A 56628-nucleotide genomic window follows, 5' to 3' on the forward strand; every position below is an offset into this window, starting at 1 on the left:
TCCGCCTCTGGAAAACGCGAGAGCCATATCGCACCTGCACGCGAAGCACAATGCACCCTGCCTGCCGCGCGCGCCCCTGTCGCCCCAGAGCGCGCGCTGCGACCGTTCGCCTTACGCCGCCTTCGAGACCTCCATCAGCAGCCGCTCGGCCTTGGCATCCTCGATGCGGTTCACGAGGCGGCTGCTCTCATGATTGTCGCGCACGGTCTTGGTCAGGGTGACGCAGGTCTGGATCATCATCACGATGCCCATGGTGAGATAACCCTTCATCCAGAGGTCGATCGGCAGGAAGAAGATGCCGATGGCGACGAGGAAGGCGGAAGCTGCGAAGGACGCGTAGGTGAAGCTCACCCAGGCGCCGCTGTGGGGCTGGCCATTCTGGTTCATGATGGTCTCCTGTCGATTGGAATGATGATTGCGTTCGGATTGGAACTTGAGATCAGCCCGCCGGCATGCGCCTGGACTTCAAGCGCGCCAGCACATCGTCGGCGGTCGTCTTGAGCCGCGGGCCGAAGCCCTGCTCGGCGAGTCGTTCGGCGGTGGCGAGCGGGCCGGTGGCCGCGTCGAGCTCGACCAGGGCATCGTCGGCCGCCTGAGCCTCCATCTGCCGCTCGCGCAGACGCCTCAGCGTCCCCTCCGCCTCCGGCAATGTCGATTCATAGGGGCGCGCGGCCTCGATGCCGCTGCGGCGAAGCGAGCGCACCGCTTCCGAGGCGCGGGCGATCCGGCGACCGCGATCGAGCTCGGTGATGCGGGCCTGCGCGTTGGCGACGTGGCGCTTCAGCCTGATGATCTCGGTCGCGAACAGCGCGCGCGCCGTCATGGCCGCATCGCGATCGGCCTCCAGCGCCGCAATGGCTTCGGCGGCCTCCTTGGCGAGGTCCTCGCGGCCGCCATCCAGCGCCGCAACGGCACGGGTCTCGAGATCGGCGATACGCGCATTCGTGGCCTCGAGCTTGCGGCCTTCCTGCTGGTCCTGCGCGATTGCCAGCGCCAGCGTGCGCTTGCTGCGCTCGACGGCTGCGGCTGCATCGCGCATCTGCTGATCCAGGATCAGAAGGGCGGTGCGATCTTCCAGTTCCTCGCCCGCAGCGGCGACGCTGCCGCGGAAGAGGGTCACGACGGTCTTGAACATTGGTTGCTCCCTGTCTATGAGCGTTGCTCACAGATGGTTTGTAGCAGGAACCTTGAACATCGTTCAATATTATTTTGAGCGACGCTCAAGAATTTGGTTAAGAATGACTAAGGCCCTGGAACGGCGAGAGAAATTGCGTGCGGCCCTGATCCAGGCGGCCGAACAGATGATCGCCGAGCGGGGGCTGGCGGGTCTCAAGACCCGCGATTTGGCCCGCGAGACCGGCTGCGCCAATGGCGCGGTCTACAATCTCGTGGCTGATGTCGACGAACTGATCCTGCGGGTCGGCTCGCGCACGCTGCTCCGGCTCGACGAGACGCTGACTCTCGCAACAAATGCCGGCGAGCCATCGCCACGGGAATCCCTGGTCCGCATCGCCCTCGCCTATTGCGATTTCGCCGCCGAAAACCTCCAGCTCTGGCGCGCGCTGTTCGAGCACCGGATGGAGACGGGCAAGCTGGTGCCGGATTGGTCCGTGCACGACCAGATGCAGCTGTTCCGTCATATCTACCAGCCGCTGGCCGCACTGTTTCCTGGGCGCAGCCCGGAGGAACTCGGCATCACCGCACGCAGCCTGTTCTCGGCCGTGCATGGCATGGCGGCGCTCGGGCTGGAGCGGAAGCTGGTGGCCGTGCCGCTGCCGGCGCTGCGCAAGGAGATCACGGGCCTCGTGCGCGCGATGATCGACGGGCTGATCGCGCACGACGTGAAAGGAGCGGCGGCGGCTGACTAAAATTTCACCTGTCGCATCGCCAGTCGCGCGCTTAGCCTTCGAGCCGTCCCTTCACCTCTCGGAGCACCTCATGCCCCTCCTCATCCGCGGCGGCACCGTCGTCAATCACGATCATTCGCGCCGCGCGGACGTGCTGATCGACGGCGAGACCATCGTCGCGATCGGCGCAGCGCTCGATGCGCCGACAGGTAGCGAGGTCATCGATGCAGGCGGCGCCTACGTCATCCCGGGCGGGATCGATCCGCACACCCATCTCGAAATGCCGTTCATGGGCACCGTCACCGCCGACGACTTCGAATCCGGAACCAAGGCGGCGCTGAGCGGCGGCACCACGATGGTGGTGGATTTCTGCCTGCCCGATCCCGGCCAATCCATGCTCGCGGCATATCAGGAGTGGCGGCACAAATCCGAGAAGGCGGCCAGCGACTACGGCTTCCACATGGCGGTGACGTCATGGTCGAAGCAGATCCATGACGAGATGGAGATTGTGGTCAAAACCTACGGCATCAACACCTTCAAGCATTTCATGGCCTACAAGGGCGCGCTGATGGTGAACGACGACGAGCTCTACAATTCGTTCGCGCGCTGCGCCCATCTCGGCGCCATGCCGGTTGTCCATGCTGAGAACGGCGACGTCGTCGCCCTGATGCAGGACGCCCTGATCGCGCGCGGCGTCACGGGCCCGGAAGGCCACGCCTATTCACGGCCGCCGGAGGTCGAGGGCGAAGCCACCAACCGCGCCATCATGATCGCCGATATGACAGGCACGCCGGTCTATATCGTGCACACCAGCTGCCGCGAGGCGCATGAGGCCATCGCGCGGGCACGCGCCGCCGGCAAGCGCGTCTATGGCGAGCCGCTGATCCAGCATCTGCTGCTGGATGAGCGTGAATATCAGAACAAGGACTGGGATCATGCCGCACAGCGCGTGATGTCGCCGCCGTTCCGCGACAAACAGCATCAGGACAGCCTCTGGGCCGGCCTGCAAGCCGGCTCGCTCCAGGTGGTTGCGACCGATCATTGCGCCTTCACCACCGAGCAGAAGCGGTTCGGGCGCGGCGATTTCAGGAAGATCCCGAACGGCACCGGCGGCCTCGAAGATCGCCTGGCGCTGCTCTGGACCGCGGGCGTCGCCACGGGGCGGCTGACCAAAGAGGAATTCGTCGCGGTGACCTCGGCGAACATCGCCCGCATCCTCAACATCTATCCGCGCAAGGGCGCGGTCGCCGTCGGCTCGGATGCCGATATCGTGGTGTGGGATCCCAAGGCGAGCAAGACCATCAGCGCCAAGCGGCAGATGAGCCGGATCGATTACAACGTGTTCGAGGGTTTTGCCTGCACCGGCGGTGCGGCCGCGACGCTGTCGCGCGGCCGTATCGTCTGGAAGGATGGCGACCTGCGCGCCGAGGCCGGCGATGGACAATACGTCGAACGTCCCGCCTTCTCGCCGGTGCATGTGGCAAATTCGACCTGGAAGGAACTGACGGCCCCGCGCGCCGTCGCGCGCAGTGCGGTGACGCCGTAAGCCATCGCGCTCCCTGGCAGAGGTCCGGGGCAACGACAGCCTCGATCCTGGAGAGACTTAGGAACGAACGGCTGGAGGCCTCGTTGTCGCGTAGTTTCTCTCCAGCACGCGAGTCTCCCCATGTATCACCACGTCAAGAAGCTGATGTTCACCGTGCGCGTCGACGAACCCGATCCGCGCTTCGGCAATATGCTCCTCGAGCAGTTCGGCGGCGCCAACGGCGAACTTGCGGCTGCGATGCAATATTCGATTCAGGGACTGAATTGCGAGGATCCCGACCGCAAGGACCTCTTGATGGATATCGGCACCGAAGAGCTCAGCCATCTCGAGGTCGTCGGTTGCCTCGCCCGGATGCATCTTGCGCCCTCGCGGAACGACCGCCAGGCGGCGGAGGCCGATCCGCTGATCGCGATTGCCGGCGGAGGCGGCGTCAATCTGTTCAACTCGCAAGGCAATCCCTGGACCGCCGATTATCTCAAGATCACGGGCGAGCTCGACGTCGATCTCCGCAGCAACATCGCGGCAGAAGCGCGTGCCAAGATCGTCTACGAGCGCCTGATCAATTTTTGCGACGATGCCGGCAGCAAGGACGCGCTGCAATTCCTGATGACGCGCGAGATCACACATATGAAGGCGTTCGCGCGCGCACTCGAGAGCCTGTCGAAGCCGGCCTTCAGCATCGGCAGGATTGCGCCGACGCCCGGCCTCGTGAACCAGTACTTCAACGATTCCACCGGTAGCGGCGACCACGGCGAAATCGATACCCGCGGTCCCTGGAACGAGGGCGAGGACTGGGTGTTCACAGAATCGCCTGCGCTGCAATCCTCCGATCCCGGCGCTGCCCCGTCGATCGTCGCGGAGAGCTCACCGCCTGTCGACGAGGCGGGCCTGACCGATCTGCTGCTGCATGAGCTGCGTGACATCCTCCATGCCGAGAAGCAGCTGACGAAGGCGCTCCCGAAGATGGCGCAGGCCGCCCGCTTCGATCAGTTGCGCGAGCTGTTCGAGCAGCATCTGGCCGAGACCGAAAATCAGGTCGAGCGCATCAACGAGTGCTTCGAGCTGCTCGGCGAGAACGCCCGCGCCAAGCCTTGCAAGGGCATGATGGGCCTGATCGAGGAAGGCCAGGAGGTCATGAAGGAAAGCCAAGAGAAGGAGGACGCTGCCGCCGACCTCGCGCTGATCTCCGCGGCGCAACGCGTCGAGCATTACGAGATGTCCGGCTATACCACCGCGCGCAACCTCGCGCAGCAGCTGCGCCACAGCGCGATCGTCGCCCTGCTCTCCAAATCCCTTGCGGAAGAAGAGAATGCCGATCTCCTGCTCAACCAGGTCGCGCGATCGCTGATGTCGGTGGCGAAGATGCCCGCCGCGCTGGAGCAGGCCGAGTAGTCCGCGCCGACGCGCAACACCTATCGATCCAAGCCGCCTCGCCTTGTCGCGGGGCGGCTTGGGGCTTCCTGGCTCTGGCATACAGCTTGCCTCTCGATGCCGGACAATTCCGGAACGGGAGGCACTCTTGAGCATTTCACCCCTCGATTTGAACCGCCGCAGCGTCGTGCTCGGCGGCCTCGGTGTCGCCGGTACGGCAGCCTTTGCGCCGCGTCTTGCCTGGGCGCAGGGACGCAGCGAGACGTTGCTGGTGGTGCAGGAGCTGGGGCCGAATTCGCTGGACATGCAGGGCGTCGGCTCCAACCAGACCGTGAACGGCCTGTCCTGGAATTGCTACGACCGCCTGCTCACCTACGCCTCCAAGACACTGCCGGACGGCACGTTGTCGTATGACCGCGAGAAGCTCGCGCCCGAGCTCGCCGAGAGCTGGGAGGTCGCCGCCGACGGCATGTCCTGCACCTTCAAGCTTCGCAAGGACGCAAAATTCCACGACGGCACGCCTGTGACCGCCAAGGACGTCAAATGGTCGTTTGACCGCGCCGTGAAGGTCGGCGGCTTCCCGACCTTCCAGATGTCGGCGGGATCGCTGGAAAAGCCGGAGCAGTTCGTGGTGGTCGACGACCACACTTTCCGTATCGACTATATCCGCAAGGACAAGATGCTGCTGTTCAACGTGGCCGTCGTCGTGCCCTTCATCATCAATTCCGAGCTCGCCAGGAAGAACGCGACGCCGGAAGACCCGTGGGCGCTGGCCTGGCTGAAGAACAACGAGGCCGGCGGCGGCGCCTACAAGATCGAGAGCTGGAAGCCGGGCAGCGAGACCGTGCTGACGCGCTTCGACGACTGGAAGAGCGGGCCGCTGCCGAAGGTCAAGCGCGTGATCGCGCGCGACGTTCCCTCCGCCGGCACGCGGCGTGCCATGCTGGAGCGGGGCGATGCGGATATTTCCAGCGGCTTTGCCCCGCGCGATTTCGAGCAGATCATCAAGGAGGGCAAGGTCAAGGTCTCGGGCGTGCCGATCCCGAACGCGCTGTGGTACGTCGCGCTGAACACCGCGAAGCCGCCGTTCGACAATGTCAAGCTGCGCCAGGCCATCGCCTGGGCCATGCCGTACGAGCAGATTCAGACCAGCGCCTTCTTCGGCCGCGCCGTTCCCATGTATGGCGGCACCGCCGAAGTCTCAAAGCCGGTGTGGCCGCAACCGTTTCCTTACGTCACCGATCTCGACAAGGCCAAGGCTCTGCTGAAGGAAGCGGGCTTCGAAGCCGGCCTGGAGACGACGCTGTCGCTGGACACAGGCACCGCCACCGTCGGCGAGCCGACCGCGATCCTGATCCAGGAGAATCTCGCCAAGATCGGCATCAAGGCGGCAATCGAAAAGATTCCCGGCGCGAACTGGCGCACGACGCTGAACAAGAAGGAGCTGCCGCTCGCGCTCAACCGCTTCAGCGGCTGGCTCGATTATCCCGAATATTACTTCTACTGGAATTTCCACGGCAACAACTCCATCTTCAACATCTCCTCATACAAGAACAAGGAGATGGACGCCCTGATCGACAAGGCGCGCTTCACCACCGATGCCGCCGAATACGACAGGACGGTGAAGGATTTCATCGCGCTCTGTATGCGCGACGTCCCCGTGGTTCCGCTCAACCAGCCGATCCACGACGTTGCCATGCAAAAGGGCATCTCCGGCTACGAATTCTGGTTTCACCGTGAACCGGACTACCGCCAGTTCGCGAAGGGCTGATTCTGCCGGGCGACGCTGATGGCGCGTGAGGCAGCTCGTGCCTGCATGGTCGAAAAGCCGCGCTCCAGGCGCGCGGTGCTCGCATGCAGCATCGCCGCGTCGAGCCTGCCCTGTCGCGATCCTTCCAGGGCGCAGGCAAAGACACGGTAGAACTGCGCGCCGTCGTAGGCGACCAGCAGCAGATCGACGCCGGCATTGATCGCCTCGACCACGGCCTTGCAGACGTCGTTCTGGTAGATCGCGCCCATGATGAGATCGTCGGTCATCACCACGCCCTGGTAACCCCACGTCCCACGAATGATCCCCTCGACGACGCGCTTCGAATGCGAGGCGGCGCGATCGGGATCGACGGCTGTGAGCGTGACGTGGCCGACCATGAGGGCGCTGCGCGAATGCGACAGCACCTCGCGGAACGGGAGCCAGTCGGTTGCTTCCAGCTCCTTCACCGGCGTGTCAAGATTGGCGCTGAAATGATGCGTGTCGGCGCGCACGCGGCCAATGCCGGGAAAATGCTTGAGCGTGGCGCCGACGCCCGTCTCTTCCAGCCCGCGCACATAGGCGCTCGCGATGGTGCTGACGACGGCGGGATCGCTCGCAATCGCGCGCTGGCCGATCAGCGTGTGAAAATCGAGGCGGTTGCGCCGCGCCGGCGGCTTGAGGTCGAGCACCGGCGCAAGATTGAGGTTGACGCCGACGTGGGCGAGCTCGCGGCCGTGGATGCGGCCGAACTCCTCGGCCTTGGCCTGCTGCTCATCGGAAGCCAGTCCCGTGAGCGTCGCCAGCGCCGGCACTTTCGTCAGCGGCGGCGCAAGATGCCCGACGATGCCGCCCTCCTGATCGGCGGCGACGATCAGCGGCGGCAGGCCGGCTGCGCGCCTGAGATCCTGCAGCGCCGCGATCTCGGCCCGCAGCGTCTCGATGGCGCGGCCGCGGATATTGTGCCGAGTGACATAGACGCCGCCGATCAGGCCCTGCCTGGCGAGACGCGCGACCTCGGGAAAGGAGGAATAGCCGACCATGAAGTGCGGCCCGAGCTGCCGCGCTTCGGCGGCGCCGGCGCCGAGAACGTCATGCTTGCGCAGCTCGAACTTCAGATGCGCGGCGGACATCAAGACAGGCGGCACGCACCAGAGCACGACGAGCGCCTTGCCGGCGAAGGTGCGCCAGTGACCTCCGCGCAGCAGAAGAGCGACGATTGCGATGCTTGCGACGACAAGGGAGATGTTTCCGGCGCCACGCAGCACGAGCAGATAGGGATCGTTCTTGTTCGCGGCGACAAATGCAGCGAGCGGCGCGGCGAGCCAGAGCAGGACGAGGCCGATGCGGTTGAGCAATTGCATGATGCACCAGGTGCGATGGGCGATGAATGTTTCGCACCTAGCAAAGCGAATCACGCTGCGCGAGAGGCAAAAGCGCGCCTGCACGAAAACTGCAAGAAACTCCTGAAGCCGTGCAGACGATGATCCCGCCGTCTGCACAAGTGCCGTTCAGAATTCGTGATGCCACCATTCACGGAGACTTTCTGGACATGACGAGCCTGGCTTCGACGACGGATATCCAACCGATCAGGCCTTCTGCACTGTCGGCCAAGCTCGCAATGGCGCTGCTGCTGGCCGGGCTCGCCGACTGGCTGTTCTACGGTCAGCGGATCGGGCTGTCGCTGGCGCTGTTTGCGATCGCGACCGCCTGCGTTTCGTTGCTGTTCAATCACGCGGCCATGGACTGGCGGCGCGCGGCGATCAGCGGCGCGATCCTCGTGCTCGGCCTTGTGCCGGCCATGGAAGAGCTCAACACGCTGTCCTTCCTGATCCTCGTCGCGTCGCTGACGATTGCGCTGTTGCTTGCGACCAATCCCGATACGACCGGGCTCACCGACCGCGCCCGCGCGCTGTGCAATTTCCTCCTGCTCGGTCCCTTCAGGTTCTTCCTCGATGCGCCCCAGGCCTTCAACATGTCGGCCTTCACCCGCGGCATCGCGCTCTGGCTGATGCCAGCAGTGCTCGGCACCGTCTTCATCGCATTGTTCGCCGCCGCAAATCCGGTGATCGAGCAATGGGTGTCGCTGCTCAATCCCAAGGTCATGCTCGACCATGTCAACATGGGGCGCGTCCTGTTCTGGACCTTGATGCTGGCTCTGGTCTGGCCGTTCATCCATGTGCGCTGGCGGCGCAGGGCGGTCGTCGCCGCCGCCGTGGCCGAGGGCCCCGTGCCACCGCCGCTGCCGCCCATGGTCTCGGCGGAATTTCTCGGCCCCTCCACCATCCTGCGCTCGCTGATCCTGTTCAACCTGCTGTTCGCGGCGCAGTCCATTCTCGACGGCATCTATCTCTGGGGTCACGTGGCGCTGCCCGACAACATGACTTATGCGACCTACTCCCATCGCGGCGCCTATCCGCTGATCGCGACCGCCCTCCTCGCCGCTGCCTTCGTGCTGGTGGCGATGCGTCCGGGCGGGCCGGCCGAGAAATCGAAGGTGATCCGGCCGCTGGTCTATCTCTGGGTCGGACAGAACGTGCTGCTGGTCGTCTCCTCCATCCGCCGGCTCGATCTCTATGTCGACATCTACATGCTGACCTATTGGCGGATTGCAGCGTTCGTCTGGATGGGACTGGTAGCGCTCGGCCTGATCCTGATCGTCGCGCGCATCGTGCTCGACAGGTCCAATCAATGGCTGATCGGCGCCAATCTCGCCGCATTGGCGATCGTGCTCTATGGCTGCTCGCTCGTGAACTTCGACGCCTTCATCGCCGACTACAATGTCGTCCACAGCCGGGAAGTTTCGGGAAAAGGCGTGCAGATCGACATCGACTATCTCCTGACGCTCGGGCCGCAGGCGGTGCCAGCCATCGACAAGGCGATCGCGCTACGGCCCGCCGTCAAAGAGGGCTGCCTTGTGTCACGCCGCGACCGCCTTGTAGAACAGCAGCGTCAGGACCTGGCCTGGCGAAGCTGGGGCTTTCGCAACTGGCGACTCCAGCGCAGGCTGGACGCCGAGGCGAAAGCTCAGGCCGGCAGCCAGCCGGCGAGTTGACGAGGACACGGAGAGTTTCTTGGCGCATCGCATTCTCATCGTCGACGACGAAGGCCACATCCGCGAGGTCATCCGCGTCGCCCTGAAGAAGGCCGGCATGGACGTGATCGAGGCCCGCGACGGCAAGGAGGCGCTTCTCCGCTTTGCCGCCGACAGGCCCGATCTCATCGTGCTGGACATCGGCATGCCCGAGTTCGACGGCCTCGACGTCTGCCGCGAGATTCGCAAAGGCTCCGACGTGCCGATCCTGTTCCTGTCGGCGCGCGACGAGGAGATCGACCGTATCCTGGGCCTCGAGATCGGCGGCGACGACTACGTCACGAAGCCGTTCAGCCCGCGCGAGCTGGTGGCGCGGGTCAATGTCATCCTGCGCCGCCTCAGCCCGCGCAACGGCGAGGCCAAGGCCGGGCCCACCGCGCTGACGCAAGGCGGGCTGCTGATCGATCCCGAACAGCATGTCGCGTCCTTTGCCGGCACGCCGCTGAAGCTGACCGCGATCGAGTTCGGCATCCTGCGCGCGTTCCTGTCCCGGCCGACATCGGTGTTCAACCGCGAGCAGTTGATGCGCGCAGCCTATCAGCTCAACATCCAGGTCTCCGACCGCACCATCGACAGCCATATCCGCAACATCCGCGCCAAGCTCGCGGCGCTTGCTTGCGACAACGTGATCGAGACCATCCACGGCGTCGGCTTCAAGCTCGGCCGCTGCGAGAAAGAGGCATGAGCGCCGCGCCCGACAAATGGCGGCCGTCACTCACCCTCGTGATCTTCACGGTGCTGGCGACGGTCGGCATATTGCCGCTGGTCGGCCTGTTCTTCTTCCGTCTCTACGACAACCAGCTGATCCGCCAGACCCAGGCCGAGCTGATCGCACAGAGCCGCGTGCTGGCGACGATCTATGCGCAGGAGGTGACGGCCCGGCTCGACAGCGGCCTCGTGCTCGGCGCCGAGGTGCCGCCGGGCGTGCTGCCCGATCCCGGCGACCAGGTCACACCGATCCGCCCCGCGCTCGACCTCACCGCGAACGACCTGTTGCGGCGGCGGCCCGACGCATTGCCCGCGCCCGGGCAGGCGCAAGCAGCCTATGTCGAGATCGGGGCCAGGCTGACGCCGATCATCCGCGAGACCCAGAAGGTGACGTTGGCCGGCTTTCGCATCCTCGATCCGCAAGGCGTCGTGATTGCCGGGCGGCAGGAGGTCGGGCAGTCGCTCGCCCATATCGAGGAAGTCGCGGACGCCCTGCACGGGCAATACCGCGCGACTTTACGCAACCGCGTGCCGGACAAGCCGCCGCCGCCGATCTATTCCTTCAGCCGCGGCCTCGGCGTGCACGTGTTTTCGGCGATGCCCGTCATCGTCAACAACCGCGTCGCCGGCGTGATCTACACGACGCGCACGCCGAGCAACATTTTCGACCATCTCTACCAGGAGCGGGCCAAGTTCGTGCTGGCCGGCCTTGCCGTCATCCTCGGCACCATCGCGATCGGCCTCGTGTTCTCGCGCACCATCACGCTGCCGATGCGCGAGCTGATCGACCGCGCCGCCCGAATCGGCCGCGGCGACCGGGAGGCGTTCCAGCCGCTGAAGCATTACGGCACGCGCGAGTTCGCCCAGCTCTCGCACAGCTTCCTCGGCATGGCCGAGCAGCTGGCGCGGCGCTCCGACTATATCGCGACCTTTTCGGCCCATCTCACCCACGAGCTGAAATCGCCGCTGACCTCGATCAAGGGCGCAGCCGAGCTGTTGCAGGATTCGGTTCAGGGCAAGGCCGAGGGCCTGACGCCGGCCGAGCAGAACACCTTCATCGCCAACATCCTGTCTGATACCCAGCGGCTGGAGGCGATGGCGCAGCGGCTGCGGGAGCTCGCCCGCGCCGAGAGCCTGCCGCAGAACGAGCGCACCGAGCTGGCACCCGTGATCGCCGATCTCAGAAGCCGGTTTCCGGCAAGCGCGATCGAGGCCAGCGGCAGCCTCGACCGGGCGATCGGAATGTCCTCGGAGAAGGCGCTGATCGTGCTGTCGCACATCGCCGACAATGCGGTGCGGCACAAGGCCGGCACGATCAGGCTGGAGGCGGTCGACGCCCGGACGACCGTACTTGTGACGGTCAGCAATGACGGCGAGCCGATCTCGGCGCCGAACCGCGACAGGATCTTCGATGCGTTCTTCACCACCCGCCGCGACCAGGGCGGCACCGGGATGGGGCTGGCGATCGCGCGCGCGGTGATGGCGAGCCATGGCGGCTCGATCAGGCTTAAGCCGACCGACGAGGGCGCAGCCTTCGAGCTCCAGTTTCCGGTTGCCTAGATCGCAAAGACCCAGACGGCGACGATGGTGCCGATGGTGGCGAGACCGGCGATAGTCCAGCCGGCGGCGTATTCCAACTCAGGATGACCAGTCGCCCGCATGATCTCAACCGGATCGGCGGTATGCTTCTCTGCCATGACAGCCTCGCACGTTTCTTCCCGCGTCATAGATAAGTCGCATCAGACGCCAACAGGTTCCATCACGGAAATGCGAGGCATGACGCAGCTAGGTTTGTTCGCCGACCCGCAGGAAGGCCCGACCGGCCTTCACTACACGGACGATTTTATCGATCATGCCGCCGAGCAGGATCTGATCGGCCGCATCGCAGCATTGCCGCTCCAGCGCTTTCAGTTCGGCGCGTTCGAGGGCAACCGCCGGGTGGCGTCGTTCGGCTATCGCTATGACTACACGCTGCAGCGTCTCGCCGAGGCCGATCCGATCCCGGACTGGGTGCGGCCGGTCGCGCGCCAGGTCGAGGCCTGGGCCGGGCTGCCGGAGGCCGGCGTCCGGCAGGTACTGTGCACCGAATACGAGGTCGGCGTCGGCATCGGCTGGCATCGCGACAAGCCGCATTTCGACAAGGTGCTCGGCCTGTCGCTGGGCTCGCCGTGCGCTTTCCGTTTCCGCCGCCGCAACGGCGCCAAGTGGGAGCGCCATACGCTCACCGCCCTGCCGCGCTCGCTCTACATGATGGACGGCGAGGCGCGGTCGCAGTGGGAGCACAGCATCCCCCCGGTCGCGGCGCGGCGCTATTCCATCACCTTCCGGACGATGAAGCGGGCCTGACGGACCAGGCCAAAACAAAAGGTGCGAAAACAACCCCATGCACAGTAGAAAGCCGTTTCAGGCGCGAGCCTCGGCGGCGCTGGACAACGGCCTGACGGATCGGGATAAACGGCGGCTGCGCATCCAAGGTGCCGCGAATTCGCCTCAAGGCCGGCTGACTAATGAGATGAATCGAAAAGACGAGCCAGATCAGCGAGCCAGTATGAGCCCCGCAAGGCCGCCACACCCATGAAGCATTTTCTGACATTTTTCCTGTTTCTGGCCATGACCGCGGCCTCCGCGCACGGACCCGTGCCGGGCCGGCTCCGGCCGCCCTCGGGTCTCGTGCAGGCGGGCCTCACCGATTCCGACACCACCGCAGGCGGCACCGCACGGCTATGCGAGCAGGTCACCTTCTCGCGCGGCCTGCGCTATGGCGAGAGCGAGGCCAATGTGCTCGATGTCGCGACCAGCGCAACCAAGGCCGACACGCCGCGGCCGGTGCTGCTGTTCGTGACGGGAGATACCTTCACCGGCGACCGCGGAGCGCCGGAGCTGTCGCGCCAGATCCAGGACCAGGCGATGTGCTTTGCCGCGCGCAACGGCATGATCGGGGTCCGCGTCGATTATCGCCTGGCGCCCGCGGCGACCTGGCCGGCCGGCGCGACCGATGTGGCCGCGGCGCTGTCCTGGGTTCATGGCAATATCGACCTCTTCAACGGCGATGCCCGCGAGATCGTCGCGGTCGGCTACGGCGCCGGCGCCTTCCACGTCGCGACCATGCTGGCGCATCCCGAGCTGCAGACCGCCGGCGCCGACGTCGCGGGCGTGGTGCTGGTGTCCGGGATCTACCGCGTCGGCAAGGACGCGAGCGACAGCGAGAAGGCCTATCTCGGCGGTGACGCCACCCAGTACGACAAGCGCTCGGTATTCCCCGGCATCCTCAATGTCGACGTGCCGATCGTGCTGGCCTGGGCCGCGGATGATTCCGCCGGCCTCGTGGCGCAAGGCGAGACGCTGAAGAAGACGCTGTGCGGCGCCGGCCATTGCCCGCGCAGCACGCTGCTGCGCAGCCGCGACGGCATCGCGAACGCCTTCGGCCTCGATGGTTCCGGCGACAGCCTCGCGGAGCCGACGCTGCTGCTGGTGCGTCAGCTGGAAGCGCGAGGGTTGCCGTAACGCGTTGCGGCAGCACGCCTGCCGCTTTCATCGAAGCGCGACAGCCACACGATTGCCAAACGCTTGACCTAGATCAAGCGGCCTTGGTGGGGATTGAGCCGACCTCGTTGGGGGCCAACCACAAGGCATCGAACATGCGCGTCATCGGCAGGATGCTGTTCGTTTCCGTGATTGCCATCGCATCGCTGGGCGCGATGTCGCGGCAGCAGCACTCGGATCAACCCGCAAGCGATGAGGAAATCCGCATCGGCAATGTCATGCCGTATTCGGGGCCGCTCTCGGAATTCGGCGCGATCGGCCAGGCGGAAGCGGCCTATTTCGACATGGTCAACGCGCGCGGCGGCATCAATGGCCGCAAGATCCGCTTCATCACCCGCGACGACAATTCCGATCCGGCGACCGCGCTCGAGCTGACGCGCAAGCTGGTCGAGAAGGACGGCGTGCACCTGATGTTCGGCTCGTTCGGCACGCCCGGCAATCTCGCCACGCGCTGGTACCTGAACGAGAAGAAGATCCCGCAACTGTTCGTCGCCTCCGGCGACGAAGAGCTGAGCCAGCCGAGCGCGTATCCCTGGACCATGGGCTGGCAGCCGTCGTTCCGGTCGGAGGGGCGCATCTATGCCAACTACATCCAGGCCTCTTACCCGAGGAAGAAGATCGTCGTGCTCTGGCAGAACGACCAGTTCGGGCGCATGCTCTACAAGGGTATCCAGGAGGGACTCGGCGATCTCAACCGTCACGTCCTGGTCGACATCGCCTTCGACCTTGCCGACGAGCATCTCGACGGGCACGTCTCGATCCTCAAGCGCGCCGGCGCCGACATCTTCGTCTTCCTCGGCGTGCCCTCGACCGCATCCAAGGTGATCAAGCTGGCAGCGTCCCTGAATTGGCGTCCCGTCTTCATCGTCAACGATGCCTCCGCCTCGATCGCCAACGCGATGGCGCCCGCGGGGCTGGAAAACTCTGCCGGCGTGATTTCGGCGGCCTTTTTGAAGGATCCGAGCGATCCCGCCTGGAAGGACGATCCCGGCATGAAGGACTGGTTCGCCTTCATGGACAAATACCATCGGGTCGAAAGCACCAACAACAGTGCGGCCGTCTATGGCTACGCCGCGGCCGAGGCGCTGACGCAGGTGCTGAAGCAATGCGGCGACGATTTTTCACGCGACAACATCATGCGCCAGGCGGCCTCGCTCAGGGACTATCAGCCTTCGGTCGCATTGCCCAACATCAGGATGAACACCTCGCCCAACCGCTACCTGCCGATCAGGCAGATGCGGCTGGTGCAGTTCGACGGGCGGTCGTGGCAGCCATTTGGGGATGTGATCGAGACGGCGTTCACGGAAGGGGCGGCAAGGTGAGGTCACTTACCCTCCCCTCACGCCGGCTTGAGCGAGGCCAGCGCGTTCTCCAGCAGCGAGCGGACGCGTGCGGCGTCGCCTGATTTCACCACGGCGGGATCGAGATAGAGCTCGAGGCCCGGTGCGCGTTCGGTGATGATGCCGCTGTTCTCCGCAGCTTTGTCGCTCAGTGCATCCACCGAATAGGGGATCACCTCGCGGCTGATGCCCTTCATCGTGATCGCCGGCAGCGCATGCGCGCGGACGATGTCGCTGACGAGGGCGAAGGTCTCGTAGCTCAAGACGATGCCGCCGGGCTCAGCGATCGATTGCAGGCGCGCGGCGAGGTTCGCCTCCGCACCGATGATGGTGTAGTCCATGCGGTCGGCGCTCCCGAAATTGCCGACATTGCAATAGCCCGAGTTGATGCCCATGCGCGAGCGGAACGGCTGCTCGATGCCGGACGCCCGCCATTTCGCATTGAGCTCGGCAAGGCGCTGCTGCATGCGCCAGGCCATCTGCAGACAGGCCTGTGCATCGGCGCGATCGCCCTTGGTCTCGGGGTCGCCGAAGAAGATCAGCATGGCATCGCCAATGAACTTGTCGATGGTGCCGCCATATTCGTGGGCGATCGCCGACATTTCCGTGAAATATTCGTTGAGGAGCTGGGTCAGCTGCTCCGGCTGCAGCCGCTCGGCGGTGGCGGTGAAGTTCTGGATGTCGGAGAAGAAGATGGTGAGCTTCTTGCGCTCGGTATGGATGGTGACGTCCTTCTGGCCCGAGAAGATGCTCTTGTAGACCTGCGGAGGGATGTAGCGCGAGATCTTCATCGACAGCGAGGCCAGGAAGTCGTTGGCGGATTCGAGCTCCTTGTTCATGTTCTTGATGCGGCGCGCCTGACGTCGCTGCAATGACAGGAACGCCAGTCCGCTCCCGGCGGCGATCACGAAATAGGCCAGCAGGAACTTGAACGAGAAAATGTTGGCGGCGATCGGCTGGGCGATGATCACCTCCTGGATGCCGCGGACGTCGCCGACCTTCCAGTCCTTCTTCGGGCTTTCGGGGTGGCTGTTGTGGCAGCTGACGCAAGCCGGCCCCATCGTGACGGGCGCAACCAGGCGGACCTTGTCGTTGAACAGCGAGGTTTCGGTCTCCACGATCTTCTGCTCGGGATCCCGGCGCAGCGCATCGAGCGCGTCCTTCTCGAACTTGTCGAGCTGGTGCGGAGCGCGGTTCTGGAACGGGAAGTCCGAGACGAAGCGATAGGTGATGTTCTCCTGCTGGGCGCCGATCACCCGGCCGAGCTCCAGCGACAGCGTCGCGGGGATCGGGATCGCGCCGGGCACCGATTCGTAATTGTGCACGACCTTGGTGCTGCCGTTGGGGTTGGCGAGCACGCGCCCGACCACGTTGGAGGCGTAGTAGCTGCGCACGCTCGTGATCACCGAGTTGAGATCGATCGCCTGCCGGCGCAGCGCCGTCTTGCTGAGCTCGGTCAGGTCCAGCCACACCGCGACCGGCAGGGCGAGCAGGAGGAAGACGATCACGGCGCCGGTGAGAATGCCACTCTTGCGCTGTTGTTCGGAGATCTCTTGTTTCACCCTGTGGCTCCGTTCTGTGCGATTTTGTCGCAAATCCTTCCGGAATCCGAGACAATGCATGCGGCGGCACAGAGCCAAGAATTGCCGGCCGGCGCAACCCCATTTTATGGTGGTCGCAGCAAGCGCCTTTTCGTTTGATCACGGATGCTTAAGATCGGCGCCGACCTGCATCCGCTCCGCCGGGAGAGAGCCATGACCGAGACCGTCCGCATCAAGCGCTTCCAGGCACGTCCCGTGATCGTGCCGATGAACCTGCCGCTCCAGACCGCGACCGGGGCGGTCGCCAAGGCACCGCTGGTGCTGATCGACTGCGAGACCGACCACGGCGCGGTGGGTCATTCCTATCTGTTCTCGCTCACGCCCTCGGCCTTGAAGCCGCTGGCGGCGATGGTCACGGAAATGTCGGACCTCGTCGCCGGCGACGAGCTGCTGCCGTTCGAGATCGAGCGCAAGCTGAGCCAGCGCTTCACGCTGCTGGGCCTCGCCGGCCTGCAGCGGCTGGCGCAATCCGGCATCGACATGGCGGCATGGGACGCGCTGGCGCGCTCGCGCGGCCTGCCGCTCGCCCGCCTGCTCGGCGGCACGCCGAAGCCAGTGCGCGCCTACAACTCGAAGGGGCTCGGCATCATGCCGGCAGGCGCCGCGGTGGAGGAAGCCCACAAGCTGCTGGCCGAGGGGTTTCACGCCGCAAAGATCCGCGTCGGCCGACGCGATGCGCGGGAGGATCTCGCCGTCGTGCGCGCGGTGCGCAAGGCCGTCGGCGACGAGGTCACGCTGATGTGCGACTACAACCAGGCGCTGACGGTCACCGAAGCGATCCGCCGCGGTGAGATGCTCGACCACGAGGGCCTCAGCTGGATCGAGGAGCCGATCCGCCACGACGATCATGCCGGTTGCGCCCGCATTGCCGACGCGCTGCAGACGCCGGTCCAGATCGGCGAGAATTTTGACAGCGCGTTTTCCATGCAAGCCGCGCTCTCGGCAGAGGCCTGCGACTACGTGATGCCTGATGTCCAGCGCATTGGCGGCGTCACCGGCTGGCTCCGCGCCGCTTCGCTTGCCCATGCTGCCGGCATCGAGATGTCGTCGCACCTGTTCTCTGAAGTCAGCGCGCATCTGCTCTGCGTGACGCCGACCGCGCATTGGCTGGAATATGTCGACTGGGCCGACGCGGTGCTGGCAACGCGGCTGCAGATCAAGGACGGCTTTGCGCTGCCGAGCGAGGAGCCGGGCAACGGGATCGCGTGGGACGAAGCGGCGGTGAAGAAGTATCTGGTGGAGTGACGGGTCTCTCATCTCGCCATCGCAAGCACACGATCTCGTCCCTCGTTGCGAAAGCATGCGACACGGATTAACGATCCGCCATGACCACTTGGCGCCCACATCCCGGTATCCGCGTCGTCGCTATCGGCCTGCATTGGCGCGGCGGGCGGCTGCTGGCGGCCGAGGTGCGCGACGATGCGGGGCGGATCAAGGGGGTGCGCCCGCTCGGCGGCGAGATCGAGTTCGGCGAGAGCTGGCGCGCGGCCTTGGTGCGGGAATTCAACGAAGAGCTCGGCATCGACGTCGGCATCGTGGGTGAGCCCTTGATGCTGGAGAACATCTTTGTGCACGAGGGATCGACCGGGCACGAGGTGATGTACATCGCGGAGGTCGCGTTTCCGGATGGCGCATTCGCCGGCCGGGAGCGCATCGACTTCCGCGAGGACAATGGAGAGCAGATCGTCGCGCGGTGGTTCGACCTTGCCGATCTCGACCTGGACGGCGGGCCGAAGCTCTATCCGACCGGACTGAAGGACTTGCTGCTGCAGCCTGCGCGTCGTGCATCAACGGAAGAGTGATGCGTGATCCATGTCGAGACGCCGACGACGTCAGTTGACAAGCATGGCGCTCTCAAGCAAATTTCGAAAGGTTGATACCGCCGGCCGCTTGCGCCCTTCGGGGTATGGTGAAGTGTATCGGACCGCCGCCCGCTTCCTTTGCTCACGCGAACGGGTCAGTAACGCAAGCCCTGACATTCTCCGTTCATGTTGCAAAGGAACAGAGTATGCGCGATTTCCGCGACGCCAAAGCCATGGCGCAGACGCTCCGAGAATCCCTCAACGCCCGATCGGTCTCCCTCACCGTCAGCGAGAGCCTCGAGCTCGTCGCGAGGTTATTCGGGCTGGCCGATTGGAATGTCCTGGCGGCCCGAATCCGTTCTGCGGAGCAGGCCGGCTCGGGCCGCAGCAACGAGGAAAGCACCAAGACCGATGCTGCGGATCAGCTCCGCTCGAGAGCCAAAGAAACTCAGTTGCCGCAGGCGGTGCTGGATCGTTATGCCGGAACATACCAATTCCATAGCGCCGTCTTCACCGTGACGCGTGAACAGGATCATCTGTCCGGACGGCTGAGCGGTCAAAGCTCGGCGCAATATTACGCGGTGGGCGAAACGGAATTCGCCGCGCGGGAGATCGATGTCGAGCTACGGTTTACCCTCGGGCCGGATGGGGTGCCTACCGCCGTGATCCTGCGCCAGCACGGCAACGATCACACCATGCCACGCATCGACACGAGCACGGCGCAAGAGCTCCAACGCGCGATCGAGTCTCGTATGAGCAGCCGGTCCGCCAATCCCGGGACCGCGGCCGCGCTTCGCCGTCTGATCGAGAGCGTCGCATCGGGCCAGCCCAATTACGGCGAGATGAGCGCCGACTTGGCCGAGGCGACACGCAAGCAATTGCCGCGCCTGCAGCCGGGCCTTGCCGAAATGGGTCCGATCACCTCGATCGAATTCCTCGGTGTGAACGCACAAGGACAGGACGTCTATTCCGTCTGGCATCAGGGTGGCGCAGCCTCGCACTGGCACATCGCGCTCGGCAACGACGGCACGATCATCTCGGCCTTCGTCACGCCGGGACCATGAGCTCGGTCAGGCTACCACACCTCCGCGCCGGGAATTTTCTTCCGCACCGCCATCCGCTGGATCCAGATGCAGCGGCGGACGGACCTGCTGGAGCGGCCGACGGCGGAGATCCCCTCGCCGGCCTGAAGCAGCGGCGCCACGTTCTGGCGCAAGCTGCGGCAGCGCTGGAGCTCGGCTTGCCAGTCGACGATCGCGGCGTCGGCGCGCGGCGCCATCAGCGCCAGCATCGCCATGGCGAGACAGATCGTCCGCATCGCTCCTCTCACTGTGATCCGCCTCCATCCCGGCGGTAGCGGAAATCGCAATGAGAGGCGCCCTGCATGATGGTCTGCGTGCGCGTGAGCCTGACGTCGGGACCGAACCCCTCCGCGGTCGCAAAGTCCGCGGTGCAGATCAGCAGGAAGCCGAGTTCGGGCTCGCCCAGGGCCTTGTAGAACTCGGCATAGGCGCAGCGCGTCACGTCGAACGCGAAGGCGTCCGCCGTCTGTTCGATCACGTCATAGGCGAGCGCATCGTCGCGGGCATAGGTGCGGAAGGCCGACGACACGGCCTTGCCGAGATTGCTCTCGTTCTTGGCCTTCCAGAACGCCTCGCCGAAGCCGCGATAGAGATCGCCGAGCGCCTTGCGCACCAGCGCATTGGCGCGCGCCTCGCCGAGCTCGGCCTGCAACGTCTTGATCAGCGGCACCAGCACCTGCGCCTGGATCTTCGCTTGCTCGATGACGGACACGGTCATGGGCGGCCTCGTGTCGGAGATGTCATTGTAGCCCGGATGGAGTGCAGGGTCATCCGGCACAGCGGCCGGGAAACTGCGGCCGGATTGCGCGTCGCTGCAACGGGCTAGAAGCTTTCGAGCAAGCCGCACCAGTCCGTCTTCGCTCTTCGAGCTACGCCGGACACGCTTCGCCGCAATCTTCCAGGCTGTGCCACGCGAAGCCGAAGGCGAAGCGTGGTGGGCACGACAGGGATCGAACCTGTGACCCCTACCATGTCAAGGTAGTGCTCTCCCGCTGAGCTACGTGCCCTAAAGTCCACTTGTGTCGGGTGGGGTCCCTATAACGGCTCAGGGGAGCCGGCGCAAGGACGGAAGGGGGCCGATTCAGGCCGCCAGCATCTTGTTCACTTCGCTGACCAATTCGCGCAGATGCACCGGCTTGGACAGGACCTTGGCGTTCTTGGGGGCGTCCGAATCCGAGTTCAGGGCGACCGCGGCAAAGCCAGTGATGAACATGATCTTGATGTCGGGGTCGAGTTCCGAGGCTCGGCGGGCGAGCTCGATGCCGTCCATTTCCGGCATGACGATGTCGGTCAACAGCATCTCGAACGGCTCTTCCCGCAGCCGCTGATAGGCGGCCATGCCGTTGTCGTGGGACGAGACCTGAAAACCGGCGTTTTCCAGCGCCTTGACCAGGAAACGGCGCATGTCGTTGTCGTCTTCGGCGAGCAGGATCTTTGGCATGGCAGGAAACGTCGAATCCCCAGAGGATATCAGCAGAGGTCACTAAGCCCGACAGAGGGTAAATTTGGGGTGAAAATCTTAACCCTGCGCCGGCCCCGCTGCCGGCTCTTTGTGGACCGGAACGAGGTCCAGATCAATCGAGCCGGACCGGCGCGTCCCCATCCCGATGCCTGCACGGTTAAGACGTGTTCCAAGGGGCCATGACATCTTTTCGCTTGGCAGAATGGTTGCGATTCCGGACAATGACGACACATAAGAGCCGCGAGATCGGCCGAATCATTGGACCCGGAGCTTGTCCGGATCGTGCGGCACGAAGGGACGAAGCCTGAGAAGATGACCCGCTTTGACGGCGACATGTCGCCAGCCTTCGAGATCTTCGAGCCTGCCGAATGGCGCGCGCCCGTCATCTTCAACTCGCCGCATTCCGGCTCGACCTATCCTGAAGAATTCCTGGCGGCGTCGCGGATCGACCTGCCCACGCTGCGACGGTCGGAAGATTCGTTCATGGATGAGCTGATCGGCCATCTGAGCGCGCGCGGCTTTCCGACGGTGCGGGTCAACTTTCCCCGCTCCTATGTCGACGTCAACCGCGAGCCCTATGAGCTCGACCCGCGCATGTTCACTGGCCGGCTGCCGAGCTTCGCCAACACCCGCTCGATGCGGGTCGCCGGCGGCCTCGGCACCATTCCGCGCGTGGTGGGCGACGGCCAGGAGATCTATCGCGACCGCCTCCTGGTCGACGATGCGCTGGGGCGGATCGAGACGCTGTACAAGCCCTACCATCGCGCGCTGCGCCGGCTGATCAACAAGGTGCACCAGATGTTCGGCACGGTGGTGCTGGTCGACTGCCACTCGATGCCCTCGGTCGGCGTCAGCAGGGACGAGCCGCGCCGGCCCGACGTCGTAATCGGCGATCGCTACGGCACCAGCTGCACACCCCTCTTGCCCGATCGCGTCGAGGAGACCATGAGCGGGCTCGGCTATTCGATCGGCCGCAACAAGCCCTATGCCGGCGGCTTCATCACCGAGCATTACGGCAATCCCGCGAGCGGCCTGCACGCCGTGCAGCTCGAGCTCAACCGCGCGATCTACATGGACGAGCGGCGGCGCGAGCGCGGCGCTCGCTTTGCGCAAGTGGCCTCCGACTTCGGCGTTCTCGCCGACGTGCTGGCGACCACGATTCCGTTCGCCGATCTCGGCCCGTTCCAAGCCGCGGCGGAATAGGACGCAGCTTCTCTCCGAAACGACGAGGCCTTGCGCGCGACTGCGTTTTCGCTTCGCAAGCTTGCGCGCCCCAAATGAAAACGGCGGGGCTAAGAAAAAAGGGCCGCTCGCGAATGACGCAAGCGGCCCAAGTCTAGGGAGGAAACGCCCAAGGAGGGCAGCGGTAACGCGAGGCGCTACCGCACCGCAACAATATGCGACCGCGCCGCACAAAGTGCAAGGGCTTTTGCGCCGTTTCCCATGCAAATCGCACATGGCTCAGTTGCTTCTATGGAAACCCAGATTCAGTTTCTTTGATAAGGGAATTCAATGGGTTGATAGTCATTTGCATACGAACAAGGCAAGGTCGGAACTAAGATTTCAACTCCATGATCGATATTTGGCCAGCAGATGACTGGAATGGGGCAGCCCGCCGCGGCATCCAAAATACCAGGGAGCAACATCAAGACAGCGCTGCACGCGGCAGGCGAATTGAGCTAGGCAGGAGGCAAGCTCTCCAACTTCGCTTCGAGGATTTCGCCTGTGACGGTGATCGACTTCTCCGCCTTCATCGGTCGGCTCGCCACCGCCTCCGGCGAAACCATCCTGCCGTTCTTCCGCACCTCGCTGTCGATCGACGACAAGAGCAAGACCAAGGATTTCGACCCGGTGACGGAGGCCGACCGCGCCGCGGAGGCGGTGATGCGGCGGCTGATCAAGGCCAACTTCCCCCAGCACGGCATCGTCGGCGAGGAATTCGGCAACGAGCGCGAGGACGCCGACTATGTCTGGGTGCTCGACCCCATCGACGGCACCAAATCCTTCATCGGCGGCTTTCCGATCTGGGGCACGCTGATCGCGCTGTTGCATAAGGGCACGCCGGTGTTCGGCATGATGCACCAGCCCTTCATCGGCGAGCGCTTTTCCGGCGACAACGGTTCGGCCAATTATAAAGGGCCGTCGGGCGAGCGCCGGCTCCAGGTCCGCCGCTGCGCTTCGCTGTCGGAGGCCACGACCTACACCACCAGCCCGCTGCTGATGAACGAGAGCGACCGCGCCATTTTCGGCCACATCGAGAAGAGCGCGCGGCTGTCGCGCTATGGCGGCGACTGCTACTCCTATTGCATGCTTGCCGCGGGCCACGTCGACCTCGTGGTCGAGACCGAGCTGAAGCCCTATGACATCGCGGCACTGATTCCGATCGTGACCGGCGCCGGCGGCGTCGTCACCACCTGGGAAGGCAAGCCGGCCCAAGGCGGCGGCCGCATCATCGCCGCCGGCGACGCACGGGTGCACGAGGCAGCGTTGAAGCTTTTGAACCAGTAGCGCGCGGGCGGAGGGCTTGCATCACCGACGCGGGAGCGGAGATGGCGAGGTAGGTGTCTTACCCTCCCCTGGAGGGCAGGGCTATCGCATATGAGATGCCGCTATGGCAGCGTCATGGCCGGGCTTGTCCCGGCCATCCACGCCTTTCCACGCGGCACAAAGAACGTGGATGCCCGGGACAAGCCCGGGCATACGACCTCTGCAAAATTCAATTGCGATTGTCCTGACCCTCCAGGGGAGGGTAACAGCTCCTCACACCGCCTCGGCTCGCAAATGCTCCACCAGCAGCTTGGCCGGCTTTGGTAGCGCCTTGAAGCTGCGCGCGCAGATCACGAGGCGGCGGTTGGCGAAGGCATCGCGCAGGCGGACCATGGCGAGCGGCATGGTCCTGGCACAGCGGCGGGCGGCGGCTTCGGGCACCAGCGCCACGCCGACATCGGCCGCGACCATCTGGCAGATCGCGTCGAAGTCGCGCAGGCGCGCGCGGAAATGCGGCCGCATGCCGAGCCGCGCAGCGTGCTTCGAGATGTGCATCTGAAGCGCGGTGGCGCTGGTGAGGCCGACGAAGTCGCAAGCCTCCGCCTCCTGAAAGTCGATCTGGCGGCGGCCGGCGAACGGGCCGCGTTTCGACGTCACCAGCGTCAGGCGATCCTCGCTGAAGGGAAAGCGCTCGATATGCTCGGGCAGCGCGTGCTCGGCGGCGAAGCCGAGATCGGCGGCGCCTGCGGTGATCGCCGCCGCGATATCGGTGCTCTCGCGCTCCTCGATGTCGACGGCGACGTCGCGATGCTGGCGCAGGAAGCCGGCGAGCGCCTTCGGCAGATGCTCAGACAGGCCCGACGTGTTGGCGAGGAAATGCACGCTGGCGCGCACGCCGCTGGCAAAGCCGGCGAGATCGCCGCGCATGGCGTCGATCTGATGGATCACGAGCCTGGCATGATCGAGCAGGCTCTCGCCGGCCGCGGTCAACTCGACGCCGCGGCGCCCGCGCTTGAGCAGCGCGACGCCGAGCGCATCCTCGAGCCCCTTGATACGCGCGCTGGCCGAGGCGAGGGCGAGATGTGAGCGCTCCGCGCCGCGGGTGATGCTTCGCTGGTCGGCGACCGCGATGAAGAGCTGGAGATCGACCAGGTCGAAGCGCATGCGATGTCTCCCTGAGCCCCTGAGCCTTCGTTGAGGCCGAAGGCTCTCTCCGTAACCTCCAGATTGTGCGCCGGCGCGGCTTCGGTCAATGTGCAGACATGATCGACCCGCTGCTCATCCTCATCGCCGCCGTGTTCCTCCTCGCCGGATTCGTCAAGGGCGTGGTCGGGCTCGGCCTGCCGACGGTGTCGATGGGCCTGCTCGCCGTGAGCATGGCGCCGAGCCGCGCCATCGCCATCGTCATCGTTCCCGCCATCGTCACCAACATTTGGCAGACCTTCGTCGGCCCGTATTTGCGCGACATCCTGCGGCGGCTGTGGCCGCTGATGATCGGCACCGTGGTCGGCTGCTGGCTCAACGCCGGCGCGCTGACCGGGCCGCATGCGCGCTACGGCACGATCGTGCTGGGCGCCCTGCTCGTCGTCTACGCTGTGATCGGCCTGAACAAGTTCGAGTTCCACGTCGCGCCGGAGAACGAGAAATGGGTCGGCGGCGTGGTCGGCGTCATCACCGGCGTGATCTCGGCCTCCACAGGCGTGCAGGTGATCCCGTCGATGCCGTTCATGCAGGCGATCGGCATGGAAAAGGACGAGCTGGTGCAGGCGCTCGGGGTGTTTTTCACCACCGCAACACTGGCGCTCGCCTTCAATTTGACTGCGGTCGGATTGCTCACGCCCGCCAATGTCGTGCCGGGCGCCTTGGGCCTCGCCATGGCCTTTGCCGGCATGTTCATCGGCCAATCGGTGCGGGCGCGGATGCCGGCGGAGGCGTTTCGCCGCTGGTTCCTGATCGCGATGATCCTGCTCGGCCTTTACCTCGCCGGCAGCGCGCTGGCGAAAGAATTCGCTTAAGCGCCTTACGATTTCGGCCCGTAGCCCGGCACCCATTTTTCGTGCTGGGGCAGGTCGTCCTGGATTGTCCACCACGACGCGCGCGACGAGGTGAAAACGTGGAGGCGAGGCCGGACTTCCGGGTCGTCATCGAGCAGGCCAGCGGGAATGCTGACGGTCGGGAGATAGCTCGCCTTGCCCGGCGTCGGGCAGCCGCAGGTCCTGCAACGATAGCGGATACTGCCCGGCGAGGATTCGTAAGATGCCGTCATGTCCTCGCCCGCCACGAAGCGAAACTTGTCGGCATCGACATGCGCGTAGGTGGCGAAGGCCGCGCCGCTCAGCTTGCGGCAATTGACGCAATGGCAGTGCGTCAGCGCGCGCACCTTCTCGATCTCGAACCGCACGGTGCCACACAGACAGCTTCCACGGATCATCGAAACCTCCCGAGCGCAGCCTCGATCGGACCGCTTCTCATTCACTAGAAGGAGCTACCGTGTCTCCAGCATGGCGACGCGGATGCCGAGATAGATGAAGAGGCCGCCGAGCGCGCGGTTGACCCAGGCGATCGCGCCCTCGGACTGCCGCAGCCGGTAGGCGGCTCTGGCGGCGAACGCCGCCAGCACCAGGCACCACAGCGTCCCCGTAAAGATGAAGATCAGGCCGAGCGTCAGGAAGGCGAGCGGCTTGTGCGGGGCATCGGCTGCGACGAATTGCGGCAGAAAGGCGAGGAAGAACAGCGCGACCTTGGGATTGAGCGCGTTGGTGAAGACACCCTGGAGGAAGACCCGCTGCAATGAGCTCCGCACCGGCTCGTCCAGGTCTGAAGCCAGCGTCGGGCGCGACCACAGCATCTGAAGACCGGTCACGACGAGATAGGCCGCGCCGACCAGCTTCAGGATCGAAAAGGCCGTGGACGAGGCCATCAGCAGAGCCGAAAGCCCGATCGCCGCGCCCGCGACATGGACGAAGCAGCCGCAACTGATGCCCAGGGCGGCAGCGGCGCCGCCCCGCCAGCCCATCTGCATGCTGCGGCCGATCACATAGACCGAATCCGGCCCCGGCGTGATGTTGAGCACCACGCCCGAGAGGATGAAAAGCCCGATCTCGTGAATGCCCAGCATGAAGGTCCTCCGCTGCCGTCCTGGCGGTCCTGGTTCCGCTTAGTCGGTTCGCCCGTTCCCGTCCACCGCCGGGATTGCGCAGGATTTACCTCGAATTTGCAATGCGGATCATGCTTCCGCTGCGGCGCATCTGCTCTATAAAGGCGGGGTTCTTGAAATGCGGGATTCGCGGCAACCGCCACGCTGTGGCCGGTCATCTGGTCCCTTGGAGCTTTGAGGATATGGAAAGACGTCTGGCCGCCATCGTCTGCGCCGATGTCGCCGGCTATTCGCGCATGATGGGCAGCGACGAGGCCGGCACCCATGCCGCCTTCAAGGCCCATCGCGCCGCGATCCATCCCATCATCCTCAATCACGGCGGCCGCGTCGTGAAGAACACCGGCGACGGCTTCCTGCTGGAATTCGCCTCGATCGTCGGCGCCGCCGAGGCGGCGATCGCGATGCAGACGCTGATGGCAGAACGCAACCGCCACCTGCCGGCCGACCGCGCCATGCAGTTCCGGCTCGGCATCCACATGGGCGACGTCATCGCCGACGAGGACGAAGTCTTCGGCGACGATGTCAACATCGCCGTCCGCCTGGAATCGGTGGCGAGCCCCGGCGGCTTCGCGATCTCGGCCAAGGCCTACCGGGAGGCGAGCAAGCATCTCACCGTGCCGCTGACCGATGCCGGCAACCATCGCTTCAAGAACATCAAGGATGCGATCGGGGTCTTTACCTGGACGCCCGAAGGGGCGCCGGCGCTTGCCCCCGAGCTCCGTGAGGCCTCGGCGCTGTCGCAGCAGTACCGAACGGCCATCGTCGGCGTGCTGCCCTTTGCCAATCTCAGCGACGCCCAGGACGAATATTTCTCCGACGGCCTCACCGAGGACCTGATCCACGCGCTGTCGCTGCAATCCTTCTACCGGGTGCTGAGCCGCAACTCGACCTTCGCCTTCAAGGGCAAGAACGTGGGCACCCGGCTGATCGCGCGCGAGATCGACGCCTCCTATCTGATCCAGGGCTCGGTGCGGCGCGCCGGCGCCAAGATCCGCGTCACCGCCGAGTTGATCGCGCCGGAGACCGGCGAGCAGCTCTGGACCGGCCGCTACGACCGCGACATCGGCGATCTGTTCGCGATGCAGGACGAGATCACCACCAACTTGTCCGCCGCCATCGCCACCGAGATCGTCCGTGCCGAGGCCTCGGCGCCGGCGCGGCTCTCGACCGACGTCACCGCCTGGGACCGCTTCCTCAAGGGGCTGTCGCATTACTATCGGCAAACCAAGGAAGATCTGGCCGTCGCGGTCGACCTATTCCGCGAGGCCATCGGGCTCGATCCCAAGCTGTCGATCGCGCATGCCTATCTCGCCACGATCCAGATCCAGAGCATTCAGTTCGGCTGGGTCAAGGGCACGCGCGAGATGTGGGCCGAGGCGATGAGCCTCGCCGAAACCAGCGTCCGGCTGGATCCGCGCTCCTCCTTTGCGTTCTCGATCCTGACCTGGGCGCACGCGTTGGAGGGTCATCACGAGGCAGCAATGGACGCCGCCAAGCGCGCAGTCGCGCTCAACCCTTACGACAATGGCGCGCGCGGCGTGCTCGGCATCTGCCATTTCATGATCGGCGAGCACCGCCAGGCGATCGAGCTGTTCTCGATGGCCGCGCAACGCGACAACAGCGACCCGCGCTATCAATGGGCGGCGCTGAACGCGTTTAGTCATTACCTTCTGCGCCAATATGACGCGACGCTGTCATGGGCGCGAGAGCAGCTCTACATCAACCCGAATCACATGCAGGCGCTGGCGATCCGCGCCGCGGCGTTGGCGCAGCTCGGGCGAAGCGACGAGGCCAGCGAAGCTGCCCGCGTGCTGATGGCAAATTATCCAACGCTGAATGTCGACAGGCACTTGCGCAACTTCCACTGGAAGCGGCCCGAGGACATCGCCCATTATCGCGAGGGGCTGCTGAAGGCCGGCGTGCCGCTCGGCAAGCTGACGCTGGTCCAGAGCGACGTCAAACGGGCCGCCGAATCCTGAACGAAGGGGGCCGCAGGCCCGACGTGGTTCCGGTGCGACCGCCTGCTCGTTGTTGACACGACAGTGAAATGGGCCACACTCGTCACACGCTGAAGTAGTATATCGTGCTGTCGGTTTGTTAGGACTTTCCGCGCTCTAACAACGCGCCTGCTTTTTCAAGATTCGCTGCTTTCAGGATTTGGGCCATGCATCACCCCGCTTCGAAGCCGCCCCTCGATCCCTCGATTCCGGTCTCGCCGAACAATCCCTGCCCGTTCCTGCGCGGCCTCGTCGGCGAAGGCTTCGTCGAGGGCGGCACCGTCCCGCTCAACACGCTGTCGCAGACCATCGCCAATGCGACCGGTGAGACGGGGCTGAAGAAGGTCTCGGCCCGCATCCAGGTCCGCGGCGTCGCGATGATCGCCAACGGCGTCAAGCACATCCTGAAGAGCATCTTTTCGGGCGCGGAGCTCGACGCGCTGCGCGGCGGCCCGCTGGACAAGCGCGGCGCCGGCTCGCGCATCCTCGGCGTCGACGGCAAGATCGACGAGGACGAGATCGCGCGGCTCGCGAGCTTCGGCCGGAACTACACCGACCCGAACACCGGCAGCAGCGAGCCCGGCCTCAACGCAGCGGAAATCAAGACCTTCATGCGCGACAACCTCGAGCGCGCCGGCAGCGCCGCTCGCTGGTACTACCCGCTGCTGATGAAGTTCGAATGGCCCATCCTTTTGAAGATCATCGGCAAGGGCAAGCAGGGCGAAGAGCGCTATCTCAGCGTGGCCGACGTGCGCACGCTGTTCGAACAGCGCCAATTCCCCGACCGCATCAATCAGCGGATCGTATCGCAGCCGCTGCTGTCGTCCTGCCAGCTCCGCTTTCGCTGGGCGGTCGCGCTCACGGCGTTCGTCATCGGCCTCGGCCTCGTCGCCCTGGTCGCGGTCGCCGAATTCCCCAACCAGGTTCGTGCCATGCTGCCGCAGAAGGGCGTGCTGGTGAATCTCCTGCCGCCGCCCCTGCCGGCGATGCCCGAAACCAAGGCTGCCTATTGGCTCGAGCAAAACTGGTCGCTCAAGGACCGACATTGGTTCCACCACGCCAGCCAGGGCACCGCGACGTTCCCGGTGCCCTATGAGTGGTTCGTGGCGCTGGAGCAGCCGCAGCTCCACCTGTTCTCCAAACCGGGCCTGATCAAGGACAGCGCCTATCTCGAACGCTTCGGCTTCATCCCGAGCCCGCAGACGATCCAGACCGACACGGCGACGCTGCGCCGCTTCGGCTACGCCAATGTCTACGAGACCACGCAAGCGTCGGACTGGTCGACGCGCTGGACGCCGGCGGAGAACGTTGACGGCCTGCCGGTCGGCTTCGCGCGCATGACCGGCGTGGTCGATCCCGCGACGAGCCGCCGCGAGGACGACATGATCGGACTGACCTGCGCCGCCTGTCATACCGGCCAGATCCATTACCAGGGCATCGACGTCCGTTTCGACGGCGGCCCGGCGATGACCGACCTGAAGAAGCTCGAGCTCGCGACCGGCCTGTCGATCGCCTACACGCTGTACGTCCCGTTCCGCTTCCAGCGTTTCGCCGATCGCGTGCTCGGCCCCGACGCCAGCAAGGCGGACCGCGCCGCGCTCAAGCAGAAGCTGAGCACGATCGGCAGCTTCCTGATCGACTGGGCCAAGACTTACGAGAAGACGATCGAAGGCAAGACGACCTGGGACGGCAAGCAGCAGCAGGACACCGAGGAAGGGTTCGGCCGGCTCGATGCCCTCAACCGCATCGGCAACCAGGTGTTTTCGCAGGACCTCGCAATGAGCGGGGTCAAGGGATTCGAGAAGAACCTGCACGCCCAGGACGCGCCGGTCAGCTATCCCGCGATCTGGACGGTGCCCTGGTTCAAATTCGCCCAGTACGACGCCTCGATCGAGCAGCCGCTGATCCGCAACGCCGGCGAAGCCCTCGGCGTGACGGCGCTGCTCAATTTGTCCGATGCCTATCCGCAGGACAGGCTGTGGCGCTCCTCGGTGAACATCAGGACGCTCGGCTGGATCGAGGACATGCTGAGAGGCCCCGATCCATTCAAGGCGGCTGATGGTCCGAAGTTCGGCGGTCTGCTCGCACCGAAATGGCCCTCGCACATCCTCGGCGATGCCTGGAAGCTGAAGCCCGATCGGGTCGAGCGCGGCCGCGCCATCTACGCGGAGATGTGCTCCGGATGCCATCTGCCTGACATCAACACCCCGGCCTTCTGGTCGTCGAAGCGCTGGGAGCCGAGCGGCGACAGCAAGGTGCTGAATGCGGTGACGATCCCGCTCGACGAGATCAAGACCGATCCCGAGCAGTCCCTCGTTCTCAGCAAGCGGACCGTCGACGTGCCCGGCTTTCTGAAAATCAACACGGCTGACCTGCAGACGTGGTGGCAGTGCGAGATCCCGACCGCGAGCAAATCGCCCAACGAGATGGTCTATGCACTCGGGCTCATGACGGTGGTCGATCTCGTCGCCCGCAAATGGATGGACGACGAGAAGATCCCGGAGGCCGAACGGGCGCAAATGTGGAATATGGCGCGCAAGAACTGTCTCAATCCGGCGCCTGACCCGCGCTATCGCGCCCGGCCCTTGAACGGCATCTGGGCCACTGCGCCTTACCTGCACAACGGCTCGGTGCCTTCGCTGTACTGGTTGCTGAAGCCGCAGAACGAGCGTCCGCAAAAATTCTGCATGGGCCGCCGCGACTACGACCCCGACAGCGTCGGTTTCGCAGTCACCGCCAACGAGCGCTGCAAGACCGGTGAAACGGAGTTCTCCGCGACCGGCTCCGACGGCAAGCCGATCCAGGGCAACAGCGTGCTCGGCCATTCCTTCGAGCGCAAGGACGGTGAGTCGAAGCGCCCCGGCGTCATCGGCCGCATGTTCAAGGACGACGCCGAGCGCTACGACCTGATCGAGTATCTGAAGACGCTGTAAAGAATCTTGCTTCGTCATTGCGAGCGCAGCGAAGCAATCCAGGCTGTCGCCGCGGAGATAGCCTGGATTGCTTCGTCGCAAGAGCTCCTCGCAATGACGGAGAATGAGGACGCTCCTCGACTCCGATTCTCACCGTCCTCGTGGAGGCTCCCGATCTCTTCTCACTTGAACAGCGGCGTGCCAGGCACGAAGGCGTCGAAGGCGGCCCAGAACTGGGTGCGGTAGCGGTCCTGCTCCTGGAGGATCTCGTGCTTGGCACCGGCGATCACGAGATGGGAGCCGGCGCGCAAATGATAGGCGAATTCCTCGATCGCCGCGGTCGAGACCACGGTATCGTTGGAGGCCGCCAGCATCAGGATCGGCTGGCGGATCTGGGAGGGGTAGTTCACGCGCTTGAAGGTGTGCATCGCGCGGAAGGCGGTATCGGCCCAGGCGACCGTCGGCGAGGCTAGGCCAAGCGTCGGGTCTTCCTCCAGGATCGCGGCGTTGCGCGCATAGCGGACGGGATCGCTGGTCAAGGGATTGTTGATGAAGGGTTCGAGCCCGGTGAGGCGGTCGCTGCCGCCGGGGACGTAGCGGCCGCCCTGCCCGAGCAGGCGCATCGTCTTGAGCAGCGCACGCACGGGGAGCGAGGTGGTGCGCCCGGGCAGGTCGATCATCGGCGCAGACAGCACCATGCGGTCGAACCAGCGCTTGCCGGCATGCGCCACCCGCAGCAGCACCGTGCCGCCCATGGAATGGGCGAGCGCGAAGAAGGGTGGCGGGCAATCCGGCAGCACCACCTGCTGCACGAAGGTCTCGACGTCGATCTCGAAATCGGCGAAGTCGCGCACATAGCCCTTGCGCGGATCGCGCAGGCGGCGCGACGAATGGCCCTGCCCGCGCCAGTCGATCATCGCCACCGCAAAGCCGCGGTCGCGCAGGTCGCGCACGGTCTCGAAATATTTCTCGATCTGCTCGCTGCGCCCGGTGAAGACGCAGACCGTGCCCTTACGGTTCGCCGGCGGCGCCCAGCGCGCAAAGCGCAGCTCGACGCCATCAGGGGTCTTGATGGTGCCGCTGACGACGTTTTCGGGGACCGGATTGGCGGGAATCGAGACCAGCGTCATTGGGCGTGCTTGGGCGGGAAGTGCTGCAAATCAAGGGGCCAAAGCGCCGAAAAGGCGCCTGTCCCGCCCTCTTGAACGCCGTCTCGTTCCACCCATATCACCTTCGTGCAGGCCGCTACCAGTGTTTCGGAACCGGAACATCAGGCTGCACACAGACTAAAGCCCGGCCCGATTGGCGGGCGGGTTACCAACAGTCGCTCAATGGAGGACTTGACCATGCGTAGCTACGATCTCACTCCGTTCTATCGTTCCACCGTCGGCTTCGACCGTCTCTTCAACCTGCTCGACCAGGCCAGCTCGGACGGCAGCCCCGGTTATCCCCCCTACAACATCGAGCGCACCGGCGAGAATGCCTACCGCATCACCGTTGCGGTTTCGGGCTTTGCCAAGGATGAGCTCTCCATCGTCGCGAAGGAAAACACGCTGACGATCAAGGGCGAGAAGGTCGCGAACGAGAACTCGAAATCCGAAGTGCTCTACCGCGGCATCGCCGCGCGTGCCTTCGAGCGCGCCTTCCAGCTTGCCGACTTCGTGCAGGTGAAGGACGCCTCGCTCGAGAACGGGCTGCTTCATGTCGACCTCGTCCGCGAGATTCCCGAGGCCAAGAAGCCGCGCCAGATCGCGATCAACGCCGGCGCCAAGGCGCAGGTGATCGAGAAGCCCGCCGCGCAGGCCGCCTGAGCCAGGCGACCAAACCCAGCGACTTCCAGGTTGCGAAAAACGCCCCGGTGCCCCGGGGCGTTTTTTTCGTTGCAATGCATCACAGAGCAGTGATGGCGTAACACCGTCGCCTCGCTCTCCGTCCTTTGGGCATCGAACCAAAAACACGGAGAAGATCATGTCACTCTGGCGCAGCCTTTTCGTCGCCGCGAGCCTTTTGGCCGCTCCCCTCAACCTCGCTCATGCCCAGACACCGCAGACGGTCAAGGCGAAGAACGTCGTGCTGGTGCACGGCGCCTGGGCCGACGGCTCGAGCTGGTCGGAGGTGATCCCGATCCTGCAGGCTGCAGGCCTGCATGTGACCGCCGTGCAGAATCCGCTGTCCTCGCTCAGCGACTCCGTCGAGGCGACCAAGCGGGCGCTGGCCGAGCAGGACGGGCCGACGGTGCTGGTCGCGCATTCCTGGGGCGGCACCGTGATCAGCCAGGTCGGCACCGACCCGAAGGTCACCGGCCTCGTCTACGTCGCCGCACGCGCGCCCGATGCGAACGAGGATTTCGTGGCGCTGTCGAAGCAGTTTCCGGCCGGGCCGGCGCGCGCCGGCATCGTCGAGCGCGACGGCTACACCAAGCTCTCGGAAGAGGCCTTCCTGAAGTACTTCGCCAACGGCGTGAAGCCGGCGCAGGCCAAGGAGCTCTACGCCGTGCAATGGCCGACGGCGGCCTCGATCTTCGCCGGCCGCACCACGGAGGCGGCCTGGCGCTCCAAGCCGAGCTGGTACGCGGTGTCGAAGAACGACTACACCATCAACCCCGATTTCGAGCGCTTCCTCGCCAAGCGCATGAACGCCACCACGATCGAGCTCGATGCCGGCCACCTCTCGCTGGTGTCGCATCCAAAGGAGGTGGCAAATCTGATCCTGGATGCGGCGGGCTATCCGCGGAGCTGAGGCGCAGTCAGTTCACGCAAAAGCGCCCGAGAGATTCTCGGGCGCTTTCCGTTTGCTGAGGCCTAATCCAGCCCCAGTGCGGCTGGCATCTCCTGCGTCGGCAGGATGGTCGGGGCCGGCCTGACCTGACCGACGGTCGGCGCGGTTGCTTGCGGAGCGGCCTCGGCCGGCTTGGCTTGCACCACGGCGGCTTGCTGCGCAGGCTGGGGTTGCGCTGCCTGGGCCTGCGGCATCGCCGGCTCTGCCGGCTTGGCAACGGCGACCGGCGGCTCGGCGCGCCGCGGGGCGGCCTTCGGCAGCGGCACGGCGCGGCTGGCCACATGGGGGATCGACGCCGGCGGGCGCGGCGGGCCGCCGCGGACCACGGTCGGCGGCAGTGCGGTTTGCGGCCCGTAGGGCGCGACCGCGCGCTCGTCATAGGCGGGCGCCATGCCATAGGCGTCAGGGGCGGGCATGAAGCGGATGATCCGCCCGTCGCGGGCGTCGATCACCAGCCGGCCATCGTCGCCGTTTCTGTCGATCACCGCGATGGTGTAGACGCCGCCGCGCAGGCGCGGAATGCCGAGCGGCGAGAAGCCGTTCTCGCGCAGCACGGCGTAAACCTCGGTCGGCGGCAACAAGGCCAGCGCAGGGCCGCGCTCCTCGTAGCCATAACCGTAGCGCGGCGGCGGGGCGGCTTCCGGCGGCGCATAGGGCCCGTCGAAATCCGAGACCGCGATGACGGCCCCTCTGGCGATACCGCTCGCGGGAACCTGGGCCTGCCCCGCACTGGCACCCAGCGCCAGCACGGCGGCGGCCACACATCCTGTGAAAAACTTCATGATCCAGACGCTCCTGTCAGGCCCTCCGGTGGCCGCCCTCTTTCGCTTCTCGCGGCGTGGCGCGCCTTCCGAAGGGTTGATCCGAAGCTTCATTTGGGATTTCGGCGCCGCCGGGGCCGGATCAGGGCGTGTTTGCCTCAAAACCGGGGCTGCGCAATTTTTGGAAAGCGATCGATTGACTTCTGCGGAATCGGGACTTCCGCGCGCTTGTGTGCTAGACAAAAATTTGGCAAGGTGATGGTTAGGACAGGAAGACTGTCTCAATTTTGCCTGCGGTTCCGGCATAGGGATTGCAGCGAGAACTGGTGCTCTCGAGCGCCGGCAAGGTACCAGGCAAAGCCGTTCTCGGGGACGAAGAACGCCTAGGCCTGAATTTAAGAAAATGCGGCTCGCAGAGGACGAGCGGTGGCCCAGGAGCGGGTGCCGCGGGACGCCCAAGGTGCGCCGAAGATGGCGGTGAGGCAGCTTGCCGCATGGAGAGGACAGGAACAATGAACGGGTCGCAATTCGAGCGCGCAAACATCGTGGCAGAAGAGCTGTCGGCGACGGTCGCCTCGAAAACGACCGATCCGATCACCTCACCGATTCAAGAGCACAATTCGCGCCCCGAAGCCGAAGGCCTGTACGATCCCAGCCTGGAAAAGGACTCTTGCGGCGTCGGCTTCATCGCCAACATCAAGGGCAAGAAGTCGCACGAGATCGTCTCGGACGCGCTGAGCATCCTCTGCAACCTCGAGCATCGCGGTGCCGTCGGCGCCGACCCGCGCGCCGGCGACGGCGCCGGCATTCTGGTGCAGATCCCGCACGCCTTCTTCAGCCGTAAGGCCTCCGAACTCGGCTTCAAGTTGCCGGCGCCCGGCGAATACGCCATCGGCGCGTTGTTCATGCCGCGCGACACCGCCTGGCGCAACGTCATCAAGAGCATCGTCGCCGACCAGATCAAGGAAGAGGGCCTGACCCTGCTCGGCTGGCGCGACGTGCCGACCGACAATTCCTCGCTGGGCGTCACCGTGAAGCCGACCGAGCCCGCCTGCATGCAGGTGTTCATCGGCCGCAACGGCACCGCCAAGACCGAGGACGAGTTCGAGCGCCGGCTCTACATCCTGCGCAAGTCGATCTCGCAGGCGATCTACCAACGCCGCGACCGCGGCCTCGCCGGCTATTACCCGTGCTCGATGTCCTGCCGCACCGTGATCTACAAGGGCATGTTCCTCGCCGACCAGCTCGGCAAGTACTATCCCGATCTGCACGAGGCTGACTTCGAGAGCGCGCTCGCGCTCGTGCACCAGCGCTTCTCGACCAACACCTTCCCGGCCTGGTCGCTGGCGCATCCCTACCGCATGATCGCGCATAACGGCGAGATCAACACGCTGCGCGGCAACGTCAACTGGATGGCGGCACGCCAGGCTTCGGTCAGCTCCGAGCTCTACGGCAAGGACATCAACCGGCTCTGGCCGATCTCCTATGAGGGACAGTCGGACACCGCCTGCTTCGACAACGCGCTCGAATTCCTGGTGCAGGGCGGCTACTCGCTGCCGCACGCCGTCATGATGATGATCCCGGAGGCGTGGGCCGGCAATCCCTTGATGGATGAGAAGCGCCGCGCCTTCTACGAATATCATGCCGCGCTGATGGAGCCGTGGGACGGCCCCGCCGCGATCGCCTTCACCGACGGCCGCCAGATCGGCGCCACGCTCGACCGCAACGGCCTCCGGCCCGCGCGCTATCTCGTCACCAAGGACGACCGCATCGTCATGGCGTCCGAGATGGGTGTGCTGACGATCCCCGAGGACCAGATCATCACCAAGTGGCGGCTGCAGCCGGGCAAGATGCTGCTGGTCGACCTCGAGCAAGGCCGCCTGATCCCGGACGACGAGATCAAGGCTTCGCTCGCCGCCAGCCATCCCTACAAGGAGTGGCTCGAGCGGACCCAGATCGTGCTCGAAGACCTGCCGAAGGTGCCGACGACAGGCGTGCGCTCAAACCTGTCGCTGCTCGACCGCCAGCAGGCGTTCGGCTACAGCCAGGAAGACATCACCATCCTGATGACGCCGATGGCGGCCACGGGCGAAGAAGCCGCAGGCTCGATGGGCAACGACACGCCGATCTCGGCGCTGTCGGACAAGGCCAAGCCGCTGTTCACCTACTTCAAGCAGAACTTCGCGCAGGTCACCAACCCGCCGATCGACCCGATCCGCGAAGAGCTGGTGATGAGCCTCGTCTCTATCATCGGGCCGCGGCCGAACCTGTTCGACCTGCAGGGCATGGCCACGACCAAGCGCCTCGAAGTGCGCCAGCCGATCCTGACCGACGCGGACCTGGAAAAGATCCGCTCGATCTCGGAGGTGGCGGAGTCGCACTTCAAGTCGCGCACGCTGGACACCACCTTCCACGCCGGTCTCGGCGCGGCGGGCATGGACCAGGTGCTCGACGAGCTCTGCGCGCGCGCCGAAAGCGCGGTGCGCGAGGGCGTCAACATCATCATCCTGTCCGACCGCATGGTCGGCACCGACCGCGTGCCGATCCCATCGCTGCTCGCCTGCGCCGCCGTGCATCATCACCTGATCCGCACCGGCCTGCGCACCTCGGTCGGCCTCGTCGTCGAATCCGGCGAGCCGCGCGAAGTGCATCACTTCGCCTGCCTTGCCGGCTACGGCGCCGAAGCGATCAATCCGTACCTCGCGTTCGAGACCATCACCGCGATGAAGGACCGCCTGCCCGGCTCGCTCGACGACTATGAGATCGTCAAGCGCTACATCAAGTCGATCGGCAAGGGCCTGCTCAAGGTGATGTCCAAGATGGGCATCTCGACCTACCAGTCCTATTGCGGCGCGCAGATCTTCGACGCGGTCGGCCTCAAGGCCGACTTCGTCGCCAAGTTCTTCGCCGGCACGCACACCCGCGTCGAGGGCGTCGGCCTTGGGGAGATCGCGGAAGAAGCCGTGCGCCGCCATGCCGACGCGTTCGGCGAGGCGCAGGTCTACAAGACCGCGCTCGATGTCGGCGGCGAATATGCCTATCGCAGCCGCGGCGAGGACCATGCGTGGACCGCGGAGTCTGTGTCGCTGCTGCAGCACGCCGCGCGCGGCAATTCGCAGGAGCGCTACCGCGCCTTCGCCAAGATCCTCAACGAGCAGTCGGAGCGCCTGCTGACGCTACGCGGCCTGTTCCGGATCAAGAACGCGGAGGAGGAAAAGCGCAAGCCGATCCCGCTCGACCAGGTCGAGCCGGCCAAGGAGATCGTCAAGCGTTTCGCCACCGGTGCGATGAGCTTCGGCTCGATCTCGCGCGAGGCGCACACCACGCTCGCGATCGCCATGAACCGGATCGGCGGCAAGTCGAACACCGGCGAAGGCGGCGAGGAAGCCGACCGCTTCAAGCCGATGCCGAACGGCGATTCCATGCGTTCGGCGATCAAGCAGGTCGCCTCGGGCCGCTTCGGCGTCACGACGGAGTATCTCGTCAACTCCGACATGATGCAGATCAAGATGGCGCAGGGTGCCAAGCCCGGCGAAGGTGGCCAGCTGCCCGGCCACAAGGTCGACGCGACCATCGCAAGAGTCCGGCACTCGACGCCGGGCGTCGGCCTGATCTCGCCGCCGCCGCACCACGACATCTACTCGATCGAGGACCTGGCGCAGCTCATCTACGACCTCAAGAACGTCAACCCGACCGGCGACGTCTCGGTCAAGCTCGTCTCGGAGATCGGCGTCGGCACTGTGGCCGCGGGCGTCGCCAAGGCGCGCGCCGACCATGTCACCATCGCGGGCTTCGAGGGCGGCACGGGTGCTTCGCCGCTGACCTCGATCAAGCATGCGGGATCGCCGTGGGAAATCGGGCTCGCCGAAACCCACCAGACCCTGGTGCGCGAGCGGCTGCGCAGCCGCATCGTGGTCCAGGTCGACGGCGGCTTCCGCACCGGCCGTGACGTCGTGATCGGCGCGCTGCTGGGCGCCGACGAGTTCGGCTTCGCCACCGCTCCCTTGATTGCGGCCGGCTGTATCATGATGCGCAAGTGCCATCTCAACACCTGCCCGGTCGGCGTCGCGACCCAGGACCCCGTCCTGCGCAAGCGCTTCACCGGCCAGCCCGAGCACGTGATCAACTACTTCTTTTTCGTCGCGGAGGAAGTCCGCGAGATCATGGCTTCGCTCGGCTTCCGCACCTTCAACGAGATGGTCGGCCAGGTGCAGCTGCTCGACCAGACCAAGCTGGTCGCGCATTGGAAGGCCAAGGGGCTCGACTTCTCCAAGCTCTTCGTCAAGCAGAAGGAAGAGAAGGGCCAGAAGATCTATCACTCCGAGCGCCAGAACCATCATCTGGAAGCAGTGCTCGACCGTACGCTGATCGAGAAGGCGCAAGCAGCGCTCGATCGCGGCGCGCCGGTGAAGATCGAGGCCGCCATCAACAGCACCAACCGCTCCGCAGGCGCGATGCTGTCCGGCGCGGTCGCCAAGATCTACGGCCATGCCGGCCTGCCGCACGACACGATCCATGTCAGCCTCACGGGCACCGCAGGTCAGGCCTTCGGCGCCTGGCTCGCCCACGGCGTCACCTTCGAGCTCGAAGGTGAAGGCAACGACTATGTCGGCAAGGGCCTCTCGGGCGGCAAGATCATCGTCAAGCCGCCGAGGAACTCGGCCATCGTGCCGGAAGAGAGCATCATCGTCGGCAACACCGTGATGTACGGCGCGATCGAGGGCGAGTGCTACTTCCGTGGCATCGCCGGCGAGCGTTTTGCCGTGCGTAACTCGGGCGCGGTCGCCGTGGTCGAGGGCGCGGGCGATCATTGCTGCGAATACATGACCGGCGGCATCGTGGTCGTGCTCGGCAAGACCGGGCGCAACTTCGCGGCCGGCATGTCCGGCGGTATCGCCTACGTGCTCGACGAGGCCGGCGACTTCGACAAGCTGTGCAACCTCAGCATGGTCGAGCTCGAGCCGGTGCTGTCGGAGGAGCTGATCAACGCCGGCACCTATCACCATGCCGGCGACCTCGAGGCGCATGGCCGGGTCGACGTGTTCAGGAACCTGCTCGCCTCCGACGTCGAGCGGCTGCACGTCCTGATCTCGCGCCACGCCAAAGCCACCGGCTCCAAGCGCGCCGCCGACATCCTTGCCAATTGGAAGGACTGGCTGCCCAAATTCCGCAAGGTGATGCCGGTCGAGTACCGGCGCGCGCTGCGCGAGATGGCGGCCAACGCGGACGCCGAGCCGAAAATCGCGATCGGGGCGTAGAAAAAACCCTCATGGTGAGGAGCGCGGAGCGCATCTCGAACCATGAGGTCACCATCCGGGCCTCCATCCTTCGAGACGCGGCGCGAAAGGCGCGCCGCTCCTCAGGATGAGGAGTGAGAGAACAAAGAGCTTAAGCGGCAGGGACTTCGGGTTTAATGGGCAAGATCACGGGTTTTCTGGAAATCGAACGGCACGACCGCAAGTACACCCCGGTCGCCGAGCGCGTGAAGCATTACAAGGAATTCGTCGTTCCGCTCTCCGAGAAGGAGGTGCGCGACCAGGCCGCGCGCTGCATGAATTGCGGCATTCCCTATTGCCACGGCACCGGCTCGGTCGCGCCGGGCACGCCGGGCTGTCCGGTCAACAACCAGATTCCCGACTGGAACGACCTCGTCTACCAGGGCAATTGGGAAGAGGCCTCGCGCAACCTGCATTCGACCAACAATTTCCCGGAGTTCACGGGGCGCATTTGCCCGGCGCCGTGCGAGGCGTCCTGCACGCTCAACATCGACGACAACCCCGTCACCATCAAGACCATCGAATGCGCGATCGTCGATCGCGCCTGGGACAATGGCTGGCTCCAGCCGGAAGTCGCGACTGTGAAGACCGGCAAGAAAGTCGCGGTGATCGGCTCGGGTCCGGCCGGCATGGCCTGTGCGCAGCAGCTGGCGCGCGCCGGCCACGACGTCCACCTCTACGAGAAGTACGCCAAGGCCGGCGGCCTGCTGCGCTACGGCATTCCCGACTTCAAGATGGAGAAGGGCGTCATCGACCGCCGCGTGGCGCAGATGGAAGCCGAAGGCGTCACCTTCCACTACAACAGCCACGTCGGCGCTGACGGCAACGTCGATCCGCGCGAGATGCTCAACGAGCACGATGCGATCGCCCTGACCGGCGGCGCGGAAGCCCCGCGCGACCTGCCGATCCCCGGCCGTGAGCTGTCCGGCATCCACTACGCCATGGACTTCCTGCCGCAGCAGAACCGCCGCGTCTCCGAGGAGCCGCTCGGCGGCGTCCGGGAGATCCTGGCCGGCGGCAAGCATGTCGTCGTCATCGGCGGCGGCGACACCGGAAGCGACTGCATCGGCACCTCGCTGCGCCAGGGCGCGCTGTCGGTGACCCAGCTCGAGATCATGCCCGCTCCCCCCGAGCGCGAGAACAAGGGCCTGACCTGGCCGAACTGGCCGCTGAAGATGCGGACCTCCTCGAGCCAGGCCGAAGGCGCGGTGCGCGAATACGCCGTGCTGACTCAGAAGTTCTCGGGCGAGAACGGCCAGGTCAAGAAGCTGCACTGCGTCCGCGTCGACGACAAGTTCAAGCCGATTGCCGGCACCGAGTTCGAGCTCGATGCCGAGCTGGTCCTGCTCGCGATGGGCTTCGTCCATCCCGTGCACGAGGGCCTGCTCAAGCTGCTCGCGGTCGAGCTCGACCCGCGCGGCAACGTCAAGGCCAACACGCTGGACTACCAGACCTCGCGCCCCAACGTGTTCACCGCCGGCGACATGCGGCGTGGGCAATCGCTCGTCGTGTGGGCGATCCGCGAGGGCCGGCTGTGCGCGCGGTCGATCGATACGTTCCTTATGGGGAAGACGGATTTGCCGCGCTGAGATGTCATTCCGGGGCGCGCGAAGCGCGAGCTATGGTGCGCAATTGCGCACCTGAGAATCCATTCATCACCAACCCAGACGCCCGATGGATTCCGGGCTCGCGCCAAGTGGCGCGCCCCGGAATGACAATTGGAGAGAGCCGCGCCTTTCGGCTTCGTCTCGTGCGACGCGCTAACAAGCGCCTCAATTCTGCAGCCTCACCCCGAGCAGCACCACCGTGCCCTGCGAGCTCGAGCCCGGCTGGCTCGAATTCAGGATGTCGTGGCGCAGCGTGCCCTTGACCCAGATGTTGCGGTTGAGCTTGTAGATCAAATTGCTTTCGAACGAGTAGGTCTTGTCGTTGCGGTTCTGGCCCTGGTAGTCGAGCGTGCCGTAGGTGAACTTGCCGACCGCGGTGAGCCAGCGGCGGAAGTCGTGGTCGACTTGGGCGGAGTAAGTGCGCACCAGGACGCCGGATGAGCCGGGGACCGTGGTCTCCGATATCTGCGTGTCGGTGAAGAACTTCACCGTGGTGAGGCCGCTGGCGCTCCAGATCAGCGAGCCCGTGGTCAGAAACCCTGCGAGCTGGCTGAGGCGCGGATCGGTGTAGCTGCGCGCGGAATAGCCGACCGAGATCTCGCCGGTGAGGATGCGCGAGAACTCGAAGGACGAGCCGACCTTGGCATAGCCGCCGTTGGAATCGCGGAAATAGCCGTTGCGGTCGGCGGCCTGGTCGTGGACGCGGGTGTCGCCCTGGATCTCGACGAAGGGCTTCAGGCCCGGCTTGAGGTCGTAGGAGAAGCGACCGACGCCGCCGTACTGGTTGAAGTTGCGGTCGTCGTTGCTGAAGGTCGAGCCGTCGGTGAGCTTGGAATCGGTGTAGGCGGTGCGGTCGATCGTGGCGCCGGCGGCGACCTGGAAGCGGTTGAAGGTCTGGTCGAAGCCGAGCGTCGTGCCATAGGCGGCGTAGACCGGATATCTCTGCAGGCCGGCCTGCACATTGGGGCTGCCGGGATTGTCGGTGGCGAGCCGCAGGCGCAGCTGCGAGGTCAGCTTGAAATCGCGGGTGACGTCGAGCCGGCCGTCGACATGGCCGTTGAAGTCGGGACGATTGGCCTCGACCGGCGACGGCGAGGCCAAGCCGTTGATCGTCGCCGGCATGTCGTTGGTGTAGCCCGAGAACGAGCCGCGCAGATCGGCGACCAGTGCGTGGCGCTCCCAATCCGACACCACGAGCAGATCGGGCGCGATGACATAGGCGGGCGAACCGACCGGTCTGTTGAGGCGCGTCGGATTGCTGTCGTAGCCGGCGGAGAGCTCGAGCCCGCCCTTGATCAGGAAGCTGCCGGCGTAATCGCCGACCGCGCCGAACGGATCGTCATCGGCCCTGAGGCGGCGGCGCAGCGGCTGGCCGGGCACGTTGCCCGCCATCGCCGCCGGCACCGGGACCTTGTGCGCGGTCTCGGAGGGCGGTGGCGCGATGCGCGGCGGGCCCAGCGTCGTGGCCGGCGTTGCGGGCGGCGGCGGTGAGCCGGGACCTGTGGCGCGCTTCGGCTTCGGCTGGCCCGGATAGAGCTTGGGCTGCTGGCGCTTGCGGTTGAGCGAGTCGTAGCCGGAGCCGCTCGCGCCGGTGGCGGCCGGCAGGCCGTAGGTCGGGACCTGACCGACACGCGAGCTCGCCGGCGCCTGCTGGCGCTGGCGCGGGTCGGCGTTGGGATCAGGCAGTCTCGGCAGTGCGTCGGAGGGCGCCTGCGACACGCCGGCGGTGCGGCGGGTCGGCAGCGTGTCAGGCGAAGCAAAGGCGCCGCGGTTGGGATTGAACAGGTCGGGCGTGAGGCCCTGGGCCGCCGCCGGGCCGCTTTCGAGGGCTGTCAGCACGAGGCACGGCAAAGCGGCGCGCAGGAAATGCGCGACCTTGCTCCGGCCCCTGCCTGGAGACGACCCCACGATGGAATTACCCCAACGAAATCAAACACTTTCTCGATCACCCCCGCCGGCTGGCGAGAACCATCGTTAATGGAGTTAAAACAATTATGGTTAATGACCGGTTGAGGGCATTCGGGCGCGCGTCGCCTCGCTGATCGGGGCGTGCTAAGCAGGCGCCAATGGGCGAACGCCCCTCCTCCCTGGACCCGACCATGCCGAGCTCGAAACCGCTGATGACCCAATCATCCGGCTCCATTCCCGATAGCGTCGAATCCGCGCTCCGCACCCTGGAGACGGAGAGCGGCGGCATCAATGCTCTCGCCGCCGCGCTGCGCGGCCCGCTGGGCGAGCCGTTCGCCAAGGCGGTCGAGCTGATCCGCAACGCCAAAGGCCGCGTCATCGTCACCGGGCTCGGCAAATCAGGCCATATGGGCCGCAAGATCGCCGCGACCCTGGCCTCGACCGGCACGCCTTCCTTCTTCGTGCACGCCGCCGAAGCCGGTCATGGCGACCTCGGCATGATCACGCCCGACGACGTCATCATGGCGCTGTCCTGGTCCGGCGAGCAGCCGGAGATGAAGAACCTCGTGAACTATTCGGCGCGCTTTGCGATCCCCATGATCGCGGTGACCTCGAACGCCTCGTCCTCGCTCGGCCAGGCCGCCGACCTCGTGATCGAGCTGCCCAAGGCGCGCGAGGCCTGCCCGCACAATCTGGCGCCGACCACCTCGACGCTGATGCAGGCCGCGATCGGCGATGCGCTTGCGATCGCGCTGCTGGAGGGACGCGGCTTCACGGCGCTGGAGTTCGCGCATTTCCACCCCGGCGGCAAGCTGGGCGCGATGCTGAAATTCGTCCGCGACTACATGCGCACCGGCGCTGAGATTCCGCTCAAGCCACTCGGCACCGAGATGTCGGAGGCCGTGGTCGAGATGTCGGCCAAGGGGCTCGGCTGCGTCTGCATCGTCAACGATGCGGGCGAGGCCGTCGGCATCATCACCGACGGCGATCTGCGCCGCCACATGCGGCCTGACCTTTTGACGGTGACCGTCGACGAGATCATGACCAAGCAGCCCAAGACCGTGCCGCCCTCGATGCTCGCGACCGAGATGATCGAGGTGCTGAACACCCGCAAGATCACCTCGCTGCTGGTGACGGAAGCGGACAAGGTGGTCGGGATCGTGCATCTGCACGATCTGCTGCGCGCGGGCGTGGCGTAGGGCGCGCAGCCCGCTTCACCCGTCATTCCGGGGCGCGCCACTTGGCGCGAACCCGGAATCCATTTCACCCCGAGGTCGCTGCCTGATGGATTCCGGGCTCGCGCTTCGCGCGCCCCGGAATGACGGTGAGGATGAGACGCTCCTCGCAATGACGGTGGAGAGACCTACGCCGGAAACCGCGCCGCGTTCTCCTCCAGCGGCAAGCGCAGCCCGTTCGCCAGATACGACACCGTGCGATAGAAGCCGCACAGCAGCATGATCTCCAGGATCTGCGCCTCGTCGTAATGCGTCGACAGCGCGGCGAACTCCTCGTCCGCGAGTGTCGCGCGATGATGCAGCGCGTCGACGGCTGCGATCAGCGCCTGCTCGGCCGGCGACCAAAGAGCCGAATTCGCATCACCCAGCACCGTCGCACGCACCTCCTCCGCGGTGAGCTTCGCCGGCCCGGCGAAGATCGCGACATGCACGCCCCATTCGTATTCGCATCCGTTCAGCGCGCAGGTGCGGTCGATGACGATCTCACGCTGCCGCAGCGAGAGCGGCCCCGGATCAAGCAGCCCGCCCGCGCGAAACTTGTCCCAGGCGCGGTCATGGCCCGCCATCACCCGGAACAGCACCAGCGGGGGCGCACCCCGCATGATGCGGTCGAACTGCGCCTGGATGTCCAGGGGATAAGGCGGCGAGAGCGGGGCGATGCGCGGTGAGGCCTGGGACATGAGCGATTTCCGTTGCTACATTTACCGTAGCAGTACGCTACATTATCCGTAGCATGACGCAAGAGGTGACCATGGCGAAACGGGCGACAACAGCAGAACGCCGCGTCCGCGGCTCGCGCACCGGACGGCCGATCATGGCTTTGCTCGACCTGCTCGGCCGGCGCTGGGCCTTGCGGATCTTGTGGGAGTTGGGCGGAGAGCCCCTCACCTCGCGCGCCCTGCGCAGCGCCTGCGACGAGGCCTCGCCCACGGTGCTGCAGGCCCGGCTGACCGAGCTGCGCGAGGCCGGCTTCGTGGAGCTGGGCGACGGCGGAGGTTACGGACTGACACCGCTGGGCCGGGAATTGTGCGAGACCTTCATGCCACTGCACAGGTTTGCGGAGCGATGGAGAAGGTGAGCATCACTCGTTGCCACGCGCTGGTGTTCCTTCTCCCTTTGTGGGAGAAGGTGGCGCGAAGCGCCGGATGAGGGGTCTCTCTCCACGAACTCAGCTTAGCTATCGCGGAGAGAAACCCCTCACCCGTCTCGCCGCTTTGCGGCGAGCCACCCTCTCCCGCAAGGGGAGAGGGGAAAAGTCCTCACGCCGCGGCGACCGTCAGGTTCGCGCCGTCGACCTGTACCACCTTCACCCGCGTGCCGGCCGGCGTATCGGGCCCAGCCACGCGCCATACCGTGTCGCCGATGCGCACGGTGCCGGTGCCGTCGATGATCGGCTTCTCCAGCGTGAACTCACGGCCGAGCAGGGCTTCGGTACGCTTGTTGAGGAACGGACTGGCGCTGGCGTCCGGCTTCGGCTTGGCCAGACGGCGCCAGACCGGCACGGCGGCGGCGGCGAAGATCGCGAACATCACGAGCTGGATCTGCCAGGAGATCGCAGCCGCGAACGAGATCAGGCCGACCAGCAGCGCAGCGAGCCCAAGCCAGAACAGGAAGATGCCCGGCGCCAGCACCTCCAGCGCCATCAGGATGAAGCCGAGGATCAGCCAGTTCCAGTTGCCGAGCGATACGAACATGTCGGTCATGACACGACCTCTGTGAATAGTCCCGTTATTGCTGCGGCACGGACGGCAGTGTCGGGCCCGACGACGGTACCGAGCCGCCGCGGCGGGCCGCGGCCACCGCGCTCTCCCCGAACGTGGCCTTCGCAATTTCGCCGATACCGGCGAGCGAGCCCAGCATGCTCATCGCTTCGACCGGAAGCATGATGACCTTCTGGTTCGGCGAGTCGGCCAGCTGCCCGAATGCCTTGATATACTTATCGGCGATAAAATAGTTTAGCGCAGCGACATCGCCCTTGGCGATGGCCTCGCTGACCATTTGCGTGGCCTTGGCCTCGGCTTCCGCCGACCGCTCGCGCGCCTCGGCATCGCGGAAGGCGGCCTCGCGGCGGCCTTCCGCCTGGAGGATCTGACCCTGCTTGGCGCCCTCGGCGCGCAGGATCTCGGACTGGCGTTGGCCTTCGGCCGCGAGAATGTCGGCGCGCTTGACCCGCTCGGCCTTCATCTGCCGCCCCATGGCTTCGACCAGGTCGGCGGGCGGCACGATGTCCTTGATCTCGATGCGGTTGACCTTGACGCCCCAGGGCGAGACCGCGGCGTCGACCACACGGAGCAGGCGCTCGTTGATTTCGTCGCGGTGCGACAGCACCTGGTCGAGGTCCATCGAGCCCATCACCGAGCGGATGTTGGTCATGGTGAGCACCGTGATCCCCTGGTTCAGGTTGGCGACCTCGTAGCTCGCCTTGGCGGCATCGAACACCTGATAGAAGGCGACGCCGTCCACCGTCACGGTGGCGTTGTCCTTGGTGATCACCTCCTGCTCGGGAATGTCGATCACCTGCTCCATCATGTTGATCTTGCGCCCGACGCGATCGAAATAGGGCACGATCAAATTGAGCCCGGGGCTCAGCGTCTGGGTGTATTTGCCGAACCGCTCGATGGTCCAGTCATAGCCCTGCGGCACCGTCTTCACGCCGGCGACCAGCGTGACGATGACGAGCAACACCAGAACAATCGCGAAAATGTCGAAGCCGCTCATATCTCCTCCAAGCCGGGACAAGACGTCAGGAAAAAGCCCTTTCCGGCGCTGTCATTGGTCGGGATCACGATCCTACCGGTTCAGCGGTCGCAATTCACGTCGGTATCGGAGCAATTCCACACAAGACGCACAGCAAGAGAACGGTCGCGATTTGTATTTGCGACAGGCTCTTGAAAGCGCGCGGGCGCAGGCCTGAACCGCGATGCGATCATGATGAATCGTCATCGCGCTTTAGGTCATTGTTTGAGCATGATCTTTTCGGAAAACCGCTTCACACTTTTCCGGATCATGCTCTAGCACCGGAAATTAACGAATTCGGGCGAGGCGTCCGTCACGGACGGGTTCATTCGATCACGTCATTCGCAATTGCAAGCAGGCCCGGGGAAAGCGTGACGCCGAGCGCTCTCGCCGCCTTCAGGTTGATCACCAGCTCGAACTTGGTGGGATTCTGCACCGGCAGGTCGGCCGGCCGTGCGCCCTTCAGGATCCGATCGATATAGTCCGCGGCGCGGCGAAGCTGCTCGACGCTGTCGGTGCTGTAGGACATCAGCCCACCTTCGTCGACGAAGGTACGGCTCCAGAACACCGCGGGCACACGCGCCTGTGCGATCGCCGAGAGCAGTTGCGCGCGGTTGGCCATGGTGAAGAAGTCCGGCAGGACCAGGATGGCGCCGTCTTGCCTGGAAGCCAGCGCCCCGATCGAGACGGCGTCACGGACGGGCGCGGGCTCGACCGTCAGGCGCAGCGTCCGTGCGGCGTCCTCGATGGCGCGCAGCATCAGGGGCGCAAACGGCGCGGTGGCGGGATTGAAGACGACCGCAACGCGGGACACCTTCGGCGTGACCTGCGTCAGCATCTCCAGCCATTTGCCGGCCAGCGGACCATCGTAATCGGTAAAGCCGGTGAGGTTGCCGCCGGGATGCGCGAGGTTTTCGACAAAGCCCTGGCTGACGGGATCGGTGACGACGGCGAACACGATCGGGATCGTCGTGGTGCGCCGGCGCAGCTCTTCGACCGAGGGTGTGCCGACCGCAAGCAGGATGTCGGGCTTGAGCGCGATCAGCTCGTCGGCGAGCTGCGCGATGCGGGCGCGCTCGCCGCCGCCGTTGCGCCAATCGATCTTGAGATTGTCGCGCTCCTTCCAGCCTTGGCCGACGAGCGCTTCGACCAGGGCCATGCTGCGCGTCTGGCCGATCGCATCATCAGCAGCCGTGACCGAGAGCACGCCGAGCCGCCGTGTCGCGTTCGGCTGCTGCGCCAGGGCCGGGGCCGGCAGCGCCGCGAGCATCCCCAGAAGCGCCAGGCACCGGCGGCGGTTCATGGGACGCCCATCAGATCCAGCCCTGGAGCTCGCGCAGCACCAGGGTGCGGATCACGTCCATGCCCGGTCCGCTGTCGTTGAGGCAGGGGATCGCGGAAAACTGCTCGCCGCCATTGTGCTTGAAGATCTCCGCGTTCTCCTGCGCGATCTCCTCTAGCGTCTCCAGGCAGTCGGCGGAAAAGCCCGGCGTCACCACCGCGATGCGGCGCACGCCCTCTTTGGCAAGCCGCTCCATGGTCTTGTCGGTATAGGGCTGCAGCCACTCGTCGTTGCCGAAGCGCGACTGGAAGGTCAGCAGCAGCTTGGTCTCGTCCATGCCGAGCCGGCGGCGCAGCGCCTCGGTCGTCGCGATGCAGTGCTGCTGATAGGGATCGCCCTTGTCGACATAGGCTTTCGGCATGCCGTGGAAGGATGCCACGATCAGCTCCGGCTTGAAGGACAGCGTCGCCAGATGGCCCTCGATCGAGGCGGCGAGCGCCTCGATATAGGCTTCGTCGTCATAGTAGGGCGGCGTCACCCGCAGAGTCGGCTGGTTCCGCAGCTGCGCGAGCACGCGGAAGACTTCGTCGCAGACGGTCGCCGAGGTCGAGGCCGAATATTGCGGATAGAGCGGCACGGCCAGGATACGCTCGCAGCCCTTCGCGATCAGCGCGTCGATGCCCGACTTGATCGACGGATTGCCGTAGCGCATCGCCCAATCCACGACGACGTTGTCGCGGTCCGACAAGGCGGCCGCGAGCTTGTCGCTTTGCGAGCGCGTGATGGTTTTCAGCGGCGACTCGTTCCGCTCATTGTTCCAGATCTTCTGGTAGTCGAGCGCCTTGGTGCGCGGACGGCTGCGCAGAATGATCCCGTTCAGCACCAGTTTCCAGATCAGGCCCTGGTCCTCGATGACGCGGGCGTCGCTGAGGAACTCCTTGAGGTAGACCCGCACGCCCGGAGCATCGGCCGTATCGGGCGTTCCGAGATTGATCAGGAGCACGCCGACGCGCGGTAGGGCGGATCGGGTGGCCGGTTTCGCGGTCTCGAGGGGGAGGACGCTGTTCATGACTGGTTGGGTCGCGCGTTGGTCCGAACTTGTCAAGATGAGCCGGGGTTCGCTAGGGTCGCACCCAAGCGGGGGGAGGCAGGATGACACTCGCGGAATGGTGCGTCTTCGGGGCGCTGCTGCTCTATCTGTCGACGATCGTCACGGTCAAATGGATCAGGTTTCGCCGCTTCGACAATTCCCGGCCGCGCGACCCCGCCTTCTATGAGGACGCCCTGTCGCAACGGGCGCTCGGCGCGCACCAGAACGGCATCGAGACGTTTCCGTTCTTTGCGTTCGCGGTGCTGCTCGCCGAATACAGGGAAGCGCCGCAGCGGCTGATCGACGAGCTCGCGGCGCTGTTCCTGATCGTGCGGATTGCCTATGTGCTGACGTATCTCGGCAACCGCCCGACGCTGCGCTCGATCCTCTGGAGCATCGGCTTTGCGATCAATCTCGGCATCTTCTTCATGCCGGCGTTGAAGCGGTTTCTGCCGGTGTGAGGCGGCCTCACGCCGACAGATGCCGCTCGCGCGTCGCGATCAGTGCCCGCATCGATGCCGGGATCGTGACCGGACGATGGGTCTTCTGGTCGGTGTAGACCCAGACGATCTCGCCGGTCACCAGCGCATCCGTGCCACCCTTCAGGAAAATCGCGAGCTCGAACACGAGACTTGAATTGCCGATCCGCGCCACGCGCGCGCCAACGTCGAGCTCCCAGTCGAACCTAACAGGCGCCTTGTACTCGATCAGCGATTTGACGACGTGGAAATCGATGCCGCTCGCCTTTGCATCCGCATATTGGTCGAAGCCGAGCGCGCGGAAATATTCGGTGATGGTGGTGTCGAAATAGGTCAAATAATGCGCGTTGAAGACGACGCCCTGGCCGTCGATCTCGGAATAGCGCACCCGGAACGGATGGAAGAACCAGAAGTGTTCGCGCGACATCTATCGCCTCAAAAACACGTGGTCCGTTCGGCGGCGATGTAGCCGAACAGGAGGCCGACGCCGAACAGCAGGACCAGACCCGCGGCGCCGAACTCGATGCCGCGCATAAACAGCGCGCCACCGCCGTCGCGTCCGGCGCTGAGGCGGGCGGCGATGTCCTTGGCGGAGACGGCGACGACAGCAATGGCCGCCACCGTGATCGCGGTGCCCAACCCCATCAGGAAGGTCGCGGCGATCCCTGCCCAGAACAGGCCCTGCGCCAGCGCGAACACCAGGACCAGGATTGCGCCCGAGCAGGGGCGGATGCCGACGGTCAGGATCGCAGCGAAGCCGCGCCGCCAGCCGCCGGGGCCGGCGAGTTCGCTTGGCGTGGGTCCGTGGGAATGGCCGCAATGCTCGTCGTGGACGTGGTCGTGCCCGTGGTGATGGTGAGCGTGGCCGTGGCCATGGTGTTGATCATGGCCGTGATCGTGGTGATGATGATCATGCGCATCATGATGGTGGTGATCATGGTCGTGCGGCACGCCCGCCATCGCCGGCACCGGCTGGATGGCCTGAAATGCGCGGACGAAGGTGCGGCCCTTGACCCAGACCAGGCGCAGGCCGAACAGCGCGATCAGGGCGTAGCTCGCAATCTCGATCACGCCTTCCGCCTTGCACATCGTCTTGGCCGTCGCATTCAGCAGCCAGGCCGAGATGCCGACGATGAGGATCGCGACCAGCGACTGCATCAGGGCCGAGGCAAAGGACAGCGCGATGCCGCGCTGCGCCGTCTCGCGGTTGGCGACCAGATAGGAGGCGATCACCGCCTTGCCGTGGCCGGGACCGGCGGCGTGGAAGACGCCATAGGCGAACGAGATAAAGAGCAGCGTCCACACCGCCGAGCCATCGGATTTTGCGGCGCGGATGGTTGCCGACATCTGACGATAGAATTCCGACTGCTTGGCGAGCAGCCAGCCGATGAGGCCGCTCGCTTCAGGCTCGGCCGCCTGCGCCGGTCGCGGCGCGCCGAACGGGTTTTGCGCGAGGAGATCTTGAAGCGCGGCATCAGTCACGGCCACGACCAGCAGCACAGCGGCAGTGGCGAGCAGCCCGCGCGCAAGCGGAGAGAGTTGCGGCTTCAAGGGCAATCCACCGTGATCTTGTTGGCGAACATCATGCCGAAATTCGAGTTCTCACCGTTCAGGAAGGTCTGCTCGTTCAGCTTCTGCGCGCTCGCGGTGCCGTCGTTCGGCCGCTCCAGCTTCATCTGGCACCCCGGGGGCGCACCGACCAGCTTAACCGGACTGTCCTTGGCCATCTGGAAGTCGATGAAGAAGGAGCGGTCGAACACTTCGAGCACCAGCTGCCTGGGCTTGACCGGATTCTTCAGCGGCAAGGTGAAGTGCAGGGTCAGCACCGTGTCCTTGTAGTCGAGGAAATAGTCGACCGGCTCCTGGAACCGCTCCTTCTTCCCGTCGGCCTTGGCGAAGGTGAAGTAGGCGTATTCCTTCAAGGACTCGACGTTGGTCTGCGCCAGGGGCTTCAGCTCCTCGCTTGTGTATGCGCCCTTGGTCTTGCTCTCGAGCCCCTGCACCGCATAGGCCGAGAACATGTCGTCGAAGGTCCAGGCGTGGCGCACGCCGGTGACGCTGCCGTCGGCAGCATAGAGCAATTCGCTGGTCGCGGTGATCCAGACATGGGGATGCGCGCTCGCCGCACCTGATACGAGCGACATCGCGGCGGCGAGCAGGCATCCGAACAGGGCGCGCATGTTCATCAGGCCGCCCTGGCGTCTTCGAGCAGGCCGCGGCGGCGGAGCAGCGCATCCGGCTCCGGCGGGCGGCCGCGGAACGCCTCGTAGGCGGCTTCCGGATCGACCGATCCGCCCGACGAATAGATGTCGTCGTGCAGGCGCTTGGCCACGGCGGGATCGAAGATGTCGCCGGCTTCCTCGAACGCGCCGAAGGCGTCGGCGTCCATCACCTCCGACCACATGTAGCTGTAATAGCCGGCGGCGTAATGGTCGCCGGTGAAGATGTGGCCGAATTGCGTCGGCCGGTGACGCAGCGCGATCTCCTCGGGCATGCCGATCTTCTCCAGCTCGCGTCGCTCGAAGGCGCGGACATCCTGCGCGGCGGCGGCCGGCTGGGTGTGGAATTCCAGGTCGACCAGCGCCGAGGAGACGAACTCGACCGTGGCAAAGCCCTGGTTGAATTTTCGCGCGGCGAGGAAGCGTTGCAGCAGGTCGTCCGGCAGCGGCTCGCCGGTCTGGTAGTGGCGGGCGAACTTCTGCAGCACCTCGGGCCGCTCCTGCCAGTGCTCGTAGAGCTGTGACGGCAGCTCGACGAAGTCGGTGAACACGGAGGTGCCCGACAGCGAGGGATAGGTCACGTTGGAGAGCATGCCGTGCAGGCCGTGGCCGAACTCGTGGAACAGGGTGCGGGCATCGTCGGGCGACAGCAGCGACGGCTCGCCGCCGGCGCCCTTGGCGAAATTGCAGATGTTGAGAACCAGCGGCGCGACGTCGCCGTCGAGCTTCTGCTGGTCGCGCAGCGAGGTCATCCAGGCGCCGGAGCGCTTGGACGGCCGGGCGAAGTAGTCGCCATAGAACAGCGCCTTGTGCTTGCCGCCCCTGTCCTTCATCTCCCAGACCCGGACGTCCGGGTGCCAGACCGGAACGTCCTTGCGCTCCTCGAAGGTGACGCCGAACAGGCGCGTGGCGCAGTCGAAGGCGGCGGCGATCATGTTGTCGAGACCGAGATACGGCTTGATCGCGGAATCGTCGAAATTGGCGCGCTGCAGACGCAGCTTCTCGGCGTAGAAGCGCCAGTCCCAAGGGGCGAGCTTGAAATTGCCGCCCTCCTCCGTGATCAGCGCCTGCATCTCGTCGCGGTCGGCAAGCGCGCGGGCGCGGGCCGGCTTCCAGACCCGCTCCAACAGGCCGCGCACCGCGTCCGGCGTCTTGGCCATGGAGTCCTCGAGCCGGTAGGCGGCGTAGGTCGGATAGCCCAGGAGCCCGGCGCTCTCCTCGCGCAGCTTCAGGATCTCGACAATGGTCGCATTGTTGTCATTGGCGTTGCCGTTGTCGCCGCGCGCGATGAAGGCCTTGTAGACCTTCTCGCGGAGGTCACGCCGGGCGGAGCTCTTCAGGAACGTTTCGACCGAGGAGCGCGACAGCGTGACGATGGCCTTGCCTGCCATGCCGCGCTCTTCCGCCGCAGCCTTGGCGCTGGCGACGAAGCTCTCCGGCAGGCCCTGGCGGTCGGACTCCCCGAGCTCCAGGAACCAGTCCTGCTCGTCGCCGAGCAGATGGTGGCTGAAGCCGGTGCCGAGCTGGGCCAGCCGCTCGTTGATCTCGGCCATCCGCACCTTGGCTTCTTCGGAGAGGCCGGCGCCGGCGCGGTGGAAGCGGGTGTAGGTGCGCTCCAAGAGGCGGAGCTGCTCGGGCGTGAGACCGAGACCCGCGCGGTTCTCGTGCAGATGGGCGATGCGGCCGAACAGCACGGCGTTCATCATGATCGGATTCCAGTGCCGCGCCATCCGCAAGGAGACCTCCTTGTCGATCTCCAGGATGGCCGGGTTGGAATGCGCCGAGACGAGGTCGTAGAAGACCGCCGCGACCTTGCTCAGGAGCTTGCCCGAGCGCTCCAGCGCCGTGATGGTATTGGCGAAGTCGGGCGCCGCGGGATCGTTGGTGATCGCCGCGATCTCGGCGGCGTGGTCGGCGAAGGCCTGCTCGAAGGCCGGCAGGAAATGCTCCGGCTTGATCTCGTCGAAGGGCGGGGTCGCGAACGGCGTCACCCAGGCCTTCAGCAGCGGATTGGTCTCGGCGTCCGTAGTTTGGCGGGGTTCTGACATCACAAGTCCCGGATTTCGTGGCTCGATTGTTGCGGCCAGCTATAGCACGCGTGGGGCTTTTTTGGGCCGTTTGCCCTTGCCCCCAGCCTCCTTTTCGGGGAGATTGCGGCCCTCGAAGCCAGGACTCTCTGAAACCATGAACGCGCCTTCTTCATCGTCCCGCCAGATCGTCTGGTCCAGCGTCATCACCGTCATCAGCGCCGCCATCCTGATCGGCGCCGAGGTGTTCGGCGCGGCGTTTGCCGGCGGCTGGGCGCTCGCGATCCTGTTCGGGCTCGGCGACCAGGGCGCCCATATCCTGCAGGCCGTGCTGTTCGCACTCGGCGTGCTCGTGATGACCGCCTTCATCCGCGGCGCTCAGCGCATCGAGCCCTTCACCAAGCGCGGCTGACGCGTCTCGCGCGTGGGCAGCACGCGCTGCGCGGCGAAAACTTAACGCGCGTTCATCTTCCGCGTCGCTCGCGCAACAGTGCGCAAGCAGATGTTAGGCAATCCTGTCCGCAGCCTAAAAAAATTCTTGCGAACCAGAGTCAAAACGCTTATGTGCGGACTTGCCCAATTTCGCACGTGCCTGTGGTCGTGTGTCAGTCGGTAGGTATCCGGACAAGAGGCCGGACAGCCGCCAAGGGGTGAAGAAGCCGAGGGGCTCTTCGGAAGTGCGGAAGTCGAGACTGAAACGTCGAGCGACCGAAGCAAACCCGGAGCGCCCAGCATCTCTCTCAAAGAGATGCCATGTCGAAGGTGACTTCGCTCTTTGCAACCGTGACTGGCAGCCGGAGGCGAACCGGCGCACCCCGCTCTCAACGGGGGACGCGACTTAAAGCAACGACGGATCGGGCTTTTTTGGTCTCTACCGGCAGTCCAACGCCGGCGCGGGCTACTGAAAAGGCTTGTCCTTCATTGCCAGGTGAGCGGGCGGGAAACTCTCCCAACCAATCCACGGCAGCACAGTCTGGTTTGAGTTTTTTGGCCCCAGCGCGCCTCCATCGCGCGATGCGGTCGAAGCACTCTCATCAGACGTCACGTTGATACGGCTCCCGTCGCTGGGACCGTTGGAGAGTGCCATGACCGAACGTATCCAGGAATTCCTGCGCAACCGCCGCAACGAAGGCCTCGACACCGAGCCGTGCCTCGTCGTCGACCTCGAGGTCGTGCGCGACAATTACCAGAGCTTCGCCAAGGCGCTGCCCGACAGCCGCGTGTTCTATGCCGTCAAGGCGAACCCGGCGCCGGAAGTGCTGGCCTTGCTGGCGTCCATGGGCTCCTGCTTCGACACCGCCACGGTCGCCGAGATCGAGATGGCGCTGGCTGCGGGTGCGACGCCCGACCGCATCTCCTTCGGCAACACGATCAAGAAGGAGCGCGACATCGCTCGCGCCTTCGCGCTCGGCATTCGCCTGTTCGCGGTCGATTGCGCCGCCGAGGTCGAGAAGATCGCCCGCGCCGCTCCCGGTGCGAAGGTGTTCTGCCGCATCCTCTATGACTGCGCCGGCGCCGAGTGGCCGCTGTCGCG

50 protein-coding genes and 1 tRNA gene (1 of these 51 cut by a window edge) are annotated in these 56628 nt (G+C 65.3%); 27 read left to right on the plus strand and 24 right to left on the minus strand.

The annotated features are described in order from the left end of the window. Positions 1-111: 111 nt before the first annotated feature. The gene (locus tag I6F36_RS13215) at positions 112-387 is read right to left on the minus strand and encodes a YiaA/YiaB family inner membrane protein (protein WP_035997898.1); all 276 of its coding nucleotides are present in this window, start codon (positions 385-387) and stop codon (positions 112-114) included. A 52-nt stretch (positions 388-439) separates the two neighbouring features. Further along, positions 440-1135 carry a PspA/IM30 family protein gene (locus tag I6F36_RS13220; protein ID WP_225111650.1) on the minus strand — a complete coding sequence of 232 codons (696 nt, stop codon included), beginning with the start codon at positions 1133-1135 and terminating at the stop codon, positions 440-442. A gap of 103 nt (positions 1136-1238) precedes the next feature. On the opposite strand from I6F36_RS13220, the gene I6F36_RS13225 reads away from it, so the two are divergent. The 4 genes from I6F36_RS13225 to I6F36_RS13240 all read left to right on the plus strand — a co-directional run bounded on the left by I6F36_RS13225 (position 1239) and on the right by I6F36_RS13240 (position 6535). After that, complete coding sequence (locus tag I6F36_RS13225; RefSeq protein ID WP_225171557.1) at positions 1239-1868, plus strand: TetR/AcrR family transcriptional regulator; 630 nt, start codon at positions 1239-1241, stop codon at positions 1866-1868. Positions 1869-1938: 70 nt separating this feature from the next. Then, positions 1939-3393, plus strand: a complete 1455-nt coding sequence (gene hydA, locus I6F36_RS13230; protein WP_036021456.1) for a dihydropyrimidinase — start codon at positions 1939-1941, stop codon at positions 3391-3393. Between the two features lie 120 nt (positions 3394-3513). After that, positions 3514-4785: a DUF892 family protein gene (locus I6F36_RS13235; protein WP_225111648.1), complete on the plus strand. Its 1272-nt coding sequence runs from the start codon at positions 3514-3516 to the stop codon at positions 4783-4785. A gap of 127 nt (positions 4786-4912) precedes the next feature. After that, positions 4913-6535: an ABC transporter substrate-binding protein gene (locus I6F36_RS13240; RefSeq protein WP_225171558.1), complete on the plus strand. Its 1623-nt coding sequence runs from the start codon at positions 4913-4915 to the stop codon at positions 6533-6535. Here the strand turns inward: I6F36_RS13240 and I6F36_RS13245 are convergent. After that, positions 6511-7875 (minus strand): glycoside hydrolase family 3 N-terminal domain-containing protein, encoded by a 1365-nt coding sequence (locus tag I6F36_RS13245; RefSeq protein ID WP_225126453.1) that lies wholly within the window; start codon positions 7873-7875, stop codon positions 6511-6513. The genes I6F36_RS13240 and I6F36_RS13245 overlap by 25 nt on opposite strands. A 188-nt stretch (positions 7876-8063) precedes the next feature. Between I6F36_RS13245 and I6F36_RS13250 the strand changes: the two genes are divergently transcribed. From I6F36_RS13250 to I6F36_RS13260, 3 genes are read left to right on the plus strand one after another with little or no spacing between them, the layout of a single operon-like run. Then, on the plus strand, positions 8064-9566 hold the full coding sequence (locus I6F36_RS13250) for a DUF4173 domain-containing protein (protein WP_225171559.1): 1503 nt from the start codon (positions 8064-8066) through the stop codon (positions 9564-9566). 19 nt (positions 9567-9585) lie between these two features. Beyond that, positions 9586-10290: a response regulator transcription factor gene (locus I6F36_RS13255; protein ID WP_109142397.1), complete on the plus strand. Its 705-nt coding sequence runs from the start codon at positions 9586-9588 to the stop codon at positions 10288-10290. After that, positions 10287-11873 (plus strand): ATP-binding protein, encoded by a 1587-nt coding sequence (locus I6F36_RS13260; protein ID WP_225111643.1) that lies wholly within the window; start codon positions 10287-10289, stop codon positions 11871-11873. The genes I6F36_RS13255 and I6F36_RS13260 overlap by 4 nt, the downstream gene beginning before the upstream one ends. Here I6F36_RS13260 and I6F36_RS13265 read toward each other — a convergent pair. Beyond that, positions 11870-12010, minus strand: coding sequence for a hypothetical protein (locus I6F36_RS13265; protein ID WP_167361649.1), 141 nt, complete (start codon positions 12008-12010; stop codon positions 11870-11872). The two genes, I6F36_RS13260 and I6F36_RS13265, sit on opposite strands and share 4 nt — an antisense overlap. A 79-nt stretch (positions 12011-12089) precedes the next feature. On the opposite strand from I6F36_RS13265, the gene I6F36_RS13270 reads away from it, so the two are divergent. The 3 genes from I6F36_RS13270 (at position 12090) to I6F36_RS13280 (ending at position 15178) form a co-directional block, all read left to right on the plus strand. Continuing rightward, entirely contained in the window at positions 12090-12659 is a 570-nt protein-coding gene (locus I6F36_RS13270; protein WP_225126456.1) for an alpha-ketoglutarate-dependent dioxygenase AlkB, read from the plus strand. A 228-nt stretch (positions 12660-12887) separates the two neighbouring features. Continuing rightward, complete coding sequence (locus I6F36_RS13275; protein ID WP_225126459.1) at positions 12888-13817, plus strand: alpha/beta hydrolase; 930 nt, start codon at positions 12888-12890, stop codon at positions 13815-13817. 134 nt (positions 13818-13951) lie between these two features. Next, positions 13952-15178 (plus strand): ABC transporter substrate-binding protein, encoded by a 1227-nt coding sequence (locus I6F36_RS13280; protein ID WP_036021438.1) that lies wholly within the window; start codon positions 13952-13954, stop codon positions 15176-15178. A gap of 17 nt (positions 15179-15195) precedes the next feature. On the opposite strand, the gene I6F36_RS13285 is transcribed toward I6F36_RS13280, so the two are convergent. Beyond that, on the minus strand, positions 15196-16758 hold the full coding sequence (locus I6F36_RS13285) for an adenylate/guanylate cyclase domain-containing protein (protein WP_035997835.1): 1563 nt from the start codon (positions 16756-16758) through the stop codon (positions 15196-15198). Positions 16759-16950: 192 nt separating this feature from the next. Here I6F36_RS13285 and I6F36_RS13290 point away from each other — a divergent pair, with 192 nt between their 5' ends. From I6F36_RS13290 to I6F36_RS13300, 3 genes are all read left to right on the plus strand, one after another. After that, entirely contained in the window at positions 16951-18042 is a 1092-nt protein-coding gene (locus tag I6F36_RS13290; RefSeq protein WP_225171560.1) for an enolase C-terminal domain-like protein, read from the plus strand. An 80-nt stretch (positions 18043-18122) separates the two neighbouring features. After that, on the plus strand, positions 18123-18599 hold the full coding sequence (locus I6F36_RS13295; protein WP_035997832.1) for an NUDIX hydrolase: 477 nt from the start codon (positions 18123-18125) through the stop codon (positions 18597-18599). 206 nt (positions 18600-18805) lie between these two features. After that, on the plus strand, positions 18806-19663 hold the full coding sequence (locus tag I6F36_RS13300; RefSeq protein ID WP_225139345.1) for a glyoxalase superfamily protein: 858 nt from the start codon (positions 18806-18808) through the stop codon (positions 19661-19663). A gap of 11 nt (positions 19664-19674) precedes the next feature. Here the strand turns inward: I6F36_RS13300 and I6F36_RS13305 are convergent, their stop codons facing one another. The 4 genes from I6F36_RS13305 to cpdR all read right to left on the minus strand — a co-directional run bounded on the left by I6F36_RS13305 (position 19675) and on the right by cpdR (position 21122). Continuing rightward, positions 19675-19917 carry a hypothetical protein gene (locus I6F36_RS13305; RefSeq protein WP_035997826.1) on the minus strand — a complete coding sequence of 81 codons (243 nt, stop codon included), beginning with the start codon at positions 19915-19917 and terminating at the stop codon, positions 19675-19677. An 8-nt stretch (positions 19918-19925) separates the two neighbouring features. Further along, a complete protein-coding gene (locus I6F36_RS13310) occupies positions 19926-20399 on the minus strand; it encodes an L-2-amino-thiazoline-4-carboxylic acid hydrolase (RefSeq protein ID WP_225171561.1) in 474 nt (157 codons plus the stop codon). A gap of 214 nt (positions 20400-20613) precedes the next feature. Further along, positions 20614-20688, minus strand: a tRNA-Val gene (locus tag I6F36_RS13315). 74 nt (positions 20689-20762) lie between these two features. After that, positions 20763-21122: a cell cycle two-component system response regulator CpdR gene (cpdR, locus tag I6F36_RS13320; protein ID WP_007597092.1), complete on the minus strand. Its 360-nt coding sequence runs from the start codon at positions 21120-21122 to the stop codon at positions 20763-20765. 333 nt (positions 21123-21455) lie between these two features. On the opposite strand from cpdR, the gene I6F36_RS13325 reads away from it, so the two are divergent. Together I6F36_RS13325 and hisN are read left to right on the plus strand one after the other, a co-directional pair. Next, positions 21456-22346 carry an N-formylglutamate amidohydrolase gene (locus I6F36_RS13325; RefSeq protein ID WP_035997849.1) on the plus strand — a complete coding sequence of 297 codons (891 nt, stop codon included), beginning with the start codon at positions 21456-21458 and terminating at the stop codon, positions 22344-22346. A gap of 522 nt (positions 22347-22868) precedes the next feature. Continuing rightward, positions 22869-23651 carry a histidinol-phosphatase gene (gene hisN, locus I6F36_RS13330; protein WP_036021430.1) on the plus strand — a complete coding sequence of 261 codons (783 nt, stop codon included), beginning with the start codon at positions 22869-22871 and terminating at the stop codon, positions 23649-23651. A gap of 252 nt (positions 23652-23903) precedes the next feature. Here hisN and I6F36_RS13335 read toward each other — a convergent pair whose 3' ends face one another. After that, positions 23904-24794: a LysR substrate-binding domain-containing protein gene (locus I6F36_RS13335; protein WP_225126466.1), complete on the minus strand. Its 891-nt coding sequence runs from the start codon at positions 24792-24794 to the stop codon at positions 23904-23906. Positions 24795-24892: 98 nt separating this feature from the next. On the opposite strand from I6F36_RS13335, the gene I6F36_RS13340 reads away from it, so the two are divergent. Next, the gene (locus I6F36_RS13340) at positions 24893-25645 is read left to right on the plus strand and encodes a sulfite exporter TauE/SafE family protein (RefSeq protein WP_225134581.1); all 753 of its coding nucleotides are present in this window, start codon (positions 24893-24895) and stop codon (positions 25643-25645) included. A gap of 5 nt (positions 25646-25650) precedes the next feature. Here the strand turns inward: I6F36_RS13340 and I6F36_RS13345 are convergent, their stop codons facing one another. Both I6F36_RS13345 and I6F36_RS13350 read right to left on the minus strand, forming a co-directional pair. Beyond that, positions 25651-26061: a GFA family protein gene (locus tag I6F36_RS13345; protein WP_036021404.1), complete on the minus strand. Its 411-nt coding sequence runs from the start codon at positions 26059-26061 to the stop codon at positions 25651-25653. 54 nt (positions 26062-26115) lie between these two features. Beyond that, complete coding sequence (locus I6F36_RS13350; protein ID WP_225140993.1) at positions 26116-26748, minus strand: LysE family translocator; 633 nt, start codon at positions 26746-26748, stop codon at positions 26116-26118. Positions 26749-26969: 221 nt separating this feature from the next. Between I6F36_RS13350 and I6F36_RS13355 the strand changes: the two genes are divergently transcribed. Together I6F36_RS13355 and I6F36_RS13360 are read left to right on the plus strand one after the other, a co-directional pair. Beyond that, complete coding sequence (locus I6F36_RS13355) at positions 26970-28766, plus strand: adenylate/guanylate cyclase domain-containing protein (protein ID WP_225171562.1); 1797 nt, start codon at positions 26970-26972, stop codon at positions 28764-28766. Positions 28767-28951: 185 nt separating this feature from the next. Beyond that, positions 28952-31717 carry a di-heme-cytochrome C peroxidase gene (locus I6F36_RS13360; RefSeq protein ID WP_225171563.1) on the plus strand — a complete coding sequence of 922 codons (2766 nt, stop codon included), beginning with the start codon at positions 28952-28954 and terminating at the stop codon, positions 31715-31717. Positions 31718-31878: 161 nt separating this feature from the next. On the opposite strand, the gene I6F36_RS13365 is transcribed toward I6F36_RS13360, so the two are convergent. After that, the gene (locus tag I6F36_RS13365) at positions 31879-32826 is read right to left on the minus strand and encodes an alpha/beta fold hydrolase (RefSeq protein WP_057028207.1); all 948 of its coding nucleotides are present in this window, start codon (positions 32824-32826) and stop codon (positions 31879-31881) included. Positions 32827-33042: 216 nt separating this feature from the next. On the opposite strand from I6F36_RS13365, the gene I6F36_RS13370 reads away from it, so the two are divergent. Continuing rightward, positions 33043-33507: an Hsp20 family protein gene (locus I6F36_RS13370; protein WP_225171564.1), complete on the plus strand. Its 465-nt coding sequence runs from the start codon at positions 33043-33045 to the stop codon at positions 33505-33507. 157 nt (positions 33508-33664) lie between these two features. Next, positions 33665-34435: an alpha/beta fold hydrolase gene (locus I6F36_RS13375; protein ID WP_036021395.1), complete on the plus strand. Its 771-nt coding sequence runs from the start codon at positions 33665-33667 to the stop codon at positions 34433-34435. 62 nt (positions 34436-34497) lie between these two features. Here I6F36_RS13375 and I6F36_RS13380 read toward each other — a convergent pair whose 3' ends face one another. After that, complete coding sequence (locus tag I6F36_RS13380; RefSeq protein ID WP_225171565.1) at positions 34498-35256, minus strand: hypothetical protein; 759 nt, start codon at positions 35254-35256, stop codon at positions 34498-34500. Between the two features lie 491 nt (positions 35257-35747). Here I6F36_RS13380 and gltB point away from each other — a divergent pair, with 491 nt between their 5' ends. Together gltB and I6F36_RS13390 are read left to right on the plus strand one after the other, a co-directional pair. Next, positions 35748-40493 (plus strand): glutamate synthase large subunit, encoded by a 4746-nt coding sequence (gltB, locus tag I6F36_RS13385; RefSeq protein ID WP_225171566.1) that lies wholly within the window; start codon positions 35748-35750, stop codon positions 40491-40493. 155 nt (positions 40494-40648) lie between these two features. Then, the gene (locus I6F36_RS13390) at positions 40649-42100 is read left to right on the plus strand and encodes a glutamate synthase subunit beta (RefSeq protein WP_225171567.1); all 1452 of its coding nucleotides are present in this window, start codon (positions 40649-40651) and stop codon (positions 42098-42100) included. Between the two features lie 183 nt (positions 42101-42283). On the opposite strand, the gene I6F36_RS13395 is transcribed toward I6F36_RS13390, so the two are convergent. After that, complete coding sequence (locus I6F36_RS13395; protein WP_225171568.1) at positions 42284-44026, minus strand: outer membrane beta-barrel protein; 1743 nt, start codon at positions 44024-44026, stop codon at positions 42284-42286. A gap of 191 nt (positions 44027-44217) precedes the next feature. Here I6F36_RS13395 and I6F36_RS13400 point away from each other — a divergent pair, with 191 nt between their 5' ends. Then, a complete protein-coding gene (locus I6F36_RS13400) occupies positions 44218-45225 on the plus strand; it encodes an SIS domain-containing protein (protein WP_225171569.1) in 1008 nt (335 codons plus the stop codon). Positions 45226-45389: 164 nt separating this feature from the next. On the opposite strand, the gene I6F36_RS13405 is transcribed toward I6F36_RS13400, so the two are convergent. After that, entirely contained in the window at positions 45390-45941 is a 552-nt protein-coding gene (locus I6F36_RS13405) for a carboxymuconolactone decarboxylase family protein (RefSeq protein WP_035997775.1), read from the minus strand. A gap of 71 nt (positions 45942-46012) precedes the next feature. Here I6F36_RS13405 and I6F36_RS13410 point away from each other — a divergent pair, with 71 nt between their 5' ends. Then, entirely contained in the window at positions 46013-46339 is a 327-nt protein-coding gene (locus I6F36_RS13410; RefSeq protein ID WP_225171570.1) for a helix-turn-helix domain-containing protein, read from the plus strand. Between the two features lie 181 nt (positions 46340-46520). Here I6F36_RS13410 and I6F36_RS13415 read toward each other — a convergent pair whose 3' ends face one another. From I6F36_RS13415 to hemH, 4 genes are all read right to left on the minus strand, one after another. Continuing rightward, positions 46521-46964 (minus strand): NfeD family protein, encoded by a 444-nt coding sequence (locus I6F36_RS13415; protein ID WP_036021378.1) that lies wholly within the window; start codon positions 46962-46964, stop codon positions 46521-46523. A 25-nt stretch (positions 46965-46989) separates the two neighbouring features. Continuing rightward, entirely contained in the window at positions 46990-47979 is a 990-nt protein-coding gene (locus I6F36_RS13420; RefSeq protein ID WP_225134571.1) for an SPFH domain-containing protein, read from the minus strand. A 343-nt stretch (positions 47980-48322) separates the two neighbouring features. Further along, positions 48323-49300, minus strand: coding sequence for an ABC transporter substrate-binding protein (locus tag I6F36_RS13425; protein WP_225171571.1), 978 nt, complete (start codon positions 49298-49300; stop codon positions 48323-48325). 10 nt (positions 49301-49310) lie between these two features. Then, positions 49311-50348 (minus strand): ferrochelatase, encoded by a 1038-nt coding sequence (gene hemH, locus I6F36_RS13430; protein WP_109142384.1) that lies wholly within the window; start codon positions 50346-50348, stop codon positions 49311-49313. A gap of 83 nt (positions 50349-50431) precedes the next feature. Here hemH and I6F36_RS13435 point away from each other — a divergent pair, with 83 nt between their 5' ends. Next, entirely contained in the window at positions 50432-50830 is a 399-nt protein-coding gene (locus I6F36_RS13435) for an MAPEG family protein (RefSeq protein WP_035997738.1), read from the plus strand. 7 nt (positions 50831-50837) lie between these two features. On the opposite strand, the gene I6F36_RS13440 is transcribed toward I6F36_RS13435, so the two are convergent. The 4 genes from I6F36_RS13440 to I6F36_RS13455 are packed head-to-tail and all read right to left on the minus strand — an operon-like array spanning position 50838 to position 55115. Then, the gene (locus I6F36_RS13440; protein WP_225171572.1) at positions 50838-51275 is read right to left on the minus strand and encodes a thioesterase family protein; all 438 of its coding nucleotides are present in this window, start codon (positions 51273-51275) and stop codon (positions 50838-50840) included. 8 nt (positions 51276-51283) lie between these two features. Continuing rightward, positions 51284-52399 carry a nickel/cobalt transporter gene (locus tag I6F36_RS13445; protein WP_225171573.1) on the minus strand — a complete coding sequence of 372 codons (1116 nt, stop codon included), beginning with the start codon at positions 52397-52399 and terminating at the stop codon, positions 51284-51286. Beyond that, the gene (locus I6F36_RS13450) at positions 52396-53034 is read right to left on the minus strand and encodes a DUF1007 family protein (RefSeq protein ID WP_225171574.1); all 639 of its coding nucleotides are present in this window, start codon (positions 53032-53034) and stop codon (positions 52396-52398) included. The genes I6F36_RS13445 and I6F36_RS13450 overlap by 4 nt, the downstream gene beginning before the upstream one ends. Beyond that, on the minus strand, positions 53034-55115 hold the full coding sequence (locus tag I6F36_RS13455; RefSeq protein WP_225171575.1) for a M3 family metallopeptidase: 2082 nt from the start codon (positions 55113-55115) through the stop codon (positions 53034-53036). Before I6F36_RS13455 ends, I6F36_RS13450 begins: the two co-directional genes overlap by 1 nt. Before the next feature lie 136 nt (positions 55116-55251). On the opposite strand from I6F36_RS13455, the gene I6F36_RS13460 reads away from it, so the two are divergent. Together I6F36_RS13460 and I6F36_RS13465 are read left to right on the plus strand one after the other, a co-directional pair. After that, positions 55252-55506, plus strand: coding sequence for a hypothetical protein (locus I6F36_RS13460; RefSeq protein WP_035997726.1), 255 nt, complete (start codon positions 55252-55254; stop codon positions 55504-55506). 673 nt (positions 55507-56179) lie between these two features. Further along, positions 56180-56628 carry the 5' portion of a type III PLP-dependent enzyme gene (locus I6F36_RS13465; protein WP_225171576.1) on the plus strand. The gene runs 694 nt beyond the window's last position, so only the first 449 of its 1143 coding nucleotides appear in the window; the start codon lies at positions 56180-56182; the stop codon falls past the right edge of the window.

The organism is Bradyrhizobium sp. BRP19, assembly GCF_020194195.1.
GTDB lineage: Bacteria > Pseudomonadota > Alphaproteobacteria > Rhizobiales > Xanthobacteraceae > Bradyrhizobium > Bradyrhizobium yuanmingense.

Bases quoted from the DNA above. Each gene is read 5' to 3' on its own strand.
- I6F36_RS13215 (WP_035997898.1), bottom strand. From the start codon at position 387: ATGAACCAGAATGGCCAGCCCCACAGCGGCGCCTGGGTGAGCTTCACC.
- I6F36_RS13220 (WP_225111650.1), bottom strand. From the start codon at position 1,135: ATGTTCAAGACCGTCGTGACCCTCTTCCGCGGCAGCGTCGCCGCTGCG.
- I6F36_RS13225 (WP_225171557.1), top strand. From the start codon at position 1,239: ATGACTAAGGCCCTGGAACGGCGAGAGAAATTGCGTGCGGCCCTGATC.
- hydA (WP_036021456.1), top strand. From the start codon at position 1,939: ATGCCCCTCCTCATCCGCGGCGGCACCGTCGTCAATCACGATCATTCG.
- I6F36_RS13235 (WP_225111648.1), top strand. From the start codon at position 3,514: ATGTATCACCACGTCAAGAAGCTGATGTTCACCGTGCGCGTCGACGAA.
- I6F36_RS13245 (WP_225126453.1), bottom strand. From the start codon at position 7,875: ATGCAATTGCTCAACCGCATCGGCCTCGTCCTGCTCTGGCTCGCCGCG.
- I6F36_RS13250 (WP_225171559.1), top strand. From the start codon at position 8,064: ATGACGAGCCTGGCTTCGACGACGGATATCCAACCGATCAGGCCTTCT.
- I6F36_RS13260 (WP_225111643.1), top strand. From the start codon at position 10,287: ATGAGCGCCGCGCCCGACAAATGGCGGCCGTCACTCACCCTCGTGATC.
- I6F36_RS13265 (WP_167361649.1), bottom strand. From the start codon at position 12,010: ATGGCAGAGAAGCATACCGCCGATCCGGTTGAGATCATGCGGGCGACT.
- I6F36_RS13270 (WP_225126456.1), top strand. From the start codon at position 12,090: ATGACGCAGCTAGGTTTGTTCGCCGACCCGCAGGAAGGCCCGACCGGC.
- I6F36_RS13275 (WP_225126459.1), top strand. From the start codon at position 12,888: ATGAAGCATTTTCTGACATTTTTCCTGTTTCTGGCCATGACCGCGGCC.
- I6F36_RS13280 (WP_036021438.1), top strand. From the start codon at position 13,952: ATGCGCGTCATCGGCAGGATGCTGTTCGTTTCCGTGATTGCCATCGCA.
- I6F36_RS13290 (WP_225171560.1), top strand. From the start codon at position 16,951: ATGACCGAGACCGTCCGCATCAAGCGCTTCCAGGCACGTCCCGTGATC.
- I6F36_RS13295 (WP_035997832.1), top strand. From the start codon at position 18,123: ATGACCACTTGGCGCCCACATCCCGGTATCCGCGTCGTCGCTATCGGC.
- I6F36_RS13300 (WP_225139345.1), top strand. From the start codon at position 18,806: ATGCGCGATTTCCGCGACGCCAAAGCCATGGCGCAGACGCTCCGAGAA.
- I6F36_RS13305 (WP_035997826.1), bottom strand. From the start codon at position 19,917: ATGCGGACGATCTGTCTCGCCATGGCGATGCTGGCGCTGATGGCGCCG.
- I6F36_RS13310 (WP_225171561.1), bottom strand. From the start codon at position 20,399: ATGACCGTGTCCGTCATCGAGCAAGCGAAGATCCAGGCGCAGGTGCTG.
- cpdR (WP_007597092.1), bottom strand. From the start codon at position 21,122: ATGCCAAAGATCCTGCTCGCCGAAGACGACAACGACATGCGCCGTTTC.
- I6F36_RS13325 (WP_035997849.1), top strand. From the start codon at position 21,456: ATGACCCGCTTTGACGGCGACATGTCGCCAGCCTTCGAGATCTTCGAG.
- I6F36_RS13335 (WP_225126466.1), bottom strand. From the start codon at position 24,794: ATGCGCTTCGACCTGGTCGATCTCCAGCTCTTCATCGCGGTCGCCGAC.
- I6F36_RS13340 (WP_225134581.1), top strand. From the start codon at position 24,893: ATGATCGACCCGCTGCTCATCCTCATCGCCGCCGTGTTCCTCCTCGCC.
- I6F36_RS13345 (WP_036021404.1), bottom strand. From the start codon at position 26,061: ATGATCCGTGGAAGCTGTCTGTGTGGCACCGTGCGGTTCGAGATCGAG.
- I6F36_RS13350 (WP_225140993.1), bottom strand. From the start codon at position 26,748: ATGCTGGGCATTCACGAGATCGGGCTTTTCATCCTCTCGGGCGTGGTG.
- I6F36_RS13355 (WP_225171562.1), top strand. From the start codon at position 26,970: ATGGAAAGACGTCTGGCCGCCATCGTCTGCGCCGATGTCGCCGGCTAT.
- I6F36_RS13360 (WP_225171563.1), top strand. From the start codon at position 28,952: ATGCATCACCCCGCTTCGAAGCCGCCCCTCGATCCCTCGATTCCGGTC.
- I6F36_RS13365 (WP_057028207.1), bottom strand. From the start codon at position 32,826: ATGACGCTGGTCTCGATTCCCGCCAATCCGGTCCCCGAAAACGTCGTC.
- I6F36_RS13370 (WP_225171564.1), top strand. From the start codon at position 33,043: ATGCGTAGCTACGATCTCACTCCGTTCTATCGTTCCACCGTCGGCTTC.
- I6F36_RS13375 (WP_036021395.1), top strand. From the start codon at position 33,665: ATGTCACTCTGGCGCAGCCTTTTCGTCGCCGCGAGCCTTTTGGCCGCT.
- I6F36_RS13380 (WP_225171565.1), bottom strand. From the start codon at position 35,256: ATGAAGTTTTTCACAGGATGTGTGGCCGCCGCCGTGCTGGCGCTGGGT.
- gltB (WP_225171566.1), top strand. From the start codon at position 35,748: ATGAACGGGTCGCAATTCGAGCGCGCAAACATCGTGGCAGAAGAGCTG.
- I6F36_RS13390 (WP_225171567.1), top strand. From the start codon at position 40,649: ATGGGCAAGATCACGGGTTTTCTGGAAATCGAACGGCACGACCGCAAG.
- I6F36_RS13400 (WP_225171569.1), top strand. From the start codon at position 44,218: ATGCCGAGCTCGAAACCGCTGATGACCCAATCATCCGGCTCCATTCCC.
- I6F36_RS13405 (WP_035997775.1), bottom strand. From the start codon at position 45,941: ATGTCCCAGGCCTCACCGCGCATCGCCCCGCTCTCGCCGCCTTATCCC.
- I6F36_RS13410 (WP_225171570.1), top strand. From the start codon at position 46,013: ATGGCGAAACGGGCGACAACAGCAGAACGCCGCGTCCGCGGCTCGCGC.
- I6F36_RS13415 (WP_036021378.1), bottom strand. From the start codon at position 46,964: ATGACCGACATGTTCGTATCGCTCGGCAACTGGAACTGGCTGATCCTC.
- I6F36_RS13420 (WP_225134571.1), bottom strand. From the start codon at position 47,979: ATGAGCGGCTTCGACATTTTCGCGATTGTTCTGGTGTTGCTCGTCATC.
- I6F36_RS13425 (WP_225171571.1), bottom strand. From the start codon at position 49,300: ATGAACCGCCGCCGGTGCCTGGCGCTTCTGGGGATGCTCGCGGCGCTG.
- hemH (WP_109142384.1), bottom strand. From the start codon at position 50,348: ATGAACAGCGTCCTCCCCCTCGAGACCGCGAAACCGGCCACCCGATCC.
- I6F36_RS13435 (WP_035997738.1), top strand. From the start codon at position 50,432: ATGACACTCGCGGAATGGTGCGTCTTCGGGGCGCTGCTGCTCTATCTG.
- I6F36_RS13440 (WP_225171572.1), bottom strand. From the start codon at position 51,275: ATGTCGCGCGAACACTTCTGGTTCTTCCATCCGTTCCGGGTGCGCTAT.
- I6F36_RS13450 (WP_225171574.1), bottom strand. From the start codon at position 53,034: ATGAACATGCGCGCCCTGTTCGGATGCCTGCTCGCCGCCGCGATGTCG.
- I6F36_RS13455 (WP_225171575.1), bottom strand. From the start codon at position 55,115: ATGTCAGAACCCCGCCAAACTACGGACGCCGAGACCAATCCGCTGCTG.
- I6F36_RS13460 (WP_035997726.1), top strand. From the start codon at position 55,252: ATGAACGCGCCTTCTTCATCGTCCCGCCAGATCGTCTGGTCCAGCGTC.